General features: G+C 60.4%; 56 protein-coding genes and 1 pseudogene (1 of these 57 only partly in view). 30 read left to right on the plus strand and 27 right to left on the minus strand.

Translation table 11 applies throughout. The features are described 5' to 3' along the window. Positions 1-132: 132 nt before the first annotated feature. The 4 genes from C5748_RS24295 to bglB all read right to left on the minus strand — a co-directional run bounded on the left by C5748_RS24295 (position 133) and on the right by bglB (position 5,941). The gene (locus tag C5748_RS24295; protein ID WP_105745182.1) at positions 133-1,398 is read right to left on the minus strand and encodes an ABC transporter substrate-binding protein; all 1,266 of its coding nucleotides are present in this window, start codon (positions 1,396-1,398) and stop codon (positions 133-135) included. Between the two features lie 78 nt (positions 1,399-1,476). After that, the gene (locus C5748_RS24300) at positions 1,477-4,008 is read right to left on the minus strand and encodes a hypothetical protein (protein WP_425350300.1); all 2,532 of its coding nucleotides are present in this window, start codon (positions 4,006-4,008) and stop codon (positions 1,477-1,479) included. Then, a complete protein-coding gene (gene kduI, locus C5748_RS24305; RefSeq protein ID WP_105745186.1) occupies positions 4,005-4,841 on the minus strand; it encodes a 5-dehydro-4-deoxy-D-glucuronate isomerase in 837 nt (278 codons plus the stop codon). Before kduI ends, C5748_RS24300 begins: the two co-directional genes overlap by 4 nt. Next, positions 4,838-5,941: a beta-galactosidase BglB gene (gene bglB / locus C5748_RS24310; RefSeq protein WP_105745188.1), complete on the minus strand. Its 1,104-nt coding sequence runs from the start codon at positions 5,939-5,941 to the stop codon at positions 4,838-4,840. The genes kduI and bglB overlap by 4 nt, the downstream gene beginning before the upstream one ends. 153 nt (positions 5,942-6,094) lie before the next feature. Here bglB and C5748_RS24315 point away from each other — a divergent pair, with 153 nt between their 5' ends. Beyond that, complete coding sequence (locus C5748_RS24315) at positions 6,095-7,150, plus strand: LacI family DNA-binding transcriptional regulator (protein ID WP_105745190.1); 1,056 nt, start codon at positions 6,095-6,097, stop codon at positions 7,148-7,150. A gap of 41 nt (positions 7,151-7,191) precedes the next feature. Here C5748_RS24315 and C5748_RS24320 read toward each other — a convergent pair whose 3' ends face one another. Together C5748_RS24320 and C5748_RS24325 are read right to left on the minus strand one after the other, a co-directional pair. Beyond that, positions 7,192-8,304 (minus strand): Gfo/Idh/MocA family protein, encoded by a 1,113-nt coding sequence (locus C5748_RS24320; RefSeq protein ID WP_105745192.1) that lies wholly within the window; start codon positions 8,302-8,304, stop codon positions 7,192-7,194. An 8-nt stretch (positions 8,305-8,312) separates the two neighbouring features. After that, the gene (locus C5748_RS24325) at positions 8,313-9,017 is read right to left on the minus strand and encodes a GntR family transcriptional regulator (RefSeq protein ID WP_105745194.1); all 705 of its coding nucleotides are present in this window, start codon (positions 9,015-9,017) and stop codon (positions 8,313-8,315) included. Positions 9,018-9,124: 107 nt separating this feature from the next. Between C5748_RS24325 and C5748_RS24330 the strand changes: the two genes are divergently transcribed. From C5748_RS24330 to C5748_RS24350, 5 genes and pseudogenes are all read left to right on the plus strand, one after another. Next, the gene (locus C5748_RS24330; protein ID WP_105745196.1) at positions 9,125-10,282 is read left to right on the plus strand and encodes an LLM class flavin-dependent oxidoreductase; all 1,158 of its coding nucleotides are present in this window, start codon (positions 9,125-9,127) and stop codon (positions 10,280-10,282) included. Further along, positions 10,282-11,175 (plus strand): aldo/keto reductase, encoded by an 894-nt coding sequence (locus tag C5748_RS24335; RefSeq protein WP_105745198.1) that lies wholly within the window; start codon positions 10,282-10,284, stop codon positions 11,173-11,175. Before C5748_RS24330 ends, C5748_RS24335 begins: the two co-directional genes overlap by 1 nt. Beyond that, on the plus strand, positions 11,175-11,702 hold the full coding sequence (smoA, locus tag C5748_RS24340; protein ID WP_105745200.1) for an NADH-dependent FMN reductase SmoA: 528 nt from the start codon (positions 11,175-11,177) through the stop codon (positions 11,700-11,702). The genes C5748_RS24335 and smoA overlap by 1 nt, the downstream gene beginning before the upstream one ends. A 276-nt stretch (positions 11,703-11,978) precedes the next feature. Beyond that, on the plus strand, positions 11,979-13,088 hold the full coding sequence (locus C5748_RS24345) for a pentapeptide repeat-containing protein (protein WP_105745202.1): 1,110 nt from the start codon (positions 11,979-11,981) through the stop codon (positions 13,086-13,088). 94 nt (positions 13,089-13,182) lie between these two features. Next, a pseudogene (locus C5748_RS24350) lies at positions 13,183-13,291 on the plus strand (YciI family protein); the annotation flags it as partial. A 139-nt stretch (positions 13,292-13,430) separates the two neighbouring features. On the opposite strand, the gene C5748_RS24355 reads toward C5748_RS24350, so the two are convergent. Next, positions 13,431-14,642, minus strand: coding sequence for an MFS transporter (locus C5748_RS24355; RefSeq protein ID WP_105745204.1), 1,212 nt, complete (start codon positions 14,640-14,642; stop codon positions 13,431-13,433). A gap of 118 nt (positions 14,643-14,760) precedes the next feature. Here C5748_RS24355 and C5748_RS24360 point away from each other — a divergent pair, with 118 nt between their 5' ends. Further along, positions 14,761-15,399 (plus strand): TetR/AcrR family transcriptional regulator, encoded by a 639-nt coding sequence (locus C5748_RS24360; protein ID WP_105745277.1) that lies wholly within the window; start codon positions 14,761-14,763, stop codon positions 15,397-15,399. 219 nt (positions 15,400-15,618) lie between these two features. Here the strand turns inward: C5748_RS24360 and C5748_RS24365 are convergent, their stop codons facing one another. Beyond that, positions 15,619-16,917: a PQQ-dependent sugar dehydrogenase gene (locus C5748_RS24365; protein WP_105745206.1), complete on the minus strand. Its 1,299-nt coding sequence runs from the start codon at positions 16,915-16,917 to the stop codon at positions 15,619-15,621. Between the two features lie 235 nt (positions 16,918-17,152). Here C5748_RS24365 and C5748_RS29265 point away from each other — a divergent pair, with 235 nt between their 5' ends. Continuing rightward, entirely contained in the window at positions 17,153-17,275 is a 123-nt protein-coding gene (locus C5748_RS29265) for a hypothetical protein (protein WP_280953502.1), read from the plus strand. Positions 17,276-17,625: 350 nt separating this feature from the next. Here C5748_RS29265 and C5748_RS24370 read toward each other — a convergent pair whose 3' ends face one another. After that, positions 17,626-18,696, minus strand: coding sequence for a LacI family DNA-binding transcriptional regulator (locus C5748_RS24370; protein WP_105745208.1), 1,071 nt, complete (start codon positions 18,694-18,696; stop codon positions 17,626-17,628). A gap of 170 nt (positions 18,697-18,866) precedes the next feature. On the opposite strand from C5748_RS24370, the gene C5748_RS24375 reads away from it, so the two are divergent. Beyond that, complete coding sequence (locus C5748_RS24375) at positions 18,867-19,130, plus strand: YjiS-like domain-containing protein (RefSeq protein ID WP_105745210.1); 264 nt, start codon at positions 18,867-18,869, stop codon at positions 19,128-19,130. An 86-nt stretch (positions 19,131-19,216) separates the two neighbouring features. Here C5748_RS24375 and C5748_RS24380 read toward each other — a convergent pair whose 3' ends face one another. Then, positions 19,217-19,654 carry an RrF2 family transcriptional regulator gene (locus C5748_RS24380; protein ID WP_105745212.1) on the minus strand — a complete coding sequence of 146 codons (438 nt, stop codon included), beginning with the start codon at positions 19,652-19,654 and terminating at the stop codon, positions 19,217-19,219. A 107-nt stretch (positions 19,655-19,761) separates the two neighbouring features. Here C5748_RS24380 and C5748_RS24385 point away from each other — a divergent pair, with 107 nt between their 5' ends. From C5748_RS24385 to kdgD, 3 genes are all read left to right on the plus strand, one after another. After that, positions 19,762-20,166 carry a group III truncated hemoglobin gene (locus C5748_RS24385; RefSeq protein ID WP_245581953.1) on the plus strand — a complete coding sequence of 135 codons (405 nt, stop codon included), beginning with the start codon at positions 19,762-19,764 and terminating at the stop codon, positions 20,164-20,166. Positions 20,167-20,400: 234 nt separating this feature from the next. Continuing rightward, entirely contained in the window at positions 20,401-21,213 is an 813-nt protein-coding gene (locus C5748_RS24390) for a FadR/GntR family transcriptional regulator (RefSeq protein ID WP_245581954.1), read from the plus strand. 85 nt (positions 21,214-21,298) lie between these two features. Continuing rightward, complete coding sequence (gene kdgD / locus C5748_RS24395) at positions 21,299-22,222, plus strand: 5-dehydro-4-deoxyglucarate dehydratase (protein WP_425350301.1); 924 nt, start codon at positions 21,299-21,301, stop codon at positions 22,220-22,222. Positions 22,223-22,426: 204 nt separating this feature from the next. Here the strand turns inward: kdgD and C5748_RS24400 are convergent, their stop codons facing one another. From C5748_RS24400 to C5748_RS24415, 4 genes are all read right to left on the minus strand, one after another. Next, complete coding sequence (locus C5748_RS24400; protein ID WP_105745279.1) at positions 22,427-23,206, minus strand: ABC transporter permease; 780 nt, start codon at positions 23,204-23,206, stop codon at positions 22,427-22,429. Continuing rightward, a complete protein-coding gene (locus C5748_RS24405) occupies positions 23,206-24,054 on the minus strand; it encodes an ABC transporter ATP-binding protein (RefSeq protein WP_105745218.1) in 849 nt (282 codons plus the stop codon). The genes C5748_RS24400 and C5748_RS24405 overlap by 1 nt, the downstream gene beginning before the upstream one ends. A 10-nt stretch (positions 24,055-24,064) precedes the next feature. Then, the gene (locus C5748_RS24410) at positions 24,065-25,084 is read right to left on the minus strand and encodes an ABC transporter substrate-binding protein (protein WP_105745220.1); all 1,020 of its coding nucleotides are present in this window, start codon (positions 25,082-25,084) and stop codon (positions 24,065-24,067) included. A gap of 127 nt (positions 25,085-25,211) precedes the next feature. Then, the gene (locus tag C5748_RS24415) at positions 25,212-25,859 is read right to left on the minus strand and encodes a DUF1345 domain-containing protein (RefSeq protein ID WP_105745222.1); all 648 of its coding nucleotides are present in this window, start codon (positions 25,857-25,859) and stop codon (positions 25,212-25,214) included. A 296-nt stretch (positions 25,860-26,155) separates the two neighbouring features. Between C5748_RS24415 and C5748_RS24420 the strand changes: the two genes are divergently transcribed. The 9 genes from C5748_RS24420 (at position 26,156) to C5748_RS24460 (ending at position 36,322) form a co-directional block, all read left to right on the plus strand. Then, positions 26,156-27,103: a MurR/RpiR family transcriptional regulator gene (locus tag C5748_RS24420; RefSeq protein WP_105745224.1), complete on the plus strand. Its 948-nt coding sequence runs from the start codon at positions 26,156-26,158 to the stop codon at positions 27,101-27,103. Beyond that, positions 27,100-28,071: an isoaspartyl peptidase/L-asparaginase family protein gene (locus C5748_RS24425; protein WP_199194890.1), complete on the plus strand. Its 972-nt coding sequence runs from the start codon at positions 27,100-27,102 to the stop codon at positions 28,069-28,071. Before C5748_RS24420 ends, C5748_RS24425 begins: the two co-directional genes overlap by 4 nt. Positions 28,072-28,086: 15 nt before the next feature. Further along, positions 28,087-29,988, plus strand: a complete 1,902-nt coding sequence (locus tag C5748_RS24430; RefSeq protein ID WP_105745228.1) for a dipeptide ABC transporter ATP-binding protein — start codon at positions 28,087-28,089, stop codon at positions 29,986-29,988. Between the two features lie 38 nt (positions 29,989-30,026). After that, complete coding sequence (gsiB, locus tag C5748_RS24435; protein WP_105745229.1) at positions 30,027-31,580, plus strand: glutathione ABC transporter substrate-binding protein GsiB; 1,554 nt, start codon at positions 30,027-30,029, stop codon at positions 31,578-31,580. Between the two features lie 87 nt (positions 31,581-31,667). Then, on the plus strand, positions 31,668-32,588 hold the full coding sequence (gsiC, locus tag C5748_RS24440; RefSeq protein ID WP_105745231.1) for a glutathione ABC transporter permease GsiC: 921 nt from the start codon (positions 31,668-31,670) through the stop codon (positions 32,586-32,588). A 10-nt stretch (positions 32,589-32,598) separates the two neighbouring features. Continuing rightward, positions 32,599-33,495: a glutathione ABC transporter permease GsiD gene (gsiD, locus tag C5748_RS24445; protein WP_199194891.1), complete on the plus strand. Its 897-nt coding sequence runs from the start codon at positions 32,599-32,601 to the stop codon at positions 33,493-33,495. 6 nt (positions 33,496-33,501) lie between these two features. Continuing rightward, entirely contained in the window at positions 33,502-34,584 is a 1,083-nt protein-coding gene (locus C5748_RS24450; protein ID WP_105745235.1) for a DmpA family aminopeptidase, read from the plus strand. Beyond that, positions 34,581-35,399, plus strand: coding sequence for a M55 family metallopeptidase (locus C5748_RS24455; RefSeq protein ID WP_105745237.1), 819 nt, complete (start codon positions 34,581-34,583; stop codon positions 35,397-35,399). The genes C5748_RS24450 and C5748_RS24455 overlap by 4 nt, the downstream gene beginning before the upstream one ends. A gap of 56 nt (positions 35,400-35,455) precedes the next feature. Further along, positions 35,456-36,322, plus strand: coding sequence for a D-amino-acid transaminase (locus C5748_RS24460; protein WP_105745239.1), 867 nt, complete (start codon positions 35,456-35,458; stop codon positions 36,320-36,322). A 152-nt stretch (positions 36,323-36,474) separates the two neighbouring features. On the opposite strand, the gene C5748_RS24465 is transcribed toward C5748_RS24460, so the two are convergent. After that, a complete protein-coding gene (locus tag C5748_RS24465; RefSeq protein ID WP_105745241.1) occupies positions 36,475-37,389 on the minus strand; it encodes a LysR family transcriptional regulator in 915 nt (304 codons plus the stop codon). Positions 37,390-37,545: 156 nt separating this feature from the next. Between C5748_RS24465 and blaPAD the strand changes: the two genes are divergently transcribed. Together blaPAD and C5748_RS24480 are read left to right on the plus strand one after the other, a co-directional pair. Beyond that, on the plus strand, positions 37,546-38,439 hold the full coding sequence (blaPAD, locus tag C5748_RS24470) for a PAD family carbapenem-hydrolyzing class A beta-lactamase (RefSeq protein WP_105745243.1): 894 nt from the start codon (positions 37,546-37,548) through the stop codon (positions 38,437-38,439). A 587-nt stretch (positions 38,440-39,026) separates the two neighbouring features. Then, the gene (locus C5748_RS24480; RefSeq protein WP_105745246.1) at positions 39,027-40,106 is read left to right on the plus strand and encodes a DUF475 domain-containing protein; all 1,080 of its coding nucleotides are present in this window, start codon (positions 39,027-39,029) and stop codon (positions 40,104-40,106) included. A gap of 202 nt (positions 40,107-40,308) precedes the next feature. Here C5748_RS24480 and C5748_RS24485 read toward each other — a convergent pair whose 3' ends face one another. Continuing rightward, positions 40,309-41,457 carry an alpha-hydroxy acid oxidase gene (locus tag C5748_RS24485; RefSeq protein ID WP_105745248.1) on the minus strand — a complete coding sequence of 383 codons (1,149 nt, stop codon included), beginning with the start codon at positions 41,455-41,457 and terminating at the stop codon, positions 40,309-40,311. 831 nt (positions 41,458-42,288) lie between these two features. Here C5748_RS24485 and C5748_RS24490 point away from each other — a divergent pair. Further along, positions 42,289-43,017 carry a YfdX family protein gene (locus C5748_RS24490; protein WP_105745249.1) on the plus strand — a complete coding sequence of 243 codons (729 nt, stop codon included), beginning with the start codon at positions 42,289-42,291 and terminating at the stop codon, positions 43,015-43,017. Positions 43,018-43,164: 147 nt separating this feature from the next. Here the strand turns inward: C5748_RS24490 and C5748_RS24495 are convergent, their stop codons facing one another. The 5 genes from C5748_RS24495 to C5748_RS24515 form a co-directional block, all read right to left on the minus strand. Next, complete coding sequence (locus C5748_RS24495) at positions 43,165-43,911, minus strand: Hint domain-containing protein (protein ID WP_342588383.1); 747 nt, start codon at positions 43,909-43,911, stop codon at positions 43,165-43,167. A gap of 292 nt (positions 43,912-44,203) precedes the next feature. Continuing rightward, positions 44,204-44,710, minus strand: a complete 507-nt coding sequence (locus C5748_RS24500) for a DoxX family protein (RefSeq protein WP_105745253.1) — start codon at positions 44,708-44,710, stop codon at positions 44,204-44,206. A 4-nt stretch (positions 44,711-44,714) separates the two neighbouring features. Further along, complete coding sequence (locus C5748_RS24505) at positions 44,715-45,509, minus strand: HvfC/BufC N-terminal domain-containing protein (protein WP_105745255.1); 795 nt, start codon at positions 45,507-45,509, stop codon at positions 44,715-44,717. Beyond that, positions 45,496-46,422, minus strand: a complete 927-nt coding sequence (gene bufB, locus C5748_RS24510; RefSeq protein WP_105745257.1) for an MNIO family bufferin maturase — start codon at positions 46,420-46,422, stop codon at positions 45,496-45,498. The genes C5748_RS24505 and bufB overlap by 14 nt, the downstream gene beginning before the upstream one ends. A gap of 146 nt (positions 46,423-46,568) precedes the next feature. Next, the gene (locus tag C5748_RS24515; protein WP_105745259.1) at positions 46,569-46,892 is read right to left on the minus strand and encodes a BufA1 family periplasmic bufferin-type metallophore; all 324 of its coding nucleotides are present in this window, start codon (positions 46,890-46,892) and stop codon (positions 46,569-46,571) included. 190 nt (positions 46,893-47,082) lie between these two features. On the opposite strand from C5748_RS24515, the gene C5748_RS24520 reads away from it, so the two are divergent. Together C5748_RS24520 and C5748_RS24525 are read left to right on the plus strand one after the other, a co-directional pair. Next, positions 47,083-47,619 carry a sigma-70 family RNA polymerase sigma factor gene (locus C5748_RS24520; protein ID WP_105745261.1) on the plus strand — a complete coding sequence of 179 codons (537 nt, stop codon included), beginning with the start codon at positions 47,083-47,085 and terminating at the stop codon, positions 47,617-47,619. A 2-nt stretch (positions 47,620-47,621) separates the two neighbouring features. Then, positions 47,622-48,260, plus strand: coding sequence for an NrsF family protein (locus tag C5748_RS24525; RefSeq protein ID WP_105745263.1), 639 nt, complete (start codon positions 47,622-47,624; stop codon positions 48,258-48,260). Between the two features lie 47 nt (positions 48,261-48,307). Here the strand turns inward: C5748_RS24525 and C5748_RS24530 are convergent, their stop codons facing one another. The 6 genes from C5748_RS24530 to C5748_RS24545 all read right to left on the minus strand — a co-directional run bounded on the left by C5748_RS24530 (position 48,308) and on the right by C5748_RS24545 (position 52,919). Beyond that, a complete protein-coding gene (locus tag C5748_RS24530) occupies positions 48,308-50,611 on the minus strand; it encodes a xanthine dehydrogenase family protein molybdopterin-binding subunit (protein ID WP_105745265.1) in 2,304 nt (767 codons plus the stop codon). Beyond that, a complete protein-coding gene (locus C5748_RS24535) occupies positions 50,608-51,075 on the minus strand; it encodes a (2Fe-2S)-binding protein (RefSeq protein WP_105745267.1) in 468 nt (155 codons plus the stop codon). The genes C5748_RS24530 and C5748_RS24535 overlap by 4 nt, the downstream gene beginning before the upstream one ends. Before the next feature lie 14 nt (positions 51,076-51,089). Then, the gene (locus tag C5748_RS28055) at positions 51,090-51,344 is read right to left on the minus strand and encodes a hypothetical protein (RefSeq protein ID WP_146119612.1); all 255 of its coding nucleotides are present in this window, start codon (positions 51,342-51,344) and stop codon (positions 51,090-51,092) included. 121 nt (positions 51,345-51,465) lie between these two features. Then, positions 51,466-52,068, minus strand: a complete 603-nt coding sequence (locus tag C5748_RS24540) for a hypothetical protein (RefSeq protein ID WP_105745281.1) — start codon at positions 52,066-52,068, stop codon at positions 51,466-51,468. A 5-nt stretch (positions 52,069-52,073) separates the two neighbouring features. Further along, positions 52,074-52,220 carry a hypothetical protein gene (locus tag C5748_RS28340; protein ID WP_158259922.1) on the minus strand — a complete coding sequence of 49 codons (147 nt, stop codon included), beginning with the start codon at positions 52,218-52,220 and terminating at the stop codon, positions 52,074-52,076. A 42-nt stretch (positions 52,221-52,262) separates the two neighbouring features. Next, entirely contained in the window at positions 52,263-52,919 is a 657-nt protein-coding gene (locus C5748_RS24545; RefSeq protein ID WP_105745269.1) for a TetR/AcrR family transcriptional regulator, read from the minus strand. 80 nt (positions 52,920-52,999) lie between these two features. On the opposite strand from C5748_RS24545, the gene C5748_RS24550 reads away from it, so the two are divergent. The 4 genes from C5748_RS24550 to C5748_RS24565 all read left to right on the plus strand — a co-directional run. Beyond that, entirely contained in the window at positions 53,000-53,629 is a 630-nt protein-coding gene (locus C5748_RS24550; protein ID WP_105745271.1) for an NAD(P)H-dependent oxidoreductase, read from the plus strand. 110 nt (positions 53,630-53,739) lie between these two features. Then, entirely contained in the window at positions 53,740-54,468 is a 729-nt protein-coding gene (locus C5748_RS24555; RefSeq protein ID WP_146119613.1) for a TolB-like translocation protein, read from the plus strand. A gap of 30 nt (positions 54,469-54,498) precedes the next feature. Then, positions 54,499-55,203 (plus strand): SDR family NAD(P)-dependent oxidoreductase, encoded by a 705-nt coding sequence (locus C5748_RS24560; protein WP_105745283.1) that lies wholly within the window; start codon positions 54,499-54,501, stop codon positions 55,201-55,203. Between the two features lie 58 nt (positions 55,204-55,261). Further along, positions 55,262-55,572: the 5' portion of a 2,4'-dihydroxyacetophenone dioxygenase family protein gene (locus tag C5748_RS24565; RefSeq protein ID WP_105745275.1), read on the plus strand. Its footprint extends 235 nt past the window's final position; only the first 311 of its 546 coding nucleotides appear in the window; its start codon is at positions 55,262-55,264; its stop codon lies off the right edge, out of view.

The following is a 55,572-nucleotide window of genomic DNA, read 5'->3' on the forward strand; positions in this document are numbered from 1 at the left end:
CCTTGATCCGTTCCCATTGATCATCCCGAAGAACATCGCAATCCATCACTGACCTCCAAAAGTCAGTGTTGAATCTGATTTGCCGGAATTTTGGAATCCCAAAACCTTAAATCGTCACTACGACCTAACGGCTCACTGTGCTTCCTTGGCTTTGCCGGCGATATCCTGATCGATACGCTGATAGGCCTCATCAAGGGTGAGTTCGCCCGCCATGACCTGGCTGATGCGGCTGACGAGCGCGCCATAATAGGTGTCGGACCACTTCCAGCCTGCAAGCTTCACAGCTTCGGGCGCAGTCGTCGAGGACACCTTGATGAAAGTGTCCAGCGCGTCCTTCACCAGTTGGCTGTCGGTCTTGAAATCAAGACCGTTGGCAATGACTTCCTTGTTGGCCGGCAGGAACAATGTCCGCTCGGCGAACTCCTTGGCGACAGGCGTGGAGGCAAGATAATCCATCACCTTGGCCACGTCCTTGGGGTTCTTGGTCGCCTTCATGGCAACAAGGCCAGCGCCACCGGGCATACCGGTGCAGGCAGCGGGACCGCAGGGGCTGCCGGTTGCAACCCAGTCGAAGCCGTCATCGATCTTGGTCATGAAATTCGGGATCTGCCAGGAACCGGCGTAGTAGAACGCCACCTGCGCGTTGATGAAATCGTCGGCGGCCGGACGATAGGTCGTGCCGGCGGCCGAAACCCAGACATCCTTTTCGGCGATGCCGTCCTTCGTCCAGCCAACCAGATCCGAGATGAACATCTTGGCGCCATCGTCGAGCGGCGCCGGCATGCCGTCCGCGCCGATATAGTTGGCGCCGTAGGAGATCATCGGACCGGTGATGCGGTGACCGGAACGGTCGATCGCGACGGGATAGGGAATTTGCTGGCTGTCGGCTACTTTCTTGGCCGCCATCACCCAGTCTTGCCAGGTCGCGCCCTCGCCCGGCAGCTCGACACCGGCCTGTTCGAACAGCGTCTTGTTGGCAAAACCGCCGGTCAGCGTCATTTGTGTCATGAAGCCCGGAATGACGTCGGAACCATCGGGACGCATCCAGTCGAGCGTGTCGCCGTAGTTCTTCTTCCAGACATCGGCATCCTTCAGATAGGGCGTCATGTCCAGCCAGTACTGCGAAAGCGACTTCAGATTGGTGACACGGGCGATATCAGGACCGTGGCCAGCGGCAAGCTGCACGGGCAACTGCTCCTTGATGGTCGAATAGGCCACTTCATCGATGGTGACGTGAATATCCGGATTTTCCTTCTCGAAGCGGCTGATCAGGTCTTTCAGGACCTCGCCCTCGACACCATCCGAATACCACATGATACGCACGTCGCCGGCAAAGGCTGCCGTTGTCGAAAGCAGCGCCAGACCAGCCGCCGCTAGAATTATCTTGCTCCTCATCATCGTCTCCTCCTTCGATGGACGGTCAATCCGTCAGTTGCAATGGGTGATGGCCTCCATCCCAAGCCACCGCCGCATTTTCTAGCCCCCCGAGCCGATCGGCCCTGGCGGAAGCTTTGTCGCGTTGCCTTCAATACCCCACTGACCTGGATCGACCAGCCGCCCTTCGGCAGCGGTACGGCCGTCCGCATGGAAAGTGACCGGACCGTAGTCCGGGTCGTTGATGACAAGCGCGTCGTTCTCGCCCGGCACGAGCGCGAGACCGGCGAAACGGGCGGCAAACGCCTCTTCGGATCCATCCCGGCCGGCATCGCCAAGCCGGATGATCCAGATGCCCCTGCGCCCCGGCAGCCGCATCTCATTGCCCGCCGTCGGTCCCTCGCCGACGCGTTCGAGCCGCGCGCTGCCTTTCAGCAGCACCAGACCGTTTCCGGACCGCGCCACTGCGGTCTCGCCAGTCACCACTGAGGCGTCGAACACCTGCCGCGGGAACCAGGCATGGGTGAAATCCGGCTGTTCCGGCGCGCATTCGAAGATCATCACCGCCAGGCCGCGATAGTGCCAAAGGCGCGGCAGGCTGCCGGACCCGCCCCAATAGGATGGGCGACCATAGCCGGAATGGATCGTCTCGCCGGGATGATTGATCCAGATTTGCGCATCGGGATTGTCGCCAAGCCGGATGTGCAGAACCGTTTCCTGATAGCCCCACTCGTTCCAGCGGTAATGCGCCGCCGTGCCGATCGAATAGGCTTGCGTCTTGTAATGATAGAGCCGTGCGACGCGGTCCTGCCCTTGGGCGAAGCACCATTCCTGGGCTTCGCTCTCCTGCCAATCGGCAATGGCGGTGAGATCCGCTGGAATCTCGAGGCCGTGGTCGCGCAGGCAAAGCGCCATCTGCGGCAGGGCATGAACGCGCCGTCCGTAATTGCCTTTCCCCCAGATGAGGCGAGAAATGCCGGAGAGCTCCAGCGAGCCGGCGGCGCGCAGCGTGTGTTCATAGGAGCGCCCCTGCGCCCCGGTCAGGATGCCATGATGGGCCGAGCGGGCGATGATCGTGACCAACCGCCGGACCGCCTTGTGGGCGCGCTCGCGGACATCGGCATCGGGGGCCAGGGCGAAGAGCGCCGTCAGCCCCTTGAGATCGATCGGGAAATAAGGCGCGGAATTGAATTCGGCCATCTCCCATTTCTCGAAATGATCGAGCCATGCGCAGACGCGGGCAAGGCCGATCGCAGACTGCTCGCGGCCAAGCCGCCCGGAACGCTTGAACCGGGCTTTCGGCAAAAGCGCGCCCGCAAGATAGGCGGCGGTGTGGAAAAGCAGCGCATGGTTTTCGGAGAAGTACCACTGCACGTCATTGCCCGGCTCATCCATCCAGTAGCGGTAGCTGAGAATCGCTTCGTCGATCTCAGCAACCACCTCCGGCGCGATATTTGCACCATAAGCGGTCCGGCACCAGAGAAGCGGCACCAGCGCGAAGTCTGCGCAATCGTGGCAATCGATAATCGCCGGCAGCGTATCGGCGATCATTCGGTCCGTTTCCGGCCCGAAACGACCGGAACCGAGGCGGGCGAGCGCCGTCACATTGTCCGGCTCGCCATATCTGGAGATTTCGTCGAGGGTTTCCCGGACGCGGCCTGCGAGATCGCCGGCGGCCTGGCCCTGCCGTTCAGCGTGGCAGATCTCCACACCGAAGACGCGCGATGCGGTAAATCCACCGAGGGAAACAGCCACATGAAAATGCCTGAAATCGGATGAAAGCGCCTCGGTTTCACCCACGATCAAACGGGTTACACCGGCCTTCAGGCCGCGTTCGATTTTCACAGGGTCTTCGCGGGACATGAAATCGCCGGCAATCGTGATCACCGCCGCGGCATCGACGGAAAGTGCTGCTGATGTCATCAGCGCCACCTCGCCGGACCGGTAGACCGGCCGTTCGAAATGCATCTTGTCGAGGGCGGCTTCGATCTCTCCGGCCACATCAGCCTGAACCGGCACCGGCAGTGCCTGCTCGGCCGCAGGCCCGCAGACATAATCCATCTGGAAGAAGTAGCGGGCGTCGCGCTCGGCGAGATCGTCGAAGAAGATCGCAATCTCGTTTTCACCGGCCTGAAGCGCGACGGAGAACGCCTGCCTGGCTTCAAGGTTGCGCACATAATCCGCCATCCAGCCGACTTCCGCGCCATTGACGAAAAGCACCGCGCCGCCGCAAGTCCCGAGCCGCAGCGTGGCGGAGCCCGCCTGTTTCACCGCGATCGTCGTCCGGGCCCAGGTGCCGATCACGGTCGGGCGGAACCAGAAACTGGAGAGATCGACGCGCGGCGAGCCGAAAGGCAGCCAGAAGCGGGAAAGCTCGAAGGCGCCCACGACATTCGGACGCTTGCCGCGCCGCTCGGCGGCGAAGGCCGTGCGGCAGGGATATTCGTGCGGAATGAAGTTCTTGTGCTTGGTCATGAAGAAGAAGGGATCCATTTCCCCCTTCATCGGCTGGTCCGGCACATCGTAGCGCGCTTCGGCGGTGGCGCCGAGCTGCCAATAGGTCACCGGCATGCCTTCGCCAAGCGGGCGGCGGAGGTAATCCATCTTTGCAGTCGAGGTCACAGCCATGTTCATTTCAGGTCCGCCACAGGAACCGGGTCAAATTCGGTATAGGCCTGGTTTTCGCCGGTCATGCCCCAGACAAAGGCATAGGGGCCGGTACCGGCGCCCATATGAATCGACCAGGCCGGGGAGATGACGACATCCCCATTTGCCACGATGAGATTGCGTGTTTCGTCCGGCCGGCCCATCAGATGGATCACCCGGTCGGCCTCGGCGAGGTCGAAATAGCAATAGGCTTCCATGCGCCGCTCATGCAGGTGCGGCGGCATGGTGTTCCAGATGCTGCCGGGTGCAAGATCGGTGATCCCCATCAACAGGAGGCATGACGGGGCGACCTCGGGATGGATGTACATTCTCAAGCGCCGCTTGTTCGACCGTCTGTCTTCGCCGAGATCGAGCGGCTTGGCTTCGTCCCTGGTGATCAGACGGTGCGCGATATCGCGGCCCGCCGGCACGGAATTCATGTAGAAGCGGGCAGGATTGGCCGGATCGTCGCTTGCAAGCGTGACCTGCTCCGCACCCCGGCCGACATAGAGGATATCGCGATTGGCGAGAGCGAATTCCTGCCCGTCGACGATGATCCTGCCTGCATCGCCGAGATTGGCGATCCCCATCTCGCGGGCGGTGAAGAACAGCGGCGTGCCGACATCAGCGCCATCGCCGAAAATGAGCGGCGTTTGCGCCGGGCAGGCTGCGCCGACGACCATGCGGTCGACATGGGTATAGGCGAACTCGATATTACCGGGCGCAAAGAGGCCTTCGATGAGGAATTCAGCCCTCAGCCTCTTCGTGTCGAATGACGGAATGTCGTTCGGAGAGACGCCATAGAGAACGCGCATCGTCATGCCGCCACCTCCGCTTCCGCGCCCGTGTGCTTCAATCCTTCGGTGAGGCAGAGGATCGCCAGCGCCTGGCCGTAGCCGGTCGGCTGGATCGGGATATCCCTATAGAACTGCAGATCGTGGCCCATGCGCGTACCATAGGACACATTCGCGACGGTCCCCGTCTCGTCGATATTGGCCAGCAACACGTCAAGCGCCCGCAAACCGGCCTCACGGCAGCCCGCCGGGCCGAGCCCAAGCCGGGCAGCCTTCAATAGTCCGTAGCCGAAGCCGGCGGTCGCGGAAATTTCTTCGTAGGAAGACGGATCGTCGAGCAGCGTGTGCCAGGCGCCGGATGGGGCCTGCAGCTTCAAGAGCGCATCGATCTGCGTCTCCAGAACGCCGAGCAGGAAGGTGCGGATCGGAACCGGAATATCGGCAAGCTCGATCAGGTCGAGAATGCCGAGCGTGATCCAGCAATTGCCGCGCCCCCAGAGCGCCTGGGCGAAATTGTGCCGGCCATCGAACGTCCACCCATGGAACCACAGGCCGGACTTCGTGTCGGCGAGATAGCGAGTGTGCAGGAGGAACTGACGGCAGGCTTCATCGACGAGTTCCCGCCGGCCGCTTGCCTGGCCGTAGGATGCAAGGAACAGTCCGACCATGACGAGTGTGTCGTCCCACAATTCGCGGTCGTTGATCTTGTCTGAAACGATGTGCGGCAGACCGCCCTCCGGCGTGCGCGGCATGTCCGTCAAGATCCGGTCGGCCCATTTATCCATGATTTCGGCCCAGCGCGGATCGCGGGTCTCGCGCCACAAAAGCGAAAGGGCGAGCATCGGCGCCGTGGTATTGATGTTGAGCGCCGGCAGGCCTTCGGAAATGCGATCGGCGTACCAGTTTTCCACCAGCGCTTTCAGCGCTTCATCGCCCGTCTGCCGCCACAGCCGTACCAGACCATAGAGCCCGATGCCTTGCGGCCATTCCCAGGAATTGAAACTGATATAGTCGCCGGGCGTCCCGTCCAGATTGGGTTCGTCATACCGCCCGTCGTGACGCAAATTCGTCATACCCGCGACAAGCGGCTTCAAGCGTTCGCGCAAAGCGCGGCCGTCTGGCACCATTTCGCATTTCCTCCCAACTCTCGCCGTCATGAGATCGCTGGAGAGCTCCTCATGACGATTTGAAATCGGTGACACATGAAAATTAGTTGCGCAATCTGAAAATTTTTTGCAGCTTCCTTCATCTGCAATCAGAAGAGGAACGAGTGTGCGCGCATGATCGGTAAACGGGGCAAACCGAGCCGCAAGGTCAGGCTGGAGGATATCGCGGCGCGCTGCGGCGTTTCGCTGAGCACCGCGTCGCGCGCGCTTGCGGGTGAAAAAGGGGTGAGGCCGGAGATCCGCGCCCAAGTCGCCGAAATGGCCAAGGCGCTCAACTATTCCGTCCCTTCCGCAATTGCCGGCAAGAAGATCATCCTGGCGGCAAGCAGCGTCGCCATGATCGATTATGTCCGCAATCAGTTCACCGCACAGGTTCTCGAGGGTTTGCATCAGCGGGCCGAAACACTGGGCGTCCGGATCGTCACCCAACCCATGTCGAGCGGAACGCATGACATTGCCGTGCTGCAGGAGGCGCTGGATGACGACGATGTCGCCGGCTTCCTGTTTCTCACCCTTGACGACGAGGATGTACTGGCACTGACCCGGGATTTCGGCAAGCCGGTGGTGCTGGTCAATGGCGACGATCCCCTGATGCGGCTTTCGAGCGTCACGCCCTGCAACCGATCCGCCGCGCGCATGGCAACGGAATATCTGCAAAGGCTCGGACACGAGCGCATCCTGTTCCTCATGCGCCGCGGCCGGCGGACCATCGAGCGGCGATTCGAAGGCTGGAGGGATGCGATGCTGAGCCGCAACGCCGTGGATATCGATCAGCTGGTGATGGAAGTCGGGGACTGGCTGCCCGAACTTGCAGCCGAGACCCTCGGCAAACGCATCGCCGAACGCGGTCTCGATTTCACGGCCGTTCTGACGGCAGGCGAGAGCCTTGCCGCCGGCGCGATTCTCGGCCTGCAGAAGGCCGGCTATAGCGTGCCGCAGGATGTTTCCGTCATGGGTATGGACGACCTGCCCCAGGCCGCGTTCTACAATCCGCCGCTGACGTCGATCCACATACCGATGCGCGATATCGGCGCCACGGCGCTCGACCTTCTGCTCGACAACGTCGGCAGCCTTACTGCCGGTCGGGCACGACGCATCGAACTGGCTTGCCACATTGTCGAACGGCAATCCACGGCCGCGGCCAGACCGGGCGAGGCGCGCGGCGTATAAGCGCCCGTGCCTGCCGGAACTTAACTGCGGCGGATAGGCCATCAGACCACCCTATAGCTCACGGCGGAAAGATCGACCGCCTTGCCGGTCGCCGCGGACTGCTGTGCGGCCAGCCCCATGGCGACTGCCCACCAGCCATCATCCAGACTGACCTCAACCGATTGGCCGCCATTGGCCGCCCGCTGGAAACGCTGGTGCTGGTAGAAAGTCGAACCATTATGGTCGCCGGCGGCGAGAAGCTGCGGATCGACCGGGATTTCCACCATCTTCGGGCCTTTCGGATCACGTGGCGAGACCACCACCCGGGCGACAGGCGGCGCGCCCAGGTGGTCCGGCCAGAATCGGCCCGGACCCGGCACATGGCATTCGATCTTGCCGAGCGGACCGACGGCGGAAATTTCCTCCTGATAGCGAGAGCCCTCGGCAAACATGCACAGTTCCAGCATGGCGCGGGCGCCGGAGGCGAAATCGACGATCACATAGGCATTGTCCCAGATATCGGAGTGCTCTCCCCCGTAGACCTCTTCCAGATGGTTCACGTCCTGACCGCCTGACGCCATCACCCGCACCGGATCGGATTTGAGGATGTGACGCATCAGGTCGAAGAAGTGGCAGCATTTCTCGACCAGCGTGCCGCCGGTATTGCTGTTGAAGCGGTTCCAGTCGCCGACCTTTTCGAGGAACGGAAAGCGATGCTCGCGGATCGTCAGCATACGGATACCACCGGTGGCGGCCTCCGCCTCTTCGACCAGCCTGGCGACCGGCGGCATGTAGCGGTACTCCATCGCCACCCAGATCGGCGCGGGATAGGCGACGCGCAAGGCGGCAAGACGCGGCGCATCCTCGGGCGCGGTGAACAACGGTTTCTCGACCAGGACCGGCAGCGGACGGATGAAGGCGATCTCTTCGAGCTGGCGCAGATGCAGATAGTTGGGGCTGGCGATCAGCAGGCAGTTGACCGCCTCCACCGCCAGTAGCTCGGCAACCGAACCGGTTATGACCGCCTTTGGCGCCATAGCGGATGCAGTCGCCCGCATGGCCGGATCCGGCTCGAAGATCGCCGCGACGCCTGCATTCTCCAGAAGCGCAATGTTGCGCAAATGCTCCTGCCCCATCATTCCACAACCGATAATGCCATAGTTCAGCTTGGGCATGTTTCTTCCTATTTCAGGCGGGCGACGTAGCGGGCGATCTCAGGATCGAACCAGGTGAGCGAGACTTCCGCCCGCGCGCCATCCTGCGCCTGGCTGACGCGGCTGACCAGCGGCGCCGGAGCACCCGCCGGCATGGCAAAGACGCCGGGCCTCCAGTCCGGAATGGCGCCGAGCCCGACCTGATCCTCCGCCCGGACGATCCAGAGCCCGAGCTTCTGCCGGTAGAAAAGGTAGAGGGATTCCGAGAGATCATCCTTTGTGATTACATCGGCATAGCTGCCATCGAGCCAGATTTCTTCGAGCGCCGCCGGCTTGCCGGACAGGAAACGTATGCGCCGGATGCGATACGCCTCAGCCGAACTGCCGAATTTTGGCAGGTGCTCCGGTTTTTCCAGACGCGAAACCTCCAGCACCTCCGCCGTCGGCAGGCCACCGCCCTCGACCAGTTCGAGCCGGAACATTGCATAGACGCTGTTGGGGTCACTGATGGCGCGGACGTAATTGCCCGAGCCCTGCACACGCTCGAGAAGGCCCCTCGCCTGCAGCTCGGCAAGCGCCTTTCTCAGCGTTCCGACCGCCACGCCAAGTTGCTGGGCCATGTCCCGCTCGGGCGGCAGGCGTTCGCCATCGATGAGCCGGTTGGCCGCGATATCGCGTACCAGAAGCTCGGCGAGTTGAATGTAAATCGGCAGGCTGCCGGGGGGCTGATCCATCGCCTGACACGTCCTCCCAAACGCCGGACCGAAAATTGATACATCATTGATTTACACAGAACTTGATGATACGCAAGAAAAAACCGCGAGGTTCGGGAGGAGCTTTCATGACAATCGTACCCGTCACATCCGCAGATCTCGACGCAGCAGAAATGTCATGGTTTTCAGCGCTTTGCTCGGATGACTATGCATATCTCGGCGTGCCGGACGGGCGCCTGCGCTCGAGCTTCGAACACTGTTCCTCGATTGCCAGGAAGGCGGAATCCCTTGGTTTCCGCAACATCCTCTGCCCGTCGTCCTATCAGGTCGGCCAGGACACGCTTTCCTTCGTCGCCGGCTGCGCACCGCTGACCGACAGCATCAATTTTCTGGCCGCCATCCGCTGCGGCGAAATGCAGCCGATCATGCTGGCGCGCACGATCGCCACCCTCGATCACATGTTGAAGGGTCGGCTGACACTGAACGTCATCAGCTCCGACTTTCCGGGCGAAACCGCCGACAGCGCCTTCCGCTACAGGCGCAGCCATGAGGTGGTGGAAATCCTCCGTCAGGCCTGGACGCGCGACACGATCGACTTTGAAGGCGAGGTCTACAATTTCAAGGGTGTGTCCACCGATCCGGCCAGACCCTACCAGCACAATGGCGGACCGCTTCTCTATTTCGGCGGCTATTCGCCGGACGCCCTGGAACTCTGCGGCGCGCAATGCGACGTCTACCTGATGTGGCCGGAGCCCAAGGAACAGATCGCGGAGAGGATGAAGGCGGCCAACGAACGCGCCGCCGCCCACGGCCGCACGCTGGACTACGGCCTGCGCGTCCACATGATCGTCCGCGATACGGAGAAAGAAGCGCGCGAATATGCCGAGCACCTGGTCTCCAGGCTGGACGACGAATACGGCAAGCTGATCCGCGACCGGGCACATGATTCGATATCGCTCGGCGTGTCGCACCAGGCCCGCGCCCGTGAACTTGCCGACAAGTTCGGCTATGTCGAACCGCATTTGTGGACGGGCATCGGACGGGCCCGCTCCGGCTGCGGCGCAGCCCTCGTCGGCTCCACCGACCAGATCCTGTCCGAGCTGGAGACCTATCGCAAAATGGGCATCCGCGCCTTCATCCTCTCCGGCTATCCGCATCTTGACGAAGCTGAACATTTCGGCACCAAGGTCCTGCCGCAGTTGAAGACCTGTTCTCTGCCGCATGCACATGGACGCGTCCCGGCCGAAACGCCGGCAACGCCGCTTGGAAACGGAGTACGCCGCTAATGGAACGCATCGACCTTGCCCCCGGGCTGAATTTCAGCCGCCTCGTTTGTGGCATGTGGAGGCTGGCAGACGGTGATGACACCTCCCCCGCATCGGTCCAGGCCAAGGTGGAAGCCTGCCTCCAACAGGGCATCACCACCATGGACCACGCCGACATTTACGGCGGCTATGCGGTCGAAGGCCTTTTCGGTGCAATGCTGAAGACAGCGCCTTCACTGCGTGATCGGATCGAGATCATCACCAAATGCGATATCGTTGCACCCGTCGGACGCTACGCATCGGCACGGGTCAAGCACTACGACACGACCGCCGCGCACATAATCGCATCCGTCGAAACCTCGCTTGAGGAAATGGCGATAGACCATATCGACCTCTTGCTGATCCATCGCCCTGATCCACTCATGAACCCGGACGAAACCGGCTCGGCGCTCGATGCGCTGGTCAAATCCGGCAAGGTCAGAAGTGTCGGCGTTTCCAATTTCCGGCCATGGGACTTCTCGCTGCTGCAATCCTCCATGGAAGAGACGCTGGTCACCAACCAGATCGAGATGAGCCTGATTGCGCCGCAGGCCTTTACGAATGGCGATCTTGCCTTCTTGCAAGAGCGCATGATCGCGCCGATGGCCTGGTCTCCGCTCGGCGGCGGCTCATTGTTCGACGGTTCGCGACCGGAACTTGTGGCGGCGCTGAAGCGGATCGGCAAGGAACAGAATGTGGACGAAACGGCGGTTGCCATCGCCTGGCTGCTGCGTCACCCGGCCCGGATCCTGCCGGTCGTCGGTACGAACAATCTCGACCGAATCGTCCGGATCGGTGATGCGGCGAAAATCGAACTTGACCGGCAGGCTTGGTTCGAACTCTACACTCTGGCAATCGGAAAAGAGGTGCCCTGATGACGGTTGCAGGCAATCTGTCATCCCATGGCGAACATGTATTCGTGCCGGATGCAACGAACGCCCGCACATTCCGCAATGCGCTTGGCAGTTTCACGACCGGCGTCACCGTCGTGACGGCGAGGGGACCGGGCGGGCCGACCGGCATGACGGTCAACAGCTTCGCCTCGGTTTCGCTCGATCCGCCGCTGGTCCTCTGGTCGCCGGCCAAGCGTTCGGCAAGGCACGGCATTTACACAAAGGCCGAGCATTACGTGATCCACGTGCTGAGTGCCGACCAGGACGCGCTGAGTGTCCGCTTCACGCGCGGCGGGGGCGGCTTTGACGGGCTTTCCTGGTACGTGAACGAGGAAGGCGCGCCGATCATTCCAGGTACGCTGGCCCGGTTCGAATGCATACGCTCGATGCTGCACGATGCCGGCGATCATACAATCATCATCGGCAAGGTCCTGCGGGCCGCACACCGCGAGGGAGATCCCTTGTGCTTTTCGCGCGGCAGCTTCGGGCGCTTTGCGCATAAGGCCTGAGGGCAGCGCAAACTCCATAGATGTAGCGGCTTGAGATCATCCGCGCTCGGACGCGAGATCATCGCGGCTTTTGGGTCAGATAGCTTGATCTACGGATTGTCAACTACGGTGCTGCCGTTTGCGAACTGGACATCCTATGATCTTAGCCGATTTGCTGGGCTCAACTAACATCGAAATACAAACCGATTGTAAGCGTATACTACAGATTTCCTTTACATATGACATGAATAATCATCTGACATTTATAGTCTCAAGATGATGCAGAGTACTTAAACGATGCGGCTTGCTTTCCCACTTCTAGCAATTTCCGGCCTTTTTGTGTCTCTCGCGGCAATTCCCGCAGATGCGGCGAGTTTTAACTGCGCAAAAGCAAGCACGCCCGACGAGCGCGCCATTTGCGCAGATGCTGGCCTTTCCCTGGAAGATGAAAAACTGGCCGGTCTTTATAGCAAGTTGGAGCAACTCCTGAATGGCACGAGGCGGCAGAAATTGGCTGCAAGTCAACACGAATGGCTACAGGTGCGCGCAAAGTGTCACGATGACTTCGTCTGTCTTGTGTCCGCATATGACCATCGGACAAAACAGCTCCGGAACCTTCTTGCCGAACCCAATACAGCTGCTCTGGACTTGTTCAGGCGGACCGGCCAATGCAAGAGCTGCAATCTTTCGGGGGTCGATTTGAGCGGCATCGAACCGGCGGCACATGCAGATGGCGGGAAGCTGCAATGTACCATCGATGCTGTCGCCAACGGCGTTTTTGACGGCGCGCGCATCGACCACGCCAATTTCGTCAGCTGCAACACGAAGTATCAATCCGCGCTCAACACCATGACTTGGGACGGAGCCAGCCTGAAAGGTACGGATTTCACCGGAGCCAATCTGGGAGGAAATTCGTTCAAAGGCACCAACCTGACCGGAGCCAATTTGAGCGGCGCAAACCTCTTTTGGGTCGATATGAGCAATGCCACATTGAGGCGAGCGAATTTAACGGGCGCGCAGAGCGGGCCGGACGCCATGAACGGCATCTGCTCCGATTTCACCAATGCCGATTTTTCGGACGCAAAGCTCGAAAAAGCCAATCTTTGTGGCAGTTTTTACAATGCAAACCTCAACGGCGCAGATTTGAGAAACGCAACGATTTTCGGTAACGTTATGGGGCTTTCGAAACGAGCGGCGGAAGCCCCTGGCGTCGAAATTGATCCCTCGACCACCGATACAAAGCCCTCTCCAGGGCGGTTCGGCGGAAAGATCGATCTGACGGGAGCGGATTTGCGGGGCGCCACCATTTTTTCCGAAACAAAGCTGACGCCCCATGGCTATGGCTTCGCCATTTTGTGCCGCACGAAAATGCCCGACGGCTCAACCTCAAATCGGAACTGCAAATAGGCTGTCCGGTACGGCGAGTGATGCTTACATCGCGGCGGCGACCTGCGATGGCACAAACTCGTTATCGCCGTAGCCGAGTTGCTCGGAATTCGCGACCAACGAGCTGGTCGCCGGTTTCTGGCTCTGGCAGGTCAAGGACGTGGCCGAGGCGGTCGAATGGGCCAAACGCTGCCCCAAACCCGATGCCCGGCCCGAGCGAGCTCGTGCGGGATTTCCATCCAAGAGGATGTGATGCAGATCCGCTAGCTGCCGCTAAAGCAAACCCTTGGCGCGCAGATGCTGTACCCCCATCCGCCTTAGCGGATGGGATTTTTTCTTGTGTTCCGGTATCTGATTATGGTGCTACGCGAGTGCTGCCTCCGGCGTCGAAGATCCGGCCGGGAACTGGAGCGTCCGGTAGCCGATCAGCGCGGTCGTCAGGGCGACAGCGGCGGCCACCACCAGAATCCAGAAGCCGTTGCGGGCGCCATAGACGTCGATCACATAGCCTGAGGCGAAGGAGCCGGTGGCCATACCGATGCCCATGCCGGTCATCACCCAGGTAATGCCCTCGGTGAGTTGCGAGGACGGCACCAGACGCTCGATCAGCCCGAAAGCGGTGATGAAGGTCGGCGAAATCGACGCGCCGGCGAGGAACATCAGGAGCGCCATGCTCCAGATACTGCCGATCAGCAAGAGCGGCAACGCGGTGAGCATTGCAACGCAGATGGCGAACAGGAACTGGCGCGACAGCGGCATGGTCAGCCGGAGCGTGCCGAACACCAGGCCGACAAGCAGCGATCCCCCGGCATAGCCGGCCAGGATGAAGCTTGCGGCCCCCTTGTGGCCCAGTTCCTCCGAAAACGCGATGACGGTGACTTCCGCCGCGCCGAACATCGTGCCGATGGCGATGAGCGTGAACGTCAGCACCTGCACCGCGCCAAGCCTGATAGCCGAGCGCCCGCCCGCAGCCTCTACCGGATGCACCGGCGGCTCCGTCGATTTCTGCGCCAAAAAGAGCGTCGTGCCGACCGCGAGGAACAGCGTTGCCAGAAGCGGTCCCGCCTCGGGGAAGACCGTGACGCTCAGCCCGATGGCGAACACGGAACCCAGCATATAGATCGCCTCGTCGAGGATGGATTCGAGGGCGAAAGCGGTGTGCAGCTTAGGCGTATCGCGATAAATCGCGGTCCAGCGCGCCCGCACCATGGCGGGCATACTGGGCATCACCCCGGCAATGAAGGCGAAGAGGAACAGCAACCAGTTCTGCCAGCCATAATGCGCGGCAAGAATGAGGCCGGTGAACCCCGCCACGGAGATTGTTGTAACGGGCGCCAGCACGCGGCTTTGGCCATAGCGATCCACCAGCCGCGATATCTGCGGCGAAACGAAAGCGTTGGTGAGCGCGAAGGTGGCGGAAACAGCGCCCGCCAGCCAGTATTCGCCATGGGTTTGCGACAGCATCGCCACCGTCCCCATGGTGACCATGGAAAGCGGCAGGCGCGCGAGGAAGCCGGTCGAGGCGAAGGCCTTGGTTCCCGGAGCCTTGAAGATTTCGCGATAGGGGTTGGACATTGACGGAGTCCTTGATTTCGGTTGGGTGCCTCTGATATACGGGACGTATGTGAATTGGGTAGATGCATACGCTGCGTATGTCAATGACAATATACGCGTCGTATGTGAAAGGATGAAGATGGCACACAAGCCCCGCAGCGAAATGATTGCCGAAACGCGCGCCAAGCTCATTGCGGCGGCGCGCGCGGCCTTCGGGACAGTCGGCTATGCGGATGCCTCGATGGATGATTTCACCGCCGCCGCCGGGCTGACGCGCGGCGCGCTCTATCATCATTTCGGAGACAAGAAGGGCTTGTTGCAGGCGGTCATCGCGCAAATCGACGCAGAGATGAATGAGCGGCTGCGGATTGTGATGCAAAAAGCCCCGACTCGCTGGCAGGGCTTTATCGATGAATCCATCGCCTATATCGAAATGGCGCTGGAGCCGGAAATCCAGCGCATCGTGCTGCGTGACGGACCGGCGGTTTTAGGCGACCCGACGTCCTGGCCGTCCCAGAACGCCTGCCTCCGCGACATGACCGAAAATCTGCGGCTTTTGGCCGAGGAAGGAACGATCGTGGCGACCGACCCGGAAGCCACGGCGCAACTCATCATTGGCGCCACGCTGAACGCCTCCCTGTGGATCGCCAAAGCACCCGACCCGGAAGTGACATCGAAGAAGGCGATACAGGCCACCAAAGCGCTGCTGGAGGGGCTTCTGGTGGCCTCCTCCTCCCCCCGTATCGAGGGGGGAAGCCCCAATATTCGGGGTATCTAGGGCGGTTATTGTTCTGATGGAAACAGCGCCAAGCGTCCTCGTCCTTCGAGGCTCCCCTTCGACAAGCTCAGGGTCACACCTCAGGATGAGGACTACTGCAGCGTTGCCGACCCTTCACCCTCATGGTGAGGTGCGACCCTGAGCCTGTCGAAGGGGAGCCTCGAACCACGAGGGTGAAGGGCTCACCGTGGTTTCGATCTAAGTATGAAAGCGTCCAAATCAGGCCCCCGTCACCCGCCAGATCACATCGCCCACATCGTCGGCGACCAAGAGCGAGCCGTCCGGGCCGATGGCCACGCCGACCGGGCGGCCGTGGGATTCGCGCTCATCCGCCGAGAGGAACCCGGTGAGGATATCGCGCGGCGGCCCGGCAGGGCGGCCCTGCTCGAACGGCACGAACACCACCCTGTAGCCGCTCAGCTTGCTGCGGTTCCAGGAGCCATGCTGGCCGATGACCATGCCATCGGGGAAGCCCGGCAAGGTGCCCGCCGGCATCCAGCACAGGCCCAGCGAGGCCGTGTGGCCGCCCAGCGCGAAATCCGGCTTGATCGCCTTGGCGACCATGGCCGGGTCTTGCGGCACGCGGTCGTCGACGATCTGCCCCCAATAGCAATAGGGCCAGCCATAGAAGCCGCCATCCTGCACCGAAGTCAGATAATCCGGCGGCGTCTCGTCGCCCAACCCGTCGCGCTCGTTGACCACCGTCCACAGCGTGCCCGTCGTTGGTTCCCACGCCGTGCCCACGGGGTTGCGCAAGCCGGAAGCGAAGATGCGGGTTTCACCGGTATCGAGGTCGAGTTCATGAATCGCCGCCCGGCCCTCTTCCACCGCCATGCCTTCATCGGCAATATTGCTGAGCGAGCCGACGCCGATATAGAGCTTCTTCCCATCGGGGCTGGCAAGCAGGCTTCGCGTCCAATGCCCGCCGGGCTTCAGGCTGTTCAGCTTTTGCCCTTCTGCGGTGATGCGGGTGTCGCCGGCCGTATAGGGGAATGCTACCACGCCATCGGTATTGCCGACATAGAATGTGTCACCAAGCAGCGTCATGCCGAAGGGCTGGTTCAGTTTGTCGAGAAACACCTGGCGCGTTTCAGCCACGCCGTCGCCATCCGCGTCACGCAACAGCGTGATGCGGTTCGGACTCACGCCGATTGCGGCGGCACGCTTCATCGTGCTGTACTGCGCATAGTCGAAAACCGACTTGATTCCACCCGGCGTGCTCAGCGCTTCGGCCGTCAATACGTCGCCATTCGGCAGGACATGGATCCAGCGCGGATGCTTCAGGCCAGCTGCGAAAGCGTTCACCTTGAGCCCCGCCGCAGCGACCGGCGTCTGTCCCTCGATCCATCCCTTCGCAGTCGGCATCTTCAGCGTTGGAATGCCCTGCGGCTTTGCGGTCGGTATAGCCGGCGCGCTGCCGAAGGCGGGCGACTTCGGATTGTCTTTGCGGTGCCGCAAGAAGATCGCCACGTTGCCGATGAGCGCCACGATGCGAGCGAAGATATCTGACAGACTCATTGGTCCCCCCTTAATCTGGATGCGCGCATCCCTATACGAAACGCCATCAGGTTGATACCGATGATGCACTATTTCAACACTTTGTCTGTTTGATAAAGGCTGGCAACCGCCCTGAAACGGATGTTGCGCGTACTCAATACCAATCGCGCGTCCGAGCAAACTAGGAAGCTGTGGTAAACAAGGCGTTACCGGAGGCGCTTGTGAGACTAAGTGTCATCAACTTAGAATTTCGATCATGGCAAGCACGCCAACGACCTGGGCGGTTTCGGGTAGCCATCGTGAAGAGGAGACCGAATTCGTTACGATATCCTACTGGGAAAGCGTTGAGGCGATGCGCGTCTTCGCCGGGAACGGGTGAGGAATTGCTCATCGAGCTTCCGAAGGAGGTACGGATTCTCCGGTTGCTCAAGAGCCATGGCATCACTGGATGGGCGCGCTATAGTTCCAAATTCCCTGACGAATGTAGAAGCCAGGCGCTTGGTACCGGCGACCTTCGAGCTGTTCCTTAGAGTCTGTCAGGACTAGCTTGAAACAGCTTCCACCTGGCCGTCATTCTCGGGCTTGTCCCGAGAATCTACCGCAGTTTGAGCTGTTCGTACGGTAATTGCTTTTCTTTTTACTTATGGCAGATTCTCGGGACAAGCCCGAGAATGACGACGAGACAAGACCCCTTGTCGTATCAACGATTCAATTAATCCATGACAGACTCTAATCCCGGGGCGGAGCCGTCGACCCGCGGACGACGAGCTCCACATCGATCTTCTCCCGCCAGGTTTCGCCGCTGTGGTCCAGGATCGCCCTCACCGCCCGGCAGCCGATTTCCGCGATAGGCTGCTGGATGGTGGTGAGCGGCGGGCTGGAGGTGGTGCTCTCCGGCACACCGTCGAAGCCGACGATCGAAACGTCACCGGGCACCGAGATCCCCCCTGCCTTGAGCCAATCCATGGCGATGAATGCGATCCGATCCGATTGCGCGAGGATCGCCGTCGGCGGCACAGGCGACGAGAAAATCTCCTCCAGCGCCGGGTGAATGGTGGCTTCGTCGCTCTGGGTTTCGAAGATCGGCACCGCCGCCGTATCGATGCCGAACGCTTCCAGCGCCTCGAAATAGCCTCTCACGCGATCGCCCGACGCCGATGTCGTCGTCGTATTCACGCGCTCCATGGCAACCTTGCCGAAGCCGCCTTCACCGGACTGCATGGCGAGAACGGCAAATCGGCGATGCCCGAGCTCCGCCAGATGCCGGGCGACCAAACGCGCGCCTTCGACATTGTCGATGCCGACCGCCGACATGGTCTCGTCCCTATGACCAAGGGTCAGCGCGACGAACGGCAACTGCCGCTCGTGCGACAAGGCGACCAGCCGCTCCGCGCCTTCGAGGCAGAAAAGGATGAAGCCGTCGACAAGCGCGCTGCGCATGTTCCACGCGAGCTCTTCCTCGTTTGCCGCCGAAACCAGCGAAATGCCCGTGCCGCTGGCGTCGCAGGCCTCGGTGATGCCCGTCATCAGGACACGAGCGAACGGATCCTCGAAAAAATAGCCGAGCGGCAGCACCGTCGCGACGCCGATGGCATTCACCTTTCCCGCACTCAACAGCCGCCCCTTGGGGTCCGGGCCGTGATAGCCGACTGATTTGGCGACTTCGATCACGCGCCGGCGGACTTCGTCCCGCACGATTTCCGGCCGGTTGAAAACATTGGAAGCAGTGCCTTTGGAAACGCCCGCCGCCCTGGCGACATCGGCCAATGTCGCTGCCTTTCCGAAGGTGATCTCTGCCATGCGTCCTCGCCGATTGACCGTTCAATCCTTGATATAGCATCGATCTTGAACCGGTTCAAATTCTGACTTGACGGGCATAATGCAAGGCGTATTATTTGAACCGGTTCAACCGGCGTCGACTTCACGAATTGAACCGGTCCAATCCTACAATCTTCGGAAGGAACCTCCAAATGACCACGACAACGGTTTCCGGAGAAATTCGCGAAGAACGCGTCAGATATGATTTTCTCGGCACCCTAAAGGCCGGTTGGCGGGCCATGCGGCGTCACCGTCAGGAACGCCGTGCGCTCGTTGCCCTTTCGCGCCTTCCCCCGCACGTCATCCGCGACATGGGTTGCGATCCGGAGCAGATATATGCGGCGCTGGATGGCAGCTGGGACGAGGTCGATCCCGGTAATTTCAGGAACCATCTGCCCAGGAAGGAACGTATTTAGGGCGACCACCAGCACCTTGCGGCTTTGCGCGGCTAGCGATTTGATCCGGTCAATCAGCAGATCAGGCGGCAGCGCCCTCTTTCCTGCTACGCGGTCAATGCCAGACGCTGCCGTATTCCCTGAGGCTTGGCGACAAGATCAGACAGGCTGAGCCGGTCAAGTTCCGCAATGAAAGACCCGAGCGCCCGCTGCAACGCAGCGGTGAGACGGCAGGCGCCGATCAGTACACACTCCGACGGCCCGTTTCCCAGACATGACACCAGGGCCATATCAGTTTCGAGCGCTTGCACGACCGCTCCCATTCGGATGTCCTCGGGCGCCTTCGCCAACATCAATCCGCCGCCGCGGCCGCGAACGGTTTTCACAAGTCCAAGACCGACCAGCGTCTGGACAACCTTCATCAGATGGTTCTTCGAAACCCTATGGCGCCTCGCGAGATCGTCGATCGTAACGAGCCGGCCGTCCATGACGGCCAGCGTCATGAGCACTCGAAGCCCGTAATCGGTATGAACCGTCAGTTTCATCAATCACTCCAAATGAGGTATTTACAATACCTCTTTTCCTACTTAATAAAAGAGGCATCTAGAATACCTTTTACGGAACGCCGATGCTCCCTCCCCGACCAGCAGAGATGTCAGAAGCACTTGTCGCAAAGCTCGTGCATAGCTTTTATGGCCGCATCCGCGAGGACGCCGTTCTAGGCCCGATTTTCGAACAACGGGTCGGCCACCGCTGGAATGAACATCTCGCCACCATGGTGGATTTCTGGTCCTCGGTCGCGCTGACGAGCGGCCGCTACAGCGGCAGACCGCATGCGGCGCATCATGGCCTTGGTCTTAAGCCGGAGCATTTCCAGCGCTGGCTGGCGCTGTTCGAAGCAACCGTGAGCGAGGTTTGCCAGGGGCAGCCCGCGGCTTTCTTTATCGATCGTGCCCAACGCATTGCCGAAAGCCTGCAGATCGGCCTGAACATCGGGCCGAATGCGTTGCACCTCCCGCCACGCGCAACTGCCGAGGGCGGAGCGAAACGTTCCTGAACCAGCCTGTGCTGGTGGCCATCGCGTCGACGCACGCCAGGGATCGGGACAGAAATAAGCGATGCCACCTTCATGACGAAGGTGTTTTCATCCTTGGTTAGAAATTTTTCGGCGACTTTATCAGGCGCATAGCCCCACCGGTCGAAACAGGTCTTGCAACATGTTATCCTCCCGCTAATCGCCCCATATTGTATGACATCGTATTAGGAGATAAAATTCGTATCAAGGTCTCTTATGAAAAAGACATCCCACAACGTACACTCGCCAAATATGGATTTGAAAAATAAGGGAATGCCGGGGATGAAAGTGGAACGAATGGCAGGTACTGGCAAGAGAGAAACACTTACAGAACAACTTGTTAAGCAGATCGCGGAGCGAATTGCCGCCGGCCGCTACAAGCGTGGAGACAAGCTTCCGACCGAACAGGAGCTCATTGCCGAGTTCAATGTCAGCCGCACCGTCGTTCGCGAGGCGATCTCCAATCTGAAGGCAAAAGGTCTCGTCCAATCGCAACAAGGTGTCGGGGTATTCATTCTTAGGGATATTTCGTTGAATGCCTTCCGCATCGAGGAAGAAAACCTCGAGCTGATGGAGGAAATCATCAGCGTCATGGAACTGCGTATCAGCATCGAACTGGAGGTCGCGGCACTTGCGGCCATTCGCCGAAGCGATGAAGATCTTCGCAAGATGAAGGCCGCACTCGACCTGATGAGTGAGGCGATACCGCGTGGAGAGAGTTCGATTCACGCCGATCTGGAGTTTCATCGAGCGATCGCCAGCGCAACAAGGAACAAGCATTTTCTCGCCATTTTCAACTATTTAGGCGAAGTTCTCATCCCGCGTGCGCGCGTTCAGACCCACAAGCTCAATGGCGCTACCCAACAGGAGTATCTTGAGCGGATCAGCCAGGAACATCAGCAGATTTTCCTCGCCATTAAAAACCAGGATCCCGACGGCGCACGCGCGGCAATGCGCCTGCATCTCGGCAGCAGCCGCGACCGGCTGCGCCTCGCCATGGAACGGTCGTCCCGAGCCGACACCGGGTAAGTGGTGGAGAAACAGCTAAGCTCACTTGTATGATGACATACGTCATGCTAGGCAGGATTGAACATAGTTTGCTCCAGAGGATATTATGGATTTACAGGCTCTCAAGCGGGCGGTCGGTTCGGGATTGCTTTCCTTTCCGGTCACACATTTCGACGAAAATCTCGATTTTGACGAAGCGCGATATCGCCGTCATATCGGATGGCTTGCAAGCTATGATGCATCGGTCCTGTTTGCCGCCGGCGGCACCGGCGAGTTCTTCTCCCTGAACCCGTCGGAAATACCTGACGTCGTCCGCGCCGCGAAAGCCTCCGCGGGAAAGACGCCGATCGTATCGGGCACCGGCTATGGTACTTCGCTGGCTATCGAAATTGCACAGGCCGCCGAAAAGGCCGGTGCCGACGGGCTATTGCTCTTGCCGCCTTATCTGATGTTTGCCGAGCAGGCGGGCCTCGTCGCGCATGTCAAAGCCGTCTGTCAGGCGGTCGGCATCGGCGTCATCGTCTATAACCGCGACAATGCCGTTTTGACGGCGGACAGCATCGCCAGGCTTTGCGACGATTGTCCCAATCTGATTGGTTTCAAGGATGGCGTGGGAGATGTCGACAAGGTGATCGAGATCACCACGAAGATCGGCGACCGGCTGGTCTATGTCGGCGGCATGCCGACCCACGAGGTCTACGCCCAGGCCTATTTTGCCGCCGGCGTCACAACCTATTCCTCCGCCGTTTTCAATTTCGTGCCGCAGCTCGCCCAGAAATTCTATCAGGCATTGCGGGCCGGAAATCAGCCCGTGGTCGATCAGATCCTGAAGGACTTCTTCTTTCCGTTCGTGGCGCTGCGCAACAGAAAGAAGGGCTACGCGGTTTCCATCATCAAGGCCGGCTTGCGGGTTCTTGGCCAGGAGCCAGGACCGGTGCGCCCGCCGCTTACCGATCTGACCGCCGACGAACTCACAATTCTCAAGCGCCTGGTCGAGGCCAATGGCGTGGCGCAGATCGCCGCCGAATAGAGCCGGAATGCGCCCAGGCCATAGTACGCCAGAAAGGCAGAAGCTGGTTTTCTGTTCAAATCCCGTACAAAAAGGATTGGAGCGGTTCCCAGCTTCCCTTTGAAGGAGCGGCTCCGATCGGCGGGGAGCGGCCATCTGCACTCCGCCACTGCAGCGTGGCTTTCCCATATTTCAGCGCGTGATGAAGCCATCATGGTCGCGAACTCAGCCTGCCGGAATTGGCCGCCATACGAGCAGACGCTTCTCCACCAGGCTTACCAGCCAATCGACGACGAGGACGAAGAACGTCAGCACGAACATGCCGGCAAAAACGCCCGTGACATCGAAAACGCTTTCCGCTTCGTGGATCAGATAACCGAGCCCGGCTGCCGATCCCAGATATTCACCGACAACAGCGCCGACGACCGCAAACCCGACCGAGGTGTGAAGCGATGAAAACATCCATGACATCGCCGAAGGCAGATAGACGTGCCGCAAGAGCTGGCGTCCGTTCATGCCAAGCATCCGGGCATTGGAAAGAACGGTGGGGCTGACTTCCTTGACGCCCTGATAGACGTTGAAGAAGACGATAAAGAACACCAGCGTCACCCCGAGCGCCACCTTGGACCATATTCCAAGTCCAAGCCAGAGCGCGAATATCGGCGCAAGGACAACGCGCGGCAAGGCATTGGCGGCTTTGACATAGGGGTCGAAAACCGCGGCGAGCAGAGGCTTGCGCGCAAACCAGAAGCCGATGATCACACCGCCCATGGAGCCGATGATGAAAGCGAGCGTCGCTTCGGTTAGCGTAATGCCGAGATGATACCAGATCGATCCGTCAATGAACCAATCGACGATCCGCTTGCCCACCGCGATTGGTTCGGCAAAGAAAAAACTGATCGTCCTGGGATCACCGAAAAGCGTGGTCGTGGAAGCGATGTGCCAGATGACCAGCACGATCAGCGCGACCGATAATTGCAGCAATAACAATATCCGCTTGTCGATCATTGCCGCTCTTCCGCCTGTCTGTAGCCCTTGAGCACTTCTTCCTTCAGCGCGTTCCAGATTTCCCGATGTATCTCCTGGAACTGCGGTTCCGATTTTATATCGGCGATATCGCGTGGACGCGGCAGGGTAATGCTGTAATCTCCGATGATCCGTGAGGATGGACCTGCCGACATGATGATGACCCGGTCGGCAAGACCGATGGCTTCATCGAGATCGTGGGTGACGAACATCACGGCTTTGCGGTCCGCCGACCACAGATCGAGGAGAAGATCCCCCATGATCAGCCTGGTCTGCGCATCCAGCGGCCCGAAAGGTTCATCCATCAAAATGATTTGCGGATCCCGGATCAGAACCTGCGCCAAGCCGACACGCTTGCGTTGACCTCCCGAAAGCATGTGCGGATAACGATCGCAGAAAGCCGACAGCCCGACTTTTTCCATCCAGAGACGCGCCTTCTCGAGCGCCTCGCGACGGGGTATGCCCGCGATCTCAAGCCCGATCGCAACATTATCGATGGATGTCTTCCAGGGCATCAGCGAATCCTGCTGGAAGAGATAGCCCGCATGACTGTTCAGCCCGGTGTGGTCCTTGCCGAATATCCTGATCCTGCCCTGTGCAGGAACAAGAAGTCCGGCGGTCGCGTTAAGCAGGGTAGACTTTCCGCAACCGGTCGGACCGACGATCGCCACGAATTCGCGATCCCTTACGCTGAGATGCGTTTGTCCAACGGCCTCATAATTTGTGCCGTCGGCCATGGGGAATGCAATCGTGATGTCCTGAAGCTCAACGGCATATGATTGCGTGCGCCCGGACCCCCCAGCCTGAAACGTCTGCTCGATCTTCATCTGGATTGTCTTATCCCTGGATGAAGCGATCATCGAAGGTAGCCGCAAGGTCGACATCGGCCTGTGCAAACTGGGGATCGAGCGTTTTCAGGGTGTTGAGCACGGACTGCATGCCTTCCATGGTCAAAACGCCATCAAGAGAATAGGTCGGCAGCGAACTCTTGACCGCCTTCAGATAAAGCGGCTTGTCGCCCAGCAGGTACTCGACCGGCACCGCGTCGGCGATCTCTTCAGGCGATGCGTCATGGATCCATTTCAGGGATTTGACGAATGCTTTGACCAGCGCCCTGGACGTATTGGGATTCTCATCGGCGAATTCCTTTTTGACATAAAGAACCGCAGCTGGATTGGAACCGCCAAACAGGGCCCGCGTCCCGGCCTCCGTACGCGTGTCGATAAGGACCTCTATGTCGCCATCGGATTCGAGTTTTGCGATGACGGGGTCGAGATGGGAAATGATATCGACCTGCCCCTGCTTGATAGCGGCAACGGCGCTGGCGCCACCGCCAATGCCGATGAGCGGCGCATCGTTGGCCTTCAATCCGGCTTTGACCATGGCGTATTGCGCGGTGAGTGCCGTCGACGACCCGGGTGCGGTGACGCCTATTTTATACCCGGCAAAGTCGGCGGACGACTTGATCTTGTCGGCCAGTTCCTTGCGAACGGCAATCACGATAGCGGGAAAGCGGCCCAGCTCGCATAAGGCCCTGATGTCCTGCCCTTTGACCTGCATGCGGATCGTGTGTTCGTAAGCGCCGGTCACGGCATCCACCGATCCGCCGATCAGGGCCTGCAAGGACTTCGAACCACCGCCAAAATCGTTGATCGCGACATCGAGACCTTCTTCCTTGAAGAAGCCGCGACGCTCGGCGATCGTCAGGGGAAGATAATAAAGAAGAGGCTTGCCGCCGACGCCCAATGTCAGGCTGGTCTTTTCAAGCGATGCGTCAGTCTGCGCCCGGGATCTTACACTCGAAGCGCCCAGCACGGAAAGTGCTGCGCCTCCCACCAGGAATTGGCGACGTTTCATATCTTTCCTCCGCTATTTTTCCGGATATTACAGAGACTTGAAGCAAAGAATCTCGATATTTTCCAGCTTTTGAAAAAAGCTAGCATCCGGTTTCTGGCGGCGCAAGGCGCAAGCCTTGCGGAATTCCTTATTGGCCGAGAGAAACGGCGACATTGACAGCGGCGGCAACGAGCACCGTATTGAAGAAAAATGAAACGATGCCGTGAAGCAGATTGATCTTGCGCATATCCGTATTCGTGATTGCGGTATCCGATGTCTCCGCTGCCATGCCTATCACATAGGAAAAATACAGAAACTCGATCCCTCCGGGCTCCTTGTCCCCCTGGAAGGCCAGTCCACCGGCGTATTCACGCAGCATGCCGTCGGTGGCTTGCCCATCGACCGACTGCCAGTAAAGATGCGCATAATGGACAGCTGCCATCATATGGATCGCCAGCCAGCCAAGCGGCACCGCGGCAAGCGTCAAAGACAGGTCAAGCGGGTGAAAACGCTGCGCCGAATTGATCAGGACGAAGAGCGAACCGACGGCAACCATGACGGCACCGAAAGTGACGGCAAAAATGATCCAGATCGGCTCGTCGGACCTTGCGATGTTGCTTCGAAGCAAATCCGGCGTCAGTTTCAACATTTTACGTCCAGTCAACACAAGATAGACCACAAAGAACGCATCAACCGTGATGACATAGGCGACACGCGGCGCGACAATCAGGCTCACAAGAAGCGTCGCAAGTCCGACGGTGGCAGCAATATAAAAGGAATTGTGTCGCTTTCTCACTTTATACTCCGTGGCCGGAACGGCTGGCGGCCTTTTCCATGAGTTTACCCCGGATGTTCTTCAGGAATAGTTTATCGCTACCGTGAATTGAACCATCGCATCAAGACCGGCGCTTCGTCAGCCAATCACCGGCGCGCCGCAAGGATCCGCCTAAATAGTAGCCATACCCGTCTCATGCACAGGCAATGGCCGAATGCGCTTGCGCATGATAAAAAAATATCGTTATTATCCTCGTAATGAAAATAATCAGTCATACGCCTGACGGCAGGCGTATGCGAGGTGGAACAAGAAGATCGATGGCGACGCTCCCCGGCAATCCCTCCATTGCGCAGCGCATTGCACATGCGGCGCTGTCGCCATCGCACCGCCAGATCGCCGATTATGTGCTCGATCATCCGTTGCGGGTCGCCGCCATGCCGATCGACGAACTGGCATCCGTGGCCGGTGTCTCGGTTGCCACAGCCAATCGCTTCGCCCGGGCGCTCGGCTTTGAGGGTTACGCGCAGTTCCGCGCAGCACTTGTGCTCGGTTTCGAGAGCGCCTTGGCGCCGGTGGAAAAGCTGCGCAGCAAGCTGGACCAATCGGCTAACGTGGGCGATGTCTTTACCGCAGTACTCGCCGATATGGCCGGCAACATCGAAAGGACCCGTCAGGGGCTGGATAGGCAAGAATGCGCGCGCGCCGTCGAAACCATTCTCGGCGCATCACGGGTTTTCATCGTCGGCTTCGGCAACAGCAGCTGGCTTGGCGGCCTGCTTCTGCGCAATCTCGAGTTACATTGCGAGAACGTGCAATTGCTCGCCAGCATTGAAGGATCGTCCTATGCCGCACGGGCCCTTCATCGTCTGAGGCCCGATGATCTGGTGATCGCGATCGCCTTTCCGCGCTATTTTTCCGACACGGTGCTGCTGGCACGGCGCGCGCACGAAGCCGGAATAGGCCTGCTGGCGCTGACCGACAGCGCCAATTCTCCCATCGCATCGCTGTCGAGCATCGCGCTTTATGCAAACACCGACAGCCAATATCACGCCAGTTCCGACGCAAGCGCGCTGGCCATGATCGAGGCGCTCAGCAGCGCCGTCGCCCACGCCTCCGGGCGATCGGTCAAAGCCGCCGAACAACTCACCGAAGCCGTGCTTCCCTGGCTGCATGGCAGCCACTCCGGCAGGCTGCGCCCCGTAGCCGAAGGGCCGACTGCCAAAGGGCGCGATCAAGCAGCCCCATCCCGCAAGGAATTGAAATGACCCCGATCCAACCCGTTATCGCCATTCACGGCGGCGCCGGCACTCTCACCCGGGCGGCCATCGAGCCGGCCCAGGAAACGGCCTATCATGCGGCGCTTGGCGATATTCTTGCCGAAGCGCAACAGGCGCTGAGCGATGGCGCTGCGGCGCTCGACGTGGTCGGGCTCGCGGTGCAGCGGCTGGAGGACAACCCGCTTTTCAATGCCGGTCTCGGTTCCGTGTTCACGCGCGCCGCCACTCACGAGCTTGACGCCGCGGTGATGGACGGAGCGACATTGCGTGCCGGTGCGGTCGCCGGCGTCAGCCATATCCGCAATCCGGTTCTCGCCGCGCGCGCTGTGCTCGACCAGGGTGAGCATATCCTCATGGCCGGCCACGGAGCGGAAGCGCTCGCCCGCGAACTGGGGCTTGAAATGGTGGAGCCCCTTTATTTTTCCACCGCGTTCCGGCGCGAACAGCTTCGCCGCGTTCAGGGCACGACAACAAGCGTTCTCGATCATGACGGCGGCGCACCTCTCGACGAAGACAGGAAATTCGGCACGGTCGGCGCTGTCGCGCTCGACGCGCACGGCAATCTCGCCGCCGCGACCTCCACGGGCGGAATGACCAACAAGCGGCCAGGACGCATCAGTGACTCGGCGATGATCGGCACTGGAACCTACGCCGACAACCGCACTGCCGCGATATCCTGCACCGGCACGGGCGAGGCGTTCATCCGCATCGCGGCCAGCCACGACCTTTGCGCACGCATGGCCTATGCCGGCGCGACACTGGACGAGGCGGCGCATCACATCGTGATGGAGCGACTGCCTGATGTTGGCGGCAGTGGCGGCCTGATCGCGGTGGATGCGAAGGGCAATGTCGCGCTGCCCTTCAACACCGAGGGGATGTATCGCGGATATGCCCGCGTCGGCGAGGCTCTCCATACCGCAATCTTCGCGCATCCTGGCGATGCGTCCTCGTCCTGATCGAGTGGGTCGTTCATGTCTTCTTCCGCAACCTTAACCGCTCCCCTTTCGGCCCGCTCACCTGCCCTGGCGGCAGGGCAGGTTCTGCAAGTCAAAGCCCTCTCGGTGCGCTTTTCCACATCCGAGCGCACGGTGACGGCGGTGCGCGATCTCTCCTTCCATGTTTCGCATGGCGAAACGCTGGCGATCGTCGGTGAATCCGGTTCCGGCAAATCCGTGACCTCGCTCGCCCTGATGCGTCTCGTGGAGCATGGCGGTGGCCGCATCGATGCAGGCAGCATGACTTTCCGCTGCCGTTCCGGTGAGGTGCTGGATCTCGCCCGGGCAAACAATGCGACGATGCGCACCATTCGCGGCGCCGATATCGCCATGATTTTCCAGGAGCCGATGACGTCGCTCAATCCGGTTTTCCCCGCCGGAGACCAGATCGCCGAGGCGATCCGCGTGCATCAGGGCAAGAGCGCAAGCGAGGCGCGCACCGAAGCCTTGCGGATGCTGGACCTGGTGCGTATCCCCGAGGCGCGCAATGTGCTCGACCGTTATCCGCATCAACTCTCAGGCGGAATGCGCCAGCGCGTGATGATCGCGATGGCGCTCTCCTGCAAGCCTTCGCTGCTGATTGCCGACGAACCGACGACCGCGCTCGACGTCACCATCCAGGCGCAGATCCTGCAATTGATCCGCATGCTGCAGGACGAGATGAAAATGGGCGTGGTGTTCATCACCCATGACATGGGCGTCGTCGCCGAGGTCGCCGATCGTGTGCTGGTGATGCGCCATGGCGACAAGGTGGAGGAGGGAAACTCCGAAACCGTGTTCTCCGCGCCGCGCCATCCCTATACCCGTGCGCTTCTGTCGGCCGTGCCCCGGCTCGGCGCGATGACAGGGGTGGAACTGCCGCGCAAGTTCGACCTGCTGCACACCGATGCCGGCATCCCTACCGAGGAAGCGCGCCCGCAAGACACAGTAAAGGCGGACACGGCCCCGATCCTGCGTGTGAAAGATCTGGTGACACGCTTCGACATGCGCGGCGGCATGTTCAATCGTGTCAGCCGGCGGGTCCATGCCGTCGAAAAGGTCAGCTTCGATCTTCATCCCGGAGAAACGCTGTCGCTCGTGGGCGAATCCGGCTGCGGCAAATCCACCACCGGCCGTTCGCTCCTGCGTCTCGTCAACAGCCAGAGCGGCGCGATCGAATTCGACGGCCGCAACGTTCTCGACCTGCCGAGGAGCGAATTGCGCAATCTGCGGCGCAATATCCAGTTCATCTTCCAGGACCCGTTCGCCTCGCTCGACCCGCGCGTCACCGTCGGCTTTTCCATCATGGAGCCGCTTCTGGTGCATGGCATTGCCAGCGGTTCCAAGGCGCGTGAAAGGGTTGAGTGGCTATTGGAGAAAGTCGGCCTGTCGCCGGCCCATGCGCAGCGCTATCCGCACGAGTTTTCCGGCGGCCAGCGTCAGCGCATCGCCATCGCCCGCGCGCTGGCGCTCAATCCGAAAGTGGTGATTGCCGACGAGGCGGTCTCGGCCCTGGACGTCTCGATCCAGGCGCAGATCGTCAATCTGATGCTCGATTTGCAACGCGAGCTCGGTGTCGCCTATCTCTTCATTTCGCATGACATGGCCGTGGTCGAACGCATCAGCCACCGTGTGGCGGTGATGTATCTTGGCCAGATCGTCGAGATCGGCCCGCGCCGCGCGATCTTCGAAAATCCGCAGCATCCCTATACCCGCAAGCTCATGGCAGCCGTTCCGGTTGCCGATCCGGCCCGGCGTCATCTCCGCCGTGAGCCTGATACCGACGAGTTGCCGAGCCCCATGCGTGCGCTCGGCGACGAGCCTGTGGTCGAGCCTCTCGTCGAGGTCGGCCCCGGCCATTTCGTCGCCCGTCACCCCATCGGCGTCTTCGGCCGCTGATGCAACTTTCAACCACCAACAACAGAGGGAACAATGCAATGAAAACTCTGCTCTACCGAGGTCGAAGATTGGCTTTAGGCCTTCTCGCCCTGATGGCGCTCGGCGCTGGGCCGGCAATCGCCGCAAAAGACGTGGTGCTGGCCATCAGCAACCAGGCCGAGACGCTCGACCCCTACAACACGAACACCACGCTGACGACCGCCGTCACGAAGTCGTTCTACCAGGGCCTGTTCGAGTTCGATAAGGATCTCAAGGTGCGGCCAGTGCTGGCCGAGAGCTACACCGTCTCCGACGATGGTCTCGTCTACACCTTCAAGCTGCGCGAAGGCGTCAAGTTTCACGACGGCACCGACTTCAATTCGCAAGCCGTCAAGGTGACGCTCGAGCGGGTGATGAACCCGGAGAACAAGCTCCTCCGCTATAATCAGTTCAACCGCATCGCCAAGGTGGAAGCGGTCTCGCCTTATGAGGTGCGGATCACGCTGAAGGAGCCGTTCAGCCCCTTCATCAATTCACTGGCCCATGCCTCGGCCGCCATGATCTCGCCCGCAGCGCTTGCCAAATATGGCAACAAGGACATCGCCTTCCATCCCGTCGGTACCGGCCCTTTCGTCCTCGAGGAGTGGAAGCAGACCGACCACGTCAAGGCGAAGAAGTTCGACGGCTACTGGCGCAAGGGCTATCCGAAGGTCGATACCATCACCTGGAAGCCGGTGCCTGAGAACAACACCCGCGCCGCCATGCTGCAGACGGGCGAGGCGGACTTCGCCTTCACGCTGCCCTACGAGCAGGCGGCAGCGCTCAAGGCGAACGATAAGCTCAATGTGACGACCGCCCCGTCGATCATCGAGCGTTATGTCAGCTTCAACGTGCTGCACAAGCCGTTCGACGACATCCGCGTGCGCCAGGCGATCAACTACGCCATCAACAAGGAGGCGCTCGCCAAGGTCGCCTTCAACGGCTTTGCGGCGCCGGCCGAGGGCATCGTGCCCGAGGGTGTGCTCTACGCTCATAAGATGAAGCCCTGGCCCTATGACCCGGCGAAAGCGCGCGAACTCTTGAAGGAGGCGGGTTATCCCGACGGCTTCGAAACCGTTCTCTGGAGTGCCTATACCACGACCACGGCACAGAAGACGATCCAGTTCCTGCAGCAGCAGTTGGCACAGGTCGGCATCAAGGTGCAGCTCCAGGTTCTCGAGGCCGGCCAGCGCACCGAACTGGTGAGCGCCTGGCCGGATCCGAAGACCGCCAAAGTGCGCATGTACTATAGTGGCTGGTCGGCATCGACGGGCGAGGCCGACTGGGCGTTGCGTCCGCTGCTCTCGACCGAAGCCTGGCCTCCCGGACTGAACAACACCGCCTATTACAGCAATAAGACGGTAGACGATCTCCTCGCCAAAGCCCTGCGTTCGGTCAAGGACGATGAGAAGGTTGACCTCTACCGGCAGGCGCAGGAACAGATCATGAAGGATCTGCCCTGGGCGCCGCTGGTGACGGAGAAAAACCTCTACGCCTCCTCCAAGCGCCTGTCCGGCGTCTATGTCCAGCCGGACGGCAGTATCGAATCCAGCGAGATCGCCGTTTCGGAGTAAACGACATCCGACTGGCCGGCGCGCATCGTCCCCCGCGATGCGCGCCGGGGCCCATATCCATTCATCCAGCAGATCGGTCCTTGATCCATGCTCTATTATTTTCTGAAACGGCTGACGGGCTTGCTTCCCACGCTGTTGATCGTTTCGGTGCTCGTCTTCCTTTTCGTGCACATGCTGCCGGGCGATCCGGCGCGGCTTGCAGCCGGGCAGGATGCCGACGAGCAGACCGTGGCGCTGGTGCGCAGCGAGTTGGGACTGGACCGGCCATTGCCCGAACAGTTCATCACCTATTTCAGCCATCTCATCCAGGGCGATTTCGGCCAGTCTATCCGCACGCGCCGTCCGGTTTCCACCGAGATCGCCGAGCGTTTCATGCCGACGCTGCTGCTCACCCTGACCAGCATGATCTGGGCCGTTACCTTCGGCATGGGTATCGGCATTATCTCAGCCGTCTACCGCAATCAATGGCCGGACCGGCTCGGCATGACGCTGGCGGTATCGGGCATTTCCTTTCCGGCCTTCGCGCTGGGAATGCTGCTGATGCAGATTTTTTCAGTGCAGCTCGGCTGGCTGCCCACGGTCGGCGCCGATAGCTGGAAAAATTACATCCTGCCGTCGCTGACGCTCGGCGCAGCGGTAGCTGCCGTCATGGCGCGCTTCACGCGGGCCTCCTTCGTCGACGTGATCCAGGAAGATTTCGTGCGCACCGCACGGGCCAAAGGCCTGAACGAACGCGTGGTCATCGCCAAGCATTGCCTGCGCAATGCGCTGATCCCGGTCGTCACCATGATGGGCCTGCAGTTCGGCTTCCTGCTCGGCGGCTCGATCGTCGTGGAAGCGGTGTTCAACTGGCCGGGGCTCGGCCGCCTGCTGGTCGATTCCGTCAACCAGCGCGACTATCCCGTGATTCAGGCGCTGGTTCTCCTGTTTTCGCTGGAATTCATTGTAATCAACCTCATCGTGGATGTGCTTTATGGCTTCATCAATCCCACCATCCGCTACAAGTGAGCCGACGATGATGCAAACCATTCCGCTCGATCCTGGCGCTGTCGCCGCAACCGAAGCCGTGCGCACGCCCTGGAGTGAATTCTGGCGCAAGTTCCGCAAGCAGCCGGTTGCGCTTGCCGCCCTTGGCTTCGTGGCGCTCCTGGTCGTCGTCGCAGTGCTCGCGCCGGTGATAGTGCCCTATGACGCGGAGAATTATTTCGATTACGACCAGATCAATGCCGGCCCCTCGTGGTCGCATTGGCTTGGTGTCGATCCGCTCGGACGCGATATCTTCAGCCGCATCCTGGTCGGAGCGCGCATTTCGCTGGCGACCGGCCTGTTGTCGGTGGCGCTCGGCGGGTTGGTGGGCACCATGCTCGGATTGCTCGCCGGCTATTACGAAGGCTGGTGGGATCGCATCGTGATGCGGATTTCCGACGTGCTGTTCGCGTTCCCCGGCATCCTGCTGGCGATCGGTGTCGTCGCCATTCTCGGCAGTTCCATGGTCAATGTGGTGGTCGCGGTGTCGGTGTTCTCGGTGCCGGCCTTCGCCCGCCTCGTGCGCGGCAATACGCTGGTGCTCAAGCACATGACCTATATCGAAGCGGTCAAGAGCATCGGCGCATCGGACTGGACCATTCTCGTGCGCCATATCCTGCCCGGGACGATCTCCTCCATCGTCGTCTATTTCACGATGCGGCTCGGCACCTCCATCATCACCGCCGCCAGCCTGTCGTTTCTGGGCATGGGCGCGCAACCGCCGACGCCGGAATGGGGCGCCATGCTCAATGATGCGCGCGCCGACATGGTCAACGCACCGCATGTGGCGCTGTTTCCCAGCCTCGCCATTTTCTTCACGGTGCTGGCTTTCAACCTGCTCGGAGATGGCTTGCGCGATGCGCTCGACCCCAAGATCGACCGTGCATAGGAGGCAATGTTGAAACGCCCCTCCGTTACGCCACCGCATATCGGCCGGCTTACCACCGGCCCGCGCAATGCGATCACCGATGTGGCCGGCGTCGCTGTCGGCCACGCGACGCTGGCCGACGGTCCGATCCAGACCGGCGTGACCGTGGTGCATCCTCATTCAGGCGATATCTATCGCGACCGCGTCCCAGCGGCTGCCACGGTGCTGAACGGTTTCGGCAAGAGCATCGGCCTCATGCAGGTGGCGGAGCTCGGCGCGCTGGAAACGCCGATCGCGCTCACCAATACGTTTTCAGTGGCGGCAGTTGCGCAGGCGCAGATCCGTCAATGCGTGGCGGCCAATCCGCAATGCGGGCGGCGATTGCCGACGGTCAATCCGCTCGTCTTCGAATGCAATGACGGCTATCTCAACGATATCCAGGCGATGGCAATTACCGAGGAGCACTATCTCACCGCCTGCGCCGCCGCCGGCCCCGTCTTCGCGGAAGGCGCAGTAGGCGCTGGACGCGGCATGTCGAGCTTCGGCCTCAAGGGCGGCATCGGCAGCGCGTCGCGTCGCGCGCCCATCGCCGATGGGTCCGAGTACACCGTTGGCGCCCTGGTGCTTTCGAACTTCGGCAGACCATCACAACTGACCATCGCCGGTCGGGCGATTGGACCTTTGCTGGAAGAAAAGCTCGCCTCAACAGCACAGGCGCCGGACGAACCGGAAAAAGGCTCCATCATCCTCATCATCGCCACCGATGCGCCGCTCGATGCGCGTCAGTTGCGCCGCTTGTCCTTGCGTGCCGGTGCAGGGCTTGCGCGCACAGGCTCGGTCTTCGGCCATGGCAGCGGCGATATCGCGCTCGCCTTCTCCACCGCCTATAGGCTGCCGCAGGATCCGGCGCATCCCATGCCCAGCGTCGCGGTGCTGCATGATGCGCTGCTCGACCCGCTGTTTCAGGCAGTGGCCGACAGTGCCGAACAGGCGATCATCCATTCGCTGTGGCACGCCGAAACGGTCGTCGGTCGCAACGGCCATCGCCGGCAGGCGCTTCTCGATGTGATGGCCGGCCAGCTTTCGACCTCCCCGGAGCAACGCACATGAAAATTCTCATCTCCGTCGATATTGAAGGCGTCGCGGGCGTCTATCACCCCGAGCAGACCCGTCCCGGTCACGCCGAATACGAGCGCGCGCGCCTTTTGATGACGCAGGAGGCCAACGCCGCCATCGCCGGTGCCTTCGACGCGGGCGCGTCGGAAGTTCTGGTCAATGACTCCCACGCCAACTTTCGCAACATGCCCGCCGATCTCCTCGATCCACGCGCGCTGGTGGTGCAGGGCAAGCCGCGCTATCTCAGCATGATGGCCGGCGTCGAACAGGGCGTAAGCGCCGTCTGCCTGATCGGATATCATTCCCGCGCACATGGTCGCGGCATTCTCGCCCATACCATCAACAGCTTCGCCTTTGCCCGCATCGCATTCAACGGGATGGAACTCGGCGAAGCCGGCATTTACGGGGCTCTGGCCGGTGAATGTGGCGTTCCCGTCATCCTGGGCAGCGGTGACGACGTGTTCATTGCCGAAAACCGTGATCTCTTCCCGCGTACCGTCTTCGTGGAAACGAAGCGCGCCTATGGCTGCAACAGCGGAACGAGCCTGTCTCCGGTGCGCGCGTGCAACGCAATCCGGAACGGAATGAAAGAGGCGCTCAACCGACCGGAATCAGCCCAGCCTTTCAATCTGCCGGGTCCCATCGAGGTGCGGATCCGGGCTCAGACACCGGCATTGGCGGATCTGTTTTGCCAATGGCCCGATCTCGACCGGCTTTCCGGCGATGAGATCGGCTTCCACGCCCCGACGGTCGAGGCGACGGTACGCATCATCAACTGCCTCTCCGCAATGTCCGCCATTCTGCGATGAACCTGCAACACCGCGCCTAGCCCAATTCATCAGCCACCGAAACAGAAAGGCTTTCCATGGCAGACGCATCTCCCTCCCGCATCGTCTACGTCAATGGTGCATTCCTTCCCATCGAGACCGCGTCCATTCCCGTGATGGATCGAGGGTTCCTGTTTGGTGACGGTATCTATGAGGTAACGGCGCTGATCGAAGGGCACCTCGCCGATAATGAGGCGCATCTGCGGCGGCTCGACCGCTCCCTGCGCGAGATCGAAATTCCCAACCCGCATTCACAGGAGAAATGGACCGCCATCCAGCAGGAACTGGTGATGCGCAATGGCCTGACCGAGGGGCTCATCTATATCGAGGTGACACGCGGCGTCTCCGAGCGTGATTTCCTCAGCCCCGCCGATCTGAAACCGACGGTCGTGATGTTTACGCAGGCCAAGTCGGTGCGGGCCAATGCTGCCCTGTCGAAAGGTGCGGATGTGATCACCGTGCCCGACCTGCGCTGGGCAAGGCGCGATATCAAATCGACCTCGCTGCTGGCGCAGGTATTGGCCAAGCGGGCAGCAGCCGAAGCCGGCGCCAGCGAGGCCTGGATGGTCGAGGACGGCGCCGTCACCGAGGGCGCGTCATCGACAGCCTTCATCGTTACGCAATCAGGTGAAATCGTCTCCCGACCGCTCTCCCATGCAGTTCTGCCCGGCGTGACACGACGCGCCATCCTGCGCCTCGTCGACGAACGAAACCTGACATTCGTCGAGCGCACGTTCACGGTCGAAGAAGCGCTGCGGGCGCGCGAGGCCTTCTTCACCAGCGCCTCCACCATCGTCATGCCAGTTGTCTCCATCGACGGCCAGCCTGTCGGCGATGGCAAGCCCGGGCCACTGGCCCTGCAGTTGCGCGAGCTCTATATCGAAACTGTGCTCGGAACCCGTTGATCTTTTTTCCCCGCATCGCCCTCTCCGTTCCCCAGCTTTCATCGGCGCGCAACGTCATAAATGCGCGATTCAATCGCGCATTTGCAAGGCGGACGTTGTGGACAAGTTGGCGGTATGGCCTTGCCATCGGTCCACGAGAACGGTCATGCCGCCTATCGTATAGCATTTAATACATACGTCGAGCCGGAGGCCGGATGAGCCGCTTCAATCGCTCTCAGCAGCCACTGCCGAAACGTCCTCATAGCCGGTGTTTCGATGCGAGACTTCAAGCGCGTCAGCCAATAACTCCCCGTCAGGGCCATTATTTCGAACGGCTGCACGATTCGCCGCTCTTCCATCTGGCGAACGAACATGGCGATGGGGACGAGAGCGATCCCGACCCCCTGGGCTGCGGCATCCACAAGCGTCAAGGAAGAATCGAACATCCAGCCTCGCAGGCTTGGCGGCTGGATGCCCGCGGCCCTAAACCAGATCGCCCATTCATCCATTCGATAAGACCGCAACAGTTCCTCGTCTGCCAAATCCGCGGGCTCATGGAGACGCTCGGCAAGCGCAGGCGCACAAACAGGGGAAAGCGGGGCATCCATGAGAGGGATCGCATCCGTCCCATGCCACGCACCGTCGCCGAAACGGATAAAGAAATCCAGACCGTCGAGGAGAATGTCGGAGCGGTTGTTGTTCGTCTTGAGACGAAGATCCACATGGGGATGCTCGTCCTTGAACGTCTTCAGCCGTGGCAACAGCCAGCCGATGGCGAAGGTCCCGACCACGCCAACGGTCAGGACTTCACGAAAATTTCCTTCCTCGAATTGACTGAGCGTCGCGCTCATCCGGCGAAACGCATCGGTGAGAACCGGCAGCAATGCATGTCCCTCGTCGGTCAGGGCGAGCCCCCGCGGAAGACGCTTGAACAGGGTCACGCCCAACGTCTCCTCCAGCGCCTTCACCTGATGGCTCACGGCTGTTTGTGTGACCCTGAGTTCCAGTCCAGCACGCGTGAAGCTGCCATGTCGTGCAGAGGCCTCGAAAGCACGCAGAGCGTTGAGGGGTAATTGCGGTACGTCCATTGCCTGATGAGCCCAAGTTTTTCTCATATCAGAGCGAAGAAATCATCGTTTGTCCAGGGCAATAGCCTTGCGCATAGTCCGCCACGGCTGACTGCCGAAGGATTGTTGAAGCGTCGGCGGTTTCCACGGAACACCTACCAAGGATGGAAAACAGGAATGACGATATCGATTTCACGCCGTCAGGCACTCGCCGGCAGCTTGCTCGCGATTCCCGCACTTGCCTCGCTCACAGTCGCCACACGGGCGCAAGCCGACCAGAACCTGGGGAGCCGGCTCGCCGAACTCGAGGGCAGACATGGCGGCCGCATCGGCGTCGCCGTGCTCAATCTCGCCACCGGCGAGCGGATCGGACATCGTTCCGACGAGCGCTTTTTGATGTGCAGCACGTTCAAGGCCCTGGCGGCGGCATTCATTCTCGCACGCGTCGATCGGGGAGAAGAGCAGCTTGGCCGGCGGATCGTCTATTCGAAGAAGGATCTCGTAACCTGGTCACCGATCACAGAAAATCATGTCGGCGGTGCCGGCCTGTCGGTGGCGGAGCTTTGCCAGGCGACCGTGACCCTGAGCGACAATACCGCCGCCAATCTTCTGCTCGCCAGCTTCGGCGGACCAGCCGCGCTGACGACTTTTTTACGATCCATTGGCGATGAGATCACGAGGCTCGACCGCACCGAGCCCGAGCTGAACCAGCACGATAAGCCGGGTGACCTGCGCGACACCACGACACCTGCTGCCATGCTGGGAACGCTGCGCAAGCTGGTTTTCGGCGATGTACTTTCCCGACCCTCACGCGCCCAGTTGGCTGCCTGGATGATCATGAACAAAACAGGCGATGCGAAATTGCGGGCCGGCTTTCCCGGGAACTGGACTGTCGGCGACAAAACGGGGGGCAATGGCGACAAGTTCGGCAACAGCAATGATATTGCCATTGCCTGGTCGCCGGACCGGGGCGCCGTCATCGTCGCCGCCTATTGCGAGATACCGTCGGTCTCCGAGGAAGAGCGCGGTGCGGTTCTGGCTGAAGTGGGACGGATCGCCGCGCAGGTATGAGATCAGGGCAGACGGAAGCAGCATCGGCGCTTGCGTGCCGATGCTGCTGCGAAAGCCAGCCGGCTGAGCAAATCGCTCGCTTTGCCGCGCTCTACCCCGACAATGCTCGTCCGATCCAGCCCCTTACATCATCGCCCGATCCTCGAGGACTAACAGGCTGTTGCCTGTTCTGGCTTTGAGGGTAACCTCATCATCATGAACCGGGACAGGCGAACAGGCTCGAAAGTCGGCACCAGGGCCGGGCCTGCAAGGCCGGCTCCGTCATACGCAGCCCCTTGGCGCCCACAACGCGCAGGCAACTGGCGGCACACCCCTTGACGCCCGGCACCGTACTGATAAGTAAAAAAGCGATCCTGCCCTCCAGACATCGAAACGCGGGATGAACATTGGTGCCGGGCCCCTCTGGCGAGAGTTTTTACGGCGCTCTCGTGATGTCGGTGCCGCCAGCAAATCAAGCCAGCGGATTAGCTAAATATGAAAACTGATCTCATGCCTAATGCATGTGCCCTTTCGGCCGTGTCGGGTTTCGTTGCGAAACCACGTTTCTACACCGAACCCAGTGTCGCTCATTCGATGGAGACCCGTCGATGATGCTTGGTTATTTCAAATGGGCTTTCATTGTCACTGCGGTTGGCTTGGTGCTCGGCGCCTGGCTTGGATGGCAGTCGAGCGGCACGCTCGCCGGAATGGCCTCCGTCTTCTTCATCTGCGCCGTGCTCGCGGTGCTCGAAATCTCGCTGTCGTTCGACAACGCGATCGTCAATGCCAACAAGCTCAAGGACATGACCCCGGTCTGGCAGCAACGCTTCCTGACATGGGGCATCATCATTGCCGTCTTCGGCATGCGCATCGTCTTCCCCCTGCTGATCGTCGTCATCGCTGCCGGCATCGGTCCAATCGATGCGGTCGTTCTAGCCGCGGCGAAGCCCGAGGAATACGCCCGCATCATGAATGATGCGCATCTGCCGATCGCCGCCTTCGGCGGTACCTTCCTGATGATGGTCGGGCTCACCTATTTCTTCGATCATGAGAAGGATGTGCACTGGATTCAGTGGCTCGAGAGCAAGATGGCCCGTTTTGCGACCATCAAGGGTATCGAGATCGCTTTCGTGCTTATCCTTATTTTCGGTGTCTCGTCGCTGCTTCAACCAGCCGACGCCCACACATTCGTTTACTCAGGTATCTATGGGCTGCTGACTTACCTCCTGGTCGAGATCGTCGGCGGCCTGCTTGATGCCTCACAGGAAACGATGAGTGCGGCCGCCAAGGGCGGCTTCGGCGCCTTCCTTTATCTGGAAGTGCTCGATGCCAGCTTCTCCTTCGACGGCGTCATCGGCGCCTTTGCACTGACGCAGAACCTCTTCATCATTGCGATCGGTCTCGGCATCGGTGCGATGTACGTGCGCTCAATGACGATCATGCTGGTGGAAAAGGGGACGCTCAACGAATACCGCTATCTCGAACACGGTGCGTTCTATGCGATCCTGGTCCTTTCGGTCGTGATGTATTTCCAGACCCTGATCCACATTCCGGAAGTCATCACAGGCCTTGGCGGCGCGGCTTTGATCGGCATCTCGCTCTGGTCATCGATCCGCCACAACAGGCGGGAACGCGATGCTGAAACGGCAAAGGCAGATGCTGACGATCGTCTGCGCGTCGAGACATAATCCGGACCGGAGGCGCTCCCATAAACAAGCCAGGAGCCCGGCGTCAAAGCGCCGGGCTCTTTGTTGCTCCCTTTGTCGAGAACAAGGTCATGCAGTGCTTGTCACGGTGGGAATGGGCAATGGCGGATAGTATGAAAGCGCCTGAACTTCCGACCGAAAAATGCATGACAGGGGACCGGATCTCGACGTCTTCTTCGATATGTCACGAACGAAAGCGCAGGTTCCCTCGCGTGAGCTCATCGACCGAGGTGCAACCCATCAGCTTCATGCCGCGCTCGATCTCCATGTGCATCAATTCCAGCGCGCGTTCGACGCCGGCCTGCCCGGCGGCAGCCAGTGGGAAGAGATAGTAGCGGCCCAGTCCGACCGCCTTGGCGCCCAGCGAGAGGGCCTTGAGCACGTGGGTGCCACGCTGCACGCCACCATCCATCATCACATCGATCCTGTCTCCCACCGCATCGACGATCTCCGCAAGCTGGTCGAATGCGGTACGTGAGCCGTCGAGTTGGCGACCGCCGTGATTGGAGAGGACAATTCCGGTGCAGCCAATCTCGACCGCACGCCTGGCGTCCTCGACCGACATGATGCCTTTCAGGCAGAATTGCCCGCCCCAGTGCTGCACCATTTCGGCAACGTCGTCCCATGACATGGAAGGATCCAACATCTCCGTGAAATAGCGGCCGATCGACATCACGCCATCGCCCATATCGACATGGCCATCGAGTTGCGGCAGCCTGAACCGCTCATGCGTAAAGTAGTTGATCGCCCACGATGGCTTGATCGCGAACTGGGCGATGCCAGCAAGGTTGAGCTTGAAGGGAATAGCGAAGCCTGTTCGCTTGTCACGCTCGCGGTTGCCACCAGTGATGCTGTCCACGGTCAGCATCATCACCTCAACCCCCGCCTGCTTGGCCCGAGCCATCATCTCACGGTTCAATCCACGGTCCTTGTGGAAGTAGAATTGGTAGACCTGCGGCCCATTGCTGATCCGGCGCGCCTCTTCGAGGCTGACGGTGCCAAGCGAGGAGACGCCGAACATCGTGCCATATTTCGCCGCCGCTGCCGCCACCGCGCGTTCGCCCTGATGGTGGAACAGGCGCTGGAGCGCCGTTGGCGAACAGTAGACCGGCATCGCCAGATTCTGCCCCATGACCGTCACCGACATGTCCACTTCGGTCACGCCGCGCAGGACGTTCGGCACCAGGTCGCAGTCATCGAAGGCGGCCATGTTGCGCCGATAGGTGACCTCGTCATCGGCTGCACCGTCGATGTAGTTGAAGATCGGTCCCGGGAGGCGCTGCTTGGCCATCCGGCGGAAGTCATGGAAGTTGTGGCAGTTTCTCAGACGCATCTCATCACTCTGTTGGCTCGGGCTCACCTGTCCGATAGCGCATTGCCGCGCAGTGCTTCTCCCTTACAGACCCTCGTTGAATGACAAACAGCCGTGGGGGTGGCGCGTTGATTTATCGTATCGATCGGAAGGTTGCCGTATTCCGAGGTGCTGGCCTGGAGATACATATGATCAGCACTCTTCCTTTATTACATGCCACCTTCCTTGAAAAACTCGTCGCAAACTTCATTGCGCCGGATATGCCTGATCTGTTGATGCCGGTATCGGCAGCCAAATGAGTTGTTTCGCAACGTCTGCATAGGGTGGTGGAAATCTGCTCGAGCGCATTTCTCCATTTCCATTAACGCAAAGTCCTCCGCTTTTGCGTTTGACGCAGCGCGCAGTGCAGCTACCATGGTCGGAAGCCGGCATATGATGGTTTAACCGGCCCGATCTCCGAGGGATGGCCGTGGCGGGACGGGGGGCACGACCGGACGCTTCGACCGGGGATACGCAAGTTTCGCCCAGAGCGCCTACAGCTTCCACTATCAGGACACCGAAGCCTTCAAGGAGAAGGACACGGGACGAGGGTTCAACCTGGCGACGTCGCAGTTCACCGGGCTGGCGCGGGGGTGACATGCCGATGGCGGCTCTGGCACGGAACCAGCGGACCCATTGAATACGAAAAATAGAACCACGATTTATAATAACGCCTTGAAACGATAATGAATAGATAACCGGCATTACCTATATTTTTTGTTTAAGCATTAACTACACCAACAAAACAAAACTTCATTTCAGAATTTCTGTGACAGTATAGATCATCATCTTTTTGCAAAATGGAGTCTTCACATGAAATTAAGAACATTCTCGGCGTATCTCTTGTCCGCAACCATCGTTTCTTCTTTTGTTGTAGCTCCAGGTTTTGCGCAGGAGCCAAATGCAGCCGCAACATCGCAAGCCTCCCAGCCGACCCCTGCACAGCTTGCAGCCATGAAGAAGCTGCAGATCGTCTCCGATGAAGGCTATGCCGCGGTACGCGGAATCGCTCTTGCCAGACTGGCCATTTTTCAGGGTGCGCCGGACCGCGCCAAGAGCATTCTGACGGCGGTCAAGCAAAGCCTCGACAAGGCCCAGGCCGGTACGGCCGGTCTGGCCGGAAAACTCAAGCAGGCCAATGGTCCGCAAGATGAGGTTGCCGCGATACAGTCGGGCCAGGTTCCGATAGATTTCGCCGTCGGTATGAATGATGATTATACCGTAACGCCGGAAACCGCCAAGAACATTGCAAATGCCAACCAGCATCTCAACAATGGCAACACGCAGAAAGCCGTTGAAGAGCTGAAGCTTGCCAATGTCGATGTCTTCGTTACCGAAACCGACGCGAATCTTCCTGTTCTTGCAAAAGCAGTTGATGCGGCATTGACCCAGATTGCAGGTAAACAATATTATGAAGCAAACCTGAGCCTGGTGAAGGCTGGCGACGCCATTACCATGCGTACGATATCCGAAGGCAAGGACGCAGCTTCACCGGACAAGACCGGCGCTGTACCGAAGCCAACGCCTGCCCCAGCGCAGTAGTCGGCGCAGTAAAAGCCAAATGACCGTCTCGGGGCAGATTCGCGCCAGCTTTGCTGGAGTGGGTCTGCCCCGAGACGGTTTGCGTTTTCGGAGCAATGCCGATCTTGAGAAATTATGCTCCCTGGTTCCCGCAAAACAGGAACGCTCTTAGACTTGCTCTAGCGATTGCTCCGCGCGTGCCGCGATCCGCTGATAGGCTTTCTGGATCGGGTCACGGACCTGAGTAACGTAACTGGCCCCGAGGCGGAGAAGGGCCTGCAGGTGCTCCCGCCCACCTTCATAGCCCACGATCGGTGCGAAAGGCTTCATGGCAGATCGCTGTTCGGCGGGATAAAGGCGCTTGTATTCAACGAAGTTCGTGAAGCTCTCATAGTTGTCGGCGCCCAGAAGATAGGTCTCGGCAGGAACACCCTCGGCCAGGATCGCCTCATGAGTATCAAACACGATATTGAAATACTCGATCGTCTCCCGATCCGAAGGGAGGGCTGGTGCAATCGAGATCCCATTGACCAGTTCCTTCACTCGAATGAGGACGCCGTCGATGAACAGGGCGTGGCTGGGAGAGAGATAAAGATCGGTGTGAGGCGTCCGTTGATCAAGAGCTTGTCGCGAAATGCGGATGGGCATAACACTGTCATGCCAGGACGCGCCGCTTTTCCTGAAGATCTGGCGACCGATCCATTTGATCATCCTGGCTTCGCCGCGCACGGTTTCAACGAGATCGCCGATCTGAAGATCCTCGATACGAACCTCCCCTTTCGGTGTCATGATAGAGGTGCCTCGGAGGAAACAATGAGCACCGCCTCCGCCGGAACCGCCACCGGGATTGCCCTTTCCAGGGCCCTTTCCCCAGTTGTTCCCCATGGCTTTGACCGGCAAAGACGAAACGGTCATCGCTACGGCGCTTATCGCCGCCACTTTGGCGCTTGTCGCAACCGCCACGCCTAGAAAATGACGTCTCGCCCGATTACGCGGCATTTGCCGATCTGTATTTAGCGGCATAGTCCCTCTCCTTGTGTCCCTATTCCATTTTCTGACAGCTATCCTACATCGACCTGCACCGGCTGAACTCTTCCGAATTCGTCCTTATGCGATGGTGAAATAGGCGTAGCCATTCCGCAAAAGATGTATGGCAGGAAGCGACTTGGCTTCTTGGAAGAGGATGTGCGTCGTATGCGTGGTTTCTTCAGCTTTGCCGTACGCGGCGTCTGTCGTTGCCGATCAAATGATCGAGCGAAATCCGACCCGCGCCCCACGCCATGATGCCGAGCGCCATCGCCGCCCAGGTCAGGTGAAGCGGCCAGCCCGTAGGCACCGTGAGTTGGACGACAATGGTCATGACGAGAAGTCCCAGTGCCGCCAATCGTGTCCCCAGGCCAAGGACGAGGAGAATGGGCAACAGGATTTCCGCCGATCCAGCAGCAAACGCCGCGACACCGGGCGCGGGGAAGGCATAGGGGCCGCCGGGCAAATACAGCTTGAATTCACTGCTGAAGAGCAACACCGCAACATCGTTCAGTTGCAGAAATCCATCCCATTTGTTGATGCCCGAGCGCCAGAATGGAACCGCGAGTGCGATGCGCAGGGCAAGCTGGGTGAGAGACGGCTGGGCAATGGCGCGAACACTGGCGTCCACCCGCCCAAAAAATCCGCTTATTCCATGCCAACCGGCGGCCTGTCCTTCGGGAGCCATTGTCTCAATCTCCATGAACGATTGCCGAGAACGCGCCCGCCTCGATCATTCCGGCAATATTGGCGGATAGATCGAATTGCGGGCTTTTTTCAAACGCCGCTGCGGTGGCCGCGACGAGCGCCCCACCTTGGGCGAGATGCGCCAGAAAAACCGCTCCACCGGGCGGCAACCGCCGGACGATGACCTCCAGACCGGGTCGGGTGACCAGTGCATCCTCTGATGTGGCCGCTTCGATGGGGCCAACCGGTCCGTCGCCCCGGTTTGAGGCGAAAATGCTGACAGCCGGAAATCGCGAGCGCAGGATCCGCGTCGAGGGATGCGGCGTCAAAACGCTATCGGCCAATCGCTCCGGCGCAATTGCAGCCAAAGCCTCGGGCTTTAGCGGCTCCGCATCCGCCGCGTGATAAGCGTCAAGCCATGCCCGTTCGATCCGCGCCACATCCGCCAGCCAAGGGATTTGCGCCGCATATTCGTAGCGTTCGATAAAATCCGGGAATTCCCGGCCATATTCGAACAATAGCGGCGAAGCCGGCGGCGTAGCCCGCACATGAGACCGCGCCATCGCACGGAAAAAATCCACACCTGTAATGCGCTGCGTTGCCGGGAACACCGCCGCCAGAGCATTGATCAGGCTGACCGTCACATTGTTGCGATAGACATTATACCGCTTGCGCGCGGCCTTGCCGTTTGGACCGCAAACTGCGGTGGGAGCGGTGCGCTGGGGGTCGAGCAGCGCCGGGACGAAATCATCCGCGTAAGAGAGCGCGGCGAGACCCTCGTTATGTTCAACCGACCGCATGGGCTTTTCCCTGTATGAAACCGCGTGCATATCCGTCAAGGATCGCCTGAGCCGCTGCAGCCTCCGCCTTGAGCACCGGCCAGTCGGGAATGGCGCTGTCCCACTCGACGAGCGTCGGGATTGGGCCTGTCTGGCCGATCACCCTGTCGAAAAGTTTCCACACGGCATCGGCAACGGGTCCGTCATGGCTGTCGATGAGGAGGAGATCACCCTCGTCATCGCTCTGCTCGGCATGTCCCGCCAGATGGATTTCGCCCACATGCTCAAGCGGGAAATCCGCGAGATAACCCAGTGCGGAGTAGCCGTGATTGGTGGCTGAAACGAAGACATTGTTGATGTCGAGCAACAGCCCGCATCCGGTGCGCCGGACCAATTCGCGCAGGAATGCCGTCTCGCTCATCGTCGACTCCGCAAAGAGGACGTAAGTCGAGGGGTTTTCCATGAGGATCGGCCGACCGATCGTCTGCTGGACTTCGTCGACGTGGTCCGCAACACGTCCAAGCGTGGCTTGTGTGTAAGGCAGAGGCAGCAAATCATTGTAGAAGGTGGTGTCGTGGGTCGACCAGGCGAGGTGCTCCGAAACGAGTGCCGGCTCATAACGCTCGACCAGCGTCTTGAACCGGCCAAGATGCGCCTTGTCGAGCGGTTGCGGTCCGCCGATCGACATGCATACGCCATGCAATGAAACGGGATGATCGCGGCGGATGCGGGTGAGCGCGTCATGAGGCGGCCCTCCCGCGCCCATGTAGTTTTCCGCATGGACCTCGAAGAAGCCGTGCTGCCTGCCGGCAGCCAGGATCGCCGGCAGATGTTCATGCTTGAAGCTCGTGCCGGCGAGCCCGGCTATGGCATGCGCCGGAAAGCGGCAGGCTCCCGACGCATGTGAATCAGGATGTGCCGTTAATTCATTCATCGTGACCTCCGCTTTCCGGCGAATTACCTAAAGCGCGTTGCGTTCAACTGAACTCATGCGCTGCGCTTTAGGTCTTTGTTTTTGCGCATGTCTTTGTCCCAAAACCGGTTCCCACTTTTGGGAGACATGCTTTAGAACCCCTGGATTTATGATGGGACGTCGCGCATCAGCGGCTCGGGCGAGCCCATGCGGTCGCCGGGTAGATCCATGGTGGTGCAGGTGCCGCCATCGACGAATTTCCAGGCATTGCCCTGATAGTCTACGGTCGACGTGCCCTGGCAGGTCGTTCCCGGACCGGCGGCGCAATCGTTCTGCCCCGCCATGGCGACGCCGTAACACTTCTCCATACCCTTATCCATGGCCTCCTTGGCCTGCTCCGGCGACAACGGTGCGGCGGCGGCGGCCGATGCAAGCGCGGTCGCGACGGCACCCGCCAGGAACGCCGAATTCACGGTTGATCTGATGGACATATTCCACTCCTCGGATTGGTTGCTCAGCGTGTTGTTCTTCAATCACGCCAGTACCAGTTCGCTCCGGTCGGGCTTTTGTTACATCTTCCAATTCATATAAATTCGTGATTGGTACTCGCAATCGTCCGGGCGAATTTTGCCGGCCCTGTAACAAAGGGCCGCGTGCGAGCGAATTGGGGAGGAAGCAGACTTGGACGGCAAGGACGAAGAAGAACTTGCCCGCCTCATGCGCGCCGCCATCGCGGGGGATGAACGAGCCTATGGTGAATTTCTGCAACGGGCCTCTTTCCTCGTGCGAGGTTTGGCCCGGCGGAAGATCACCCACGGCGGAATTGACCCGGAGGACATCGTGCAGGAAACGCTGCTGGCAATCCATATCAAGCGCCATACATGGCGGAGCGACCAGCCCATCACACCGTGGCTTTATGCCATTGCGCGCTACAAGATCATCGATGCCTTTCGCCGTGGCGGTCGCCGTATCGAGATCGAAATCGGCGAAATCGCGGAGATATTTGCCGCGCCCGAACCTGAAACGGTCAGCGAGCGGGAGATCGGCCGCGCACTTTCCACTCTTGCGCCCGGCCAGCGCTCGGTGGTGGCGGCCATTTCCGTCAATGGGCGCTCGATCGGCGAGACGGCCAAGAGCCTCAATATGAGCGAAACGGCCGTGCGGGTCGCATTGCATCGCGGGCTGGCAGCGATCGCCAGACGATTCGGGCGGAACTGAGAATGGATACGAGCGAACTCATCAAGACCTTGGCGGCAGATACGCGGCCGCGTACGTTATCGCTTTCGGTCGCCTGGTGGGGCGCCGTGGCAGTCGCCATTGCCATTGCCGCCGCCGTGTTTTTCACAACGCTCGGCCCACGGCCCGATATTGCCGCTGCCGCCGATACCGTACGTTTTCTGTTCAAGTTCGTCTTTACGTTCACGCTCGCAGGAAGCGCCTTGATCGTCACGCAGGCATTATCGCGGCCAGGCAGCCAGTGGCGCCGAGCCATGCCCTATCTCGCGGTAGCGCCAGTGCTGTTGGCATTCGCGGTCATGCTCGAACTCTTCGCATTGCCGCCCGCGACGTGGTCTGCCAACCTGATCGGAACGAACAGCATGGTATGCCTCGTCTATATCCCGCTGATCGGCATCGGTCCGCTCGGCGTTTTTCTGCTGGCCCTGCGCCATGGCGCGCCGACGACGCCGGCGCTTGCCGGCGCCGCCGCGGGACTTCTCGCCGGGGGCCTCGCCGCGACATTCTATGCCACGCATTGCCCGGACGATTCACCGCTTTTCGTGGCGACCTGGTATATGATCGCTATCGCTATACTTACGCTTGTCGGGGCCATCACTGCCAGCCGCCTTGCCCGTTGGTGACGGGCTGACGCCGCCCGGAAATGGGCGGCGTTCCTGTTTCCATCGGTTCACACGCTGAGCTGTTCCTTCACCGGCAATTGCCGGATCCGCTTGCCCGTCGCCGCAAAGATCGCGTTGGCGATCGCCGGCGCGATCGGCGGTACCCCGGGTTCACCCACACCGCCGAGCGGCTGCGCGTAGTCCGGCCCGGGCACCAGATGGACATGGATCTCCTTTGGTGAAGCATCGATCCGCGCCACCTCGTAGCCGTCGAAATTGTTCTGCTCGACGCGCCCGTCCTTGAAGGTGATCTCGCCAAGCAGGGTATTGCCGACGCCCATGATCGCCGCGCCCTCCATCTGGGAGCGGATGCGGTCCGGGTTCACCTGCGGCCCGCAATCGATGGCAATGTCCATCCGCGGGATCGTCAGCAGGCCGTGCTCATCAACCTCGACCTCCGCTGCGACCGCCACATAGGTGACGAAGCTGTAGTGGGCAGCAAGACCAAGCCCTCGGCCCTTCGGCAGGCTGCGGCCCCAGCCGGCTTCCTGCGTCGCGAGCTCGATAACCCCTTTGAGACGGCCCGTGTCGATCGGATAGAGCTTGGGATCCTCCCCATAGTTCCAGCCATCGCCGATAGCAGTCGGATCAATCTTCCGATCGGGACCGATCAGTTCGAGCAGATAATCCTTATGATCGCGTCCGGCTGCATGGGCTAATTCCGCCACAAAGGACTGAATCGCGAAGGCATGCGGGATATTCGAAACGGACCGGTACCAGCCGATCCGCGTCATCGCCACCGCTTCCGGATTTTCGATCCGTATATTGGGAATGGAAAACGGCAGGTTCACCAGCCCCATACCCAGCTCGAATGGCAATTCGTGCTTTGGATCCGGTCCGAAGAGTGAACCGATGGTCGGCGCCACGCTGCGATGCAGCCAGGCGGCAGGCTTTCCGCCCGCATCGAGCGCGGCTTCGAGCCGCTCGACGGAAACAGTGTGGAAATAGGCGTGCTGCACATCGTCCTCGCGCGTCCAGGTCACCTTGACCGGCGCGCCATCCATGGCCTTGGAGAGCAGGCCCGCCTCCACCACAAAATCGGGTTTCGACTTCCGGCCGAAGCCACCGCCGAGCAACGTGACATTGACGGTGACATCCTCCACCGGGATGCCGAGCCGGCCGGCCAGGCGGTCGCGGGTCGCCTGTGGCGCCTGCACACAGGCCCAGGCTTCGCATTTGCCATCCACGATGCGTACCGTTGCCGCCGGCGGCTCCATCGATGCCTGGGCGAGATGCGGAATGTAATATTCCGCCTCCAGCCGTTTCTCAGCCTTGGCCAAGACGCCATCGGCATCGCCCGAATTCCGAACAACCGCGCCGGGCTTGCGCGCGGCAGCTTCGAGCGTCTCCCGATAAGTGTCGGACGAATAGGCCTTGTTGGGGCCATCATCCCAGGTGATCTCCAGCTTGGAGCGCCCCTGGATGGCGGCCCAAGTGTTCCTGGCGATGACGGCGACACCGCCGAGCGGTTGGAACTCGGAAGGGATCGGCGTCGGTTCGATGGTCACCACCTTGAGGACGCCAGGTACCTTCAAGGCCTCGGCGTCGTCATAGCTGGCAATCTTGCCGCCATAGACGGGCGGGCGCGCGACAACTGCATAGACCATGTCGGGCAGACGCGTATCGATGCCGTATTGGGCCCGGCCGGTGGTCATGTCGAACCCGTCGATCAAGCCGATCTCGCCCTTGCCGATATACCGGAACCGGGATGCATCCTTCAGCTCGATCGCGTCGCGTTCCGGGACGGGCAGTTCGGCTGCCGCCTTGGCCACCGCGCCATAGCCGATACGTCTGCCGGACGGCTTATGCTCGATCTCGTGGTTACTTGCCTCGACCTCGGTGACCGGCACGCCCCATTGCTGGGCGGCCGCCTCCTCAAGCATTGCGCGTGCCGCGGCGCCACAGCGCCGCATCGGCATGAAGAAATGGCGTATGGAGCGCGAGCCGTCCGTATCCTGATTGCCGAAGCGGGCCTCATCACCTTGGGCCTGAGCCACCTTGACCCTGGCCCAGTCCGCCTCGAGCTCGTCGGCGACGATGAGAGCAATCGACGTGCGGACCCCCTGCCCCATCTCCTGGCGGCTGCAGGTTACCGTCACCGTTCCGTCATCGGCGATGGCCACAAAGATTTTCGGGTCGTCGCGCAAGCCGTTCGGCATGCCGTCGCCGCCATATTTGGCGTCCTGTGCCTTAGCCGGGATGCTGCCTGGAACACCGACCGCCAGCACGAAAGCGCCCGCTCCAAGTCCGGTAAGCACACCGCGGCGGCTGATATTCGTAATCGTGGATGAAAGATTCAAAGGGTTGGTCATAGCTTGGCCCCCTGAGTGGCGGCGGCAGCCTGTTTGATCGCTGCGCGGATGCGCGGATAGGTGCCGCATCGGCAGATATTGCCGCTCATGGCGCTGTCTATGTCTTCATCGGTCGGCTGCGGCGTGTCCTTCAAAAGCGAGGCCGCCTGCATGATCTGGCCGCTCTGGCAGTAGCCGCATTGCGGCACGTTGAGCTCGCGCCAGGCTATCTGGAGCGGATGATCGCCATCAGCCGCCAAACCTTCGATCGTGGTCACCGACAGTCCGTCGGCATCGGCGATCGTCGTCTGGCAGCCGCGCATGGCCGTGCCATCGACATGGATCGTGCACGCACCGCACAAGGCCTGGCCGCAACCGAATTTCGTGCCGATCAGGCCCAGTTCGTCCCGCAGATACCAAAGCAGGGGCATGCTGGAATCGCCATCATATTGCCGCTCCTCGCCATTCACACGCAATATCGCCATCAGTGGGTTCCTCCTCAGGTCGGATGAAAAAGATGAATAAAACAGTCGCAAAGGCTTCCGCTCGCCATAGTCGCACAGACTCGGCCACCATAGTGACCGCCCGTAGCAAGCGTTACAAATAAGGTTTTAGTGATCTGCGCTACAATAATCCCAACCAACGGCGGTGTGAAGCCTGCTGCTTTGCAAACGTCCGAGCCCTGGCCATAGCCGCCACAGGCATCGAATTTGACACCCAGCATCGTTGAACCGCCGTCTCTGGCTTGGAACATGGGCTCTCTGGGGCTCTCTGCCCTGTTCTACAAAGACCCACACCAGGGAGAGGCCCTCCTGCGGCGCAGGCACAGCATGGTGCGCGGGCGAAGACCAATCTCCAACGCAAGCACGCCTTTCTCAGCCTCGCGACGCATCTTTCGTTTCCGCCAAAGGCAAATCGATGGCTGACATGAGCCGGCCTTGCCCTCGCCGATAGAGCATCGTATGAGCCGCCGGAGCCAACAGATCTGCATAGGGCGTAAACCCCTCGATCGTCTTGTTGAACGGGACAGCGCCGCAGCCAGGCACCGCACAATCGGGCTTGCCCTTGGGACATGCGTTGAAGTTGCAAAGCCGGCCGAGATAATGATCGCTTCCCGGTTCGAAAAGAAAGACCTCCACCTGATGAGCCGTGACGCTCGGGCCAGTTCCGGCGGAAAAGGCATCGCGCAGGGCGAGATCGCGCATCCGGCGCAGCGCGCCCAACCGACTCTGCGATGAGAGCCACACGGCAAGATCGAGATCCTTGCATTCGTGCCACACCTCGATGCCTGCCCGGCGGAACTCCCGAAAGCGCGGAACCTCCTTCCACAATGGCCTGGCAACCGAGCCGATCACCGCCACGGCTTCGATCTCCTCAAAGCCCATGAAAGCTTCCGTCACCACGTCGGCCGCCATGCGAAACTCATGCTGCCGCCTCAGCATGAACCTGTTTTGCTCATCGATCGCCGAACGCCGCATCGGCTTCACTCCAAAAGCTTCATGAAATTGCGCTTCCACCCGTGACGTTCCTTGATATTCGCCAGGTAGGCCGCCTGCTCCGCGGTGCCACGCAGAGCACCCATGCGGGCAATCTGTGCGGCCACGAATCCGCGATAGTATGACGATCTCACGATATTCCACCAGATTTCAAGAATGGCGTTGATGAGGTTGGCTCATGGCCGATCGGCCCCGTCGGCATGACGCGCACGCCCGCCAGCACTCCTATCCACCATCGCGATGATCGTTTCGAAGAGTTCGTCCTTCGCCTGCGCGGCAGTGATGTCTCCGGTCGCGGCGGCATAGGATAGAGCTTCAGCCGCTCCGAGCATTCCCCAAAGGCCGGCTGGAGCGATAACACCAGCTCCAGCGAATGGAGTGAGGACAATCCGGCACTTCTCGATGAACACCGCCTCATATTGTCGCTTGATCTTTTCAAGCTCCGGCGAACCGGCAAGTGCTGCAATCACGCCCGGTATCTCGCGTCCCTGGAGGAGCACGCAATCGACATAGGACGATGCGATGACCGCCGCCCGGCTCGGCAAGGTCGGTTGGCTCGCCTGGAGCGCTGAATCCATGATTGCCGTCTGGCGCGCGTCGAAGTCCTGGTAGAGCGCTGCCAGCAGCCCGGCCCGCGTGCCGAAATGATCATAGACGACAGGTTTTGTAACATTCGCCTGCTCGGCGAGCCGCCCGAGCGTCAGGGCTTCCGTTCCCTCCTCGCGGGTCAGCCGCCATGCAACGTCCAGGAGTTGGCGATGGCGATCCTGCCTCGACAGCCGGCGGCGCGGCTGCGGATGGGAAGACTGGTCTCTCGTTTCGGTGCTTGACATACCTATATACCAAAAGTAACTTACTAAAAGTATATAACACCAAGCCTTCCCACGCAATCCGTTCGCAGGAGTTTTCCCATATGCACGCGCTGATCGTTGTCTCGCACCCGAATCCCGCATCGTTCACCCACAGTGTCGCCGCGCATCTCGCAGAAGGCGTCACCTTGTCCGGTCCAGGCAATTCCTTCGAGATCGCGGATCTTGCGGCGGAAGGTTTCGACCCAAGGTTCACCTCGGCGGATATCGCGGCCCATCTGAGAGAAGCGCCGTCCTCTGCCGATGTAACTGCCGAGCAGGCGAGGATCGATCGCGCCGATGCCCTCGTGCTGGTCTATCCCGTCTATTGGTGGTCGATGCCGGGGCTTCTCAAGGGATGGATCGATCGCGTCTTCAGCAATGGCTGGGCTTATGACGACGGGCTGGGCGCCAAAGTCGTCAAAAAACTCCAGCACCTCCCCGTGCATCTCGTCGCCATTGGCGGCGCCGATTTGGGGACCTATGAGCGGCATGGTTATTTCGACGCCATGAGAACGCAGATCGATCATGGGATCTTCGACTATTGCGGCGCGCCGGTCAAAACATCCGAGTTCCTGCTGCCGTCGGAAGCGCAGGACCCGTCCGCTCATCTCGATGCCGCGCGCAATATCGGCCGCAATCTATTCGATGCATCTGGGGCATCCCGACGCGGCAAAGCAGCCGAAGCGGCGTGAACATCTGCGCACCGGCAGAACTCATTCTGCCGGTGCGCCAGTTCGTCATCCGAAAGCCGCCGTTTTCGGCCCAGGTTTGAACCCATCGCTTTGGCCCACCTCCGAAGAAGTTGCTAAAGACGCCCCGGCAGGATGCGATTAGTATTGGTGCACAACAACGGAGGTGTAATGTGTCCATGGTTCAAAAACACAGGATCGGGCTTGCCATCATTTCGGCTCTCCTGCTGATCACTGGCATCGCCGTATCAAAGATCTACGCTCAACCGAAAGCCGATGCGGCCTGCGCAACGAAGTTCCTCGAGATCACGCCCATGGCTGCGGCCTGCGGCTTTGCTTTGTCGAAGACGGGTACTTTCACTCGAGACGGGCGAACGCTCGCCGATCCACTCGTCGCATCCTATGAAGATGACGGCAGTGGTCAAAAGCCTGTTGCCGCCGAGCAGGTGGTGTTGTTTCCGCCCTCCCCTTCCGGCCGGTTCCGCATCGTCCAGGGTTGCGGCGGCGCGGGAGAAGACGCGCTGTGCTGGCAGACGCTCGTCTTGGATCAGGAAAAAGCGCAGCTTCAAAATACCTTCGCCGGGCGCTATGGCCCCGAGCATTGGCAGAGCTGGAGCCCGGACGAACAGCATGTGGTGCTCGCGAACAGTGACGAGGGGGCATGGTGGCTTCACGTGATTGATCCAATGAGCGGAAAATCGCATGATTTCCCTGCCGACGACTCGACGGAGAACTGGATCATAGAGCCGCAGACGTTGAGCTGGACGGGACCGCGCAGTTTCACGATGACAATCAAGACATGTGAGGATTGCCCAGCCGCTCAGAAGGAAATACGATTTTGAGCATCGGCTGGTGATGAACATGGAGCAATGATGCCGCACGCATTGATAACGGGGGGCACGAGCGGCATCGGTGCCGGGATTGCGCGGACATTGCTTGCCGCCGGCTATCGCGTCACGGCCACGGGCCTGAGCGAAGCGGAACTGGCCGCGGTCCCGGCAGCCGATAATCTGACATTGCGGCAGCTCGATGTTACCGATGACCGCTCGATTGCCGGATGCTTCGAGGAGATTGAAGCGCTCGATGCGCTCGTCAATTGTGCCGGTATGATCATGCGTGGCGGCGCCGAATACGAAATCGAGAATTTCAGCCGCGTCATCGACGTCAACCTGACCGGAACGATGCGCATGTGTGTCGCCGCAAAGCCGCTTCTGACGCGCAGCCGGGGGGCTATCGTCAACACCGCGTCCATGCTGTCCTTCTTCGGCGGGCCGATGGTGCCCGCATATACCGCCTCCAAGGGCGGCGTCGCACAATTGACGAAGGCGCTTGCTGCGGCATGGGCGGCAGACGGCATACGCGTGAATGCCGTTGCGCCTGGCTGGGTGGAAACGGAACTCACGCGGAACCTGGTCGCGGACGAAAGCCGCTCCGCCGCCATTCTGGCACGCACACCGATGGGGCGCTGGGGCAAGCCGGACGATATCGGCGGAGCGGTGCTCTTTCTCGTGTCGCAACAGGCCAGCTTTATCACCGGAGCCATCCTGCCGGTCGATGGCGGCTACGCAGCCGTCTGAAAACTTGCAGGCTCAAAGGCTGCGTGAAATTTGGAACGGACACTGGGAGGTTTTGTTGATGACAACGCACACACAACGCAAGGTGCTCGAAAGCGCGGATGACGCCCGCATCCCATATCGCCATCCTCAACCCAAGGAATCGCCGCCGGAGATCGTCGTTGCGAGTGTCATTCCGCAGGACGATCGGGTTTGGGTGCCACAGGCGGAAAATGTCTGGTTCCGCCCGCTTTGCCTGTCGGCGTCACGCGGCTACTGGGTCAATCTTCTCAAGGTGCGGAAGTCGGGCGTCCTGTCGCGCCACCGCCATCCGCAGCCCGTCCATGGTTATGTCATCAAGGGTGCGTGGCGCTATCTCGAACATGATTGGGA

This window comes from Phyllobacterium phragmitis (assembly GCF_002980495.1).
Classification (GTDB): Bacteria; Pseudomonadota; Alphaproteobacteria; order Rhizobiales; family Rhizobiaceae; genus Paramesorhizobium; species Paramesorhizobium phragmitis.

Excerpts from the sequence above, each read along its gene's own strand:
- kduI (WP_105745186.1), bottom strand. The coding sequence starts at position 4,841 with ATGACGATGCGCGTTCTCTATGGCGTCTCTCCGAACGACATTCCGTCA.
- C5748_RS24450 (WP_105745235.1), top strand. The coding sequence starts at position 33,502 with ATGTTGAAACGCCCCTCCGTTACGCCACCGCATATCGGCCGGCTTACC.
- blaPAD (WP_105745243.1), top strand. The coding sequence starts at position 37,546 with ATGACGATATCGATTTCACGCCGTCAGGCACTCGCCGGCAGCTTGCTC.
- bufB (WP_105745257.1), bottom strand. The coding sequence starts at position 46,422 with ATGAATGAATTAACGGCACATCCTGATTCACATGCGTCGGGAGCCTGC.
- C5748_RS24430 (WP_105745228.1), top strand. The coding sequence starts at position 28,087 with ATGTCTTCTTCCGCAACCTTAACCGCTCCCCTTTCGGCCCGCTCACCT.
- C5748_RS24480 (WP_105745246.1), top strand. The coding sequence starts at position 39,027 with ATGATGCTTGGTTATTTCAAATGGGCTTTCATTGTCACTGCGGTTGGC.
- C5748_RS24530 (WP_105745265.1), bottom strand. The coding sequence starts at position 50,611 with ATGACCAACCCTTTGAATCTTTCATCCACGATTACGAATATCAGCCGC.
- gsiB (WP_105745229.1), top strand. The coding sequence starts at position 30,027 with ATGAAAACTCTGCTCTACCGAGGTCGAAGATTGGCTTTAGGCCTTCTC.
- C5748_RS29265 (WP_280953502.1), top strand. The coding sequence starts at position 17,153 with ATGGCAAGCACGCCAACGACCTGGGCGGTTTCGGGTAGCCATCGTGAA.
- C5748_RS24315 (WP_105745190.1), top strand. The coding sequence starts at position 6,095 with ATGATCGGTAAACGGGGCAAACCGAGCCGCAAGGTCAGGCTGGAGGAT.
- C5748_RS24515 (WP_105745259.1), bottom strand. The coding sequence starts at position 46,892 with ATGTCCATCAGATCAACCGTGAATTCGGCGTTCCTGGCGGGTGCCGTC.
- kdgD (WP_425350301.1), top strand. The coding sequence starts at position 21,299 with ATGGATTTACAGGCTCTCAAGCGGGCGGTCGGTTCGGGATTGCTTTCC.
- gsiD (WP_199194891.1), top strand. The coding sequence starts at position 32,599 with ATGCAAACCATTCCGCTCGATCCTGGCGCTGTCGCCGCAACCGAAGCC.
- C5748_RS24365 (WP_105745206.1), bottom strand. The coding sequence starts at position 16,917 with ATGAGTCTGTCAGATATCTTCGCTCGCATCGTGGCGCTCATCGGCAAC.
- C5748_RS24335 (WP_105745198.1), top strand. The coding sequence starts at position 10,282 with ATGGAACGCATCGACCTTGCCCCCGGGCTGAATTTCAGCCGCCTCGTT.
- C5748_RS24545 (WP_105745269.1), bottom strand. The coding sequence starts at position 52,919 with ATGTCAAGCACCGAAACGAGAGACCAGTCTTCCCATCCGCAGCCGCGC.
- C5748_RS24560 (WP_105745283.1), top strand. The coding sequence starts at position 54,499 with ATGCCGCACGCATTGATAACGGGGGGCACGAGCGGCATCGGTGCCGGG.
- C5748_RS24460 (WP_105745239.1), top strand. The coding sequence starts at position 35,456 with ATGGCAGACGCATCTCCCTCCCGCATCGTCTACGTCAATGGTGCATTC.
- C5748_RS24300 (WP_425350300.1), bottom strand. The coding sequence starts at position 4,008 with ATGAACATGGCTGTGACCTCGACTGCAAAGATGGATTACCTCCGCCGC.
- C5748_RS24425 (WP_199194890.1), top strand. The coding sequence starts at position 27,100 with ATGACCCCGATCCAACCCGTTATCGCCATTCACGGCGGCGCCGGCACT.
- bglB (WP_105745188.1), bottom strand. The coding sequence starts at position 5,941 with ATGGTGCCAGACGGCCGCGCTTTGCGCGAACGCTTGAAGCCGCTTGTC.
- C5748_RS24410 (WP_105745220.1), bottom strand. The coding sequence starts at position 25,084 with ATGAAACGTCGCCAATTCCTGGTGGGAGGCGCAGCACTTTCCGTGCTG.
- C5748_RS24390 (WP_245581954.1), top strand. The coding sequence starts at position 20,401 with ATGAAAAAGACATCCCACAACGTACACTCGCCAAATATGGATTTGAAA.
- C5748_RS28055 (WP_146119612.1), bottom strand. The coding sequence starts at position 51,344 with ATGTTCCAAGCCAGAGACGGCGGTTCAACGATGCTGGGTGTCAAATTC.
- C5748_RS24385 (WP_245581953.1), top strand. The coding sequence starts at position 19,762 with ATGTCAGAAGCACTTGTCGCAAAGCTCGTGCATAGCTTTTATGGCCGC.
- C5748_RS24505 (WP_105745255.1), bottom strand. The coding sequence starts at position 45,509 with ATGCGGTCGGTTGAACATAACGAGGGTCTCGCCGCGCTCTCTTACGCG.
- C5748_RS24360 (WP_105745277.1), top strand. The coding sequence starts at position 14,761 with ATGGCACACAAGCCCCGCAGCGAAATGATTGCCGAAACGCGCGCCAAG.
- C5748_RS24540 (WP_105745281.1), bottom strand. The coding sequence starts at position 52,068 with ATGCGGCGTTCGGCGATCGATGAGCAAAACAGGTTCATGCTGAGGCGG.
- C5748_RS24405 (WP_105745218.1), bottom strand. The coding sequence starts at position 24,054 with ATGAAGATCGAGCAGACGTTTCAGGCTGGGGGGTCCGGGCGCACGCAA.
- C5748_RS24295 (WP_105745182.1), bottom strand. The coding sequence starts at position 1,398 with ATGATGAGGAGCAAGATAATTCTAGCGGCGGCTGGTCTGGCGCTGCTT.
- C5748_RS24550 (WP_105745271.1), top strand. The coding sequence starts at position 53,000 with ATGCACGCGCTGATCGTTGTCTCGCACCCGAATCCCGCATCGTTCACC.
- C5748_RS24330 (WP_105745196.1), top strand. The coding sequence starts at position 9,125 with ATGACAATCGTACCCGTCACATCCGCAGATCTCGACGCAGCAGAAATG.
- C5748_RS24490 (WP_105745249.1), top strand. The coding sequence starts at position 42,289 with ATGAAATTAAGAACATTCTCGGCGTATCTCTTGTCCGCAACCATCGTT.
- C5748_RS24500 (WP_105745253.1), bottom strand. The coding sequence starts at position 44,710 with ATGGCTCCCGAAGGACAGGCCGCCGGTTGGCATGGAATAAGCGGATTT.
- smoA (WP_105745200.1), top strand. The coding sequence starts at position 11,175 with ATGACGGTTGCAGGCAATCTGTCATCCCATGGCGAACATGTATTCGTG.
- C5748_RS24370 (WP_105745208.1), bottom strand. The coding sequence starts at position 18,696 with ATGGCAGAGATCACCTTCGGAAAGGCAGCGACATTGGCCGATGTCGCC.
- C5748_RS24525 (WP_105745263.1), top strand. The coding sequence starts at position 47,622 with ATGGATACGAGCGAACTCATCAAGACCTTGGCGGCAGATACGCGGCCG.
- C5748_RS24465 (WP_105745241.1), bottom strand. The coding sequence starts at position 37,389 with ATGGACGTACCGCAATTACCCCTCAACGCTCTGCGTGCTTTCGAGGCC.
- C5748_RS24345 (WP_105745202.1), top strand. The coding sequence starts at position 11,979 with ATGCGGCTTGCTTTCCCACTTCTAGCAATTTCCGGCCTTTTTGTGTCT.
- C5748_RS24375 (WP_105745210.1), top strand. The coding sequence starts at position 18,867 with ATGACCACGACAACGGTTTCCGGAGAAATTCGCGAAGAACGCGTCAGA.
- gsiC (WP_105745231.1), top strand. The coding sequence starts at position 31,668 with ATGCTCTATTATTTTCTGAAACGGCTGACGGGCTTGCTTCCCACGCTG.
- C5748_RS24420 (WP_105745224.1), top strand. The coding sequence starts at position 26,156 with ATGGCGACGCTCCCCGGCAATCCCTCCATTGCGCAGCGCATTGCACAT.
- C5748_RS24320 (WP_105745192.1), bottom strand. The coding sequence starts at position 8,304 with ATGCCCAAGCTGAACTATGGCATTATCGGTTGTGGAATGATGGGGCAG.
- C5748_RS24495 (WP_342588383.1), bottom strand. The coding sequence starts at position 43,911 with ATGACCGTTTCGTCTTTGCCGGTCAAAGCCATGGGGAACAACTGGGGA.
- C5748_RS24355 (WP_105745204.1), bottom strand. The coding sequence starts at position 14,642 with ATGTCCAACCCCTATCGCGAAATCTTCAAGGCTCCGGGAACCAAGGCC.
- C5748_RS24325 (WP_105745194.1), bottom strand. The coding sequence starts at position 9,017 with ATGGATCAGCCCCCCGGCAGCCTGCCGATTTACATTCAACTCGCCGAG.
- C5748_RS24535 (WP_105745267.1), bottom strand. The coding sequence starts at position 51,075 with ATGGCGATATTGCGTGTGAATGGCGAGGAGCGGCAATATGATGGCGAT.
- C5748_RS24485 (WP_105745248.1), bottom strand. The coding sequence starts at position 41,457 with ATGCGTCTGAGAAACTGCCACAACTTCCATGACTTCCGCCGGATGGCC.
- C5748_RS24380 (WP_105745212.1), bottom strand. The coding sequence starts at position 19,654 with ATGAAACTGACGGTTCATACCGATTACGGGCTTCGAGTGCTCATGACG.
- C5748_RS24455 (WP_105745237.1), top strand. The coding sequence starts at position 34,581 with ATGAAAATTCTCATCTCCGTCGATATTGAAGGCGTCGCGGGCGTCTAT.